General features: G+C 58.5%; 55 protein-coding genes (2 of these 55 cut by a window edge). 40 read left to right on the plus strand and 15 right to left on the minus strand.

Annotated elements, in window-relative coordinates; all coding sequences use genetic code 11:
• The 3 genes from AC50YL_RS27565 to AC50YL_RS27575 all read left to right on the plus strand — a co-directional run.
• A protein-coding gene (locus AC50YL_RS27565; protein ID WP_494836214.1) for a glucosidase family protein crosses the window boundary here: on the plus strand, positions 1 to 331 show its 3' portion. It extends 2,105 nt beyond the left edge of the window; the window shows 331 of its 2,436 coding nt (coding positions 2,106-2,436); its start codon lies off the left edge, out of view; it ends in the stop codon at positions 329 to 331.
• Between the two features lie 172 nt (positions 332 to 503).
• Positions 504 to 1,841 carry a glycoside hydrolase family 140 protein gene (locus tag AC50YL_RS27570; RefSeq protein WP_494836215.1) on the plus strand — a complete coding sequence of 446 codons (1,338 nt, stop codon included), beginning with the start codon at positions 504 to 506 and terminating at the stop codon, positions 1,839 to 1,841.
• Positions 1,842 to 1,876: 35 nt separating this feature from the next.
• Positions 1,877 to 3,994 carry a hypothetical protein gene (locus AC50YL_RS27575; RefSeq protein WP_494836216.1) on the plus strand — a complete coding sequence of 706 codons (2,118 nt, stop codon included), beginning with the start codon at positions 1,877 to 1,879 and terminating at the stop codon, positions 3,992 to 3,994.
• A 185-nt stretch (positions 3,995 to 4,179) separates the two neighbouring features.
• Here AC50YL_RS27575 and AC50YL_RS27580 read toward each other — a convergent pair whose 3' ends face one another.
• The gene (locus tag AC50YL_RS27580) at positions 4,180 to 4,767 is read right to left on the minus strand and encodes a DUF1349 domain-containing protein (protein WP_494836217.1); all 588 of its coding nucleotides are present in this window, start codon (positions 4,765 to 4,767) and stop codon (positions 4,180 to 4,182) included.
• A 162-nt stretch (positions 4,768 to 4,929) separates the two neighbouring features.
• Here AC50YL_RS27580 and AC50YL_RS27585 point away from each other — a divergent pair, with 162 nt between their 5' ends.
• Entirely contained in the window at positions 4,930 to 5,661 is a 732-nt protein-coding gene (locus AC50YL_RS27585; RefSeq protein WP_494836219.1) for a DsbA family oxidoreductase, read from the plus strand.
• A gap of 119 nt (positions 5,662 to 5,780) precedes the next feature.
• Here AC50YL_RS27585 and AC50YL_RS27590 read toward each other — a convergent pair whose 3' ends face one another.
• The 3 genes from AC50YL_RS27590 to AC50YL_RS27600 form a co-directional block, all read right to left on the minus strand.
• Positions 5,781 to 6,152 (minus strand): EamA family transporter, encoded by a 372-nt coding sequence (locus tag AC50YL_RS27590; protein WP_494836220.1) that lies wholly within the window; start codon positions 6,150 to 6,152, stop codon positions 5,781 to 5,783.
• Positions 6,149 to 6,511, minus strand: coding sequence for a DUF2304 domain-containing protein (locus tag AC50YL_RS27595; RefSeq protein ID WP_494836222.1), 363 nt, complete (start codon positions 6,509 to 6,511; stop codon positions 6,149 to 6,151). Before AC50YL_RS27595 ends, AC50YL_RS27590 begins: the two co-directional genes overlap by 4 nt.
• 97 nt (positions 6,512 to 6,608) lie before the next feature.
• A complete protein-coding gene (locus tag AC50YL_RS27600) occupies positions 6,609 to 7,316 on the minus strand; it encodes a glycosyltransferase family 2 protein (RefSeq protein WP_494836224.1) in 708 nt (235 codons plus the stop codon).
• Positions 7,317 to 7,458: 142 nt separating this feature from the next.
• Between AC50YL_RS27600 and AC50YL_RS27605 the strand changes: the two genes are divergently transcribed.
• The 3 genes from AC50YL_RS27605 to AC50YL_RS27615 all read left to right on the plus strand — a co-directional run bounded on the left by AC50YL_RS27605 (position 7,459) and on the right by AC50YL_RS27615 (position 10,790).
• Positions 7,459 to 8,709, plus strand: a complete 1,251-nt coding sequence (locus AC50YL_RS27605; RefSeq protein WP_494836225.1) for a glycosyltransferase family 39 protein — start codon at positions 7,459 to 7,461, stop codon at positions 8,707 to 8,709.
• Positions 8,710 to 8,830: 121 nt separating this feature from the next.
• Positions 8,831 to 9,895 (plus strand): hypothetical protein, encoded by a 1,065-nt coding sequence (locus AC50YL_RS27610; protein ID WP_494836227.1) that lies wholly within the window; start codon positions 8,831 to 8,833, stop codon positions 9,893 to 9,895.
• 4 nt (positions 9,896 to 9,899) lie between these two features.
• Positions 9,900 to 10,790, plus strand: coding sequence for a DUF8832 domain-containing protein (locus AC50YL_RS27615; RefSeq protein WP_494836228.1), 891 nt, complete (start codon positions 9,900 to 9,902; stop codon positions 10,788 to 10,790).
• Between the two features lie 94 nt (positions 10,791 to 10,884).
• On the opposite strand, the gene AC50YL_RS27620 is transcribed toward AC50YL_RS27615, so the two are convergent.
• From AC50YL_RS27620 to mnmL, 4 genes are all read right to left on the minus strand, one after another.
• On the minus strand, positions 10,885 to 11,850 hold the full coding sequence (locus tag AC50YL_RS27620; protein WP_494836229.1) for a type I phosphomannose isomerase catalytic subunit: 966 nt from the start codon (positions 11,848 to 11,850) through the stop codon (positions 10,885 to 10,887).
• Positions 11,851 to 11,955: 105 nt separating this feature from the next.
• On the minus strand, positions 11,956 to 12,354 hold the full coding sequence (locus AC50YL_RS27625) for a VOC family protein (RefSeq protein WP_494836230.1): 399 nt from the start codon (positions 12,352 to 12,354) through the stop codon (positions 11,956 to 11,958).
• Between the two features lie 62 nt (positions 12,355 to 12,416).
• Positions 12,417 to 13,043 (minus strand): tRNA 5-(aminomethyl)-2-thiouridylate-methyltransferase MnmM, encoded by a 627-nt coding sequence (mnmM, locus tag AC50YL_RS27630; RefSeq protein ID WP_494836232.1) that lies wholly within the window; start codon positions 13,041 to 13,043, stop codon positions 12,417 to 12,419.
• The gene (mnmL, locus tag AC50YL_RS27635; RefSeq protein ID WP_494836234.1) at positions 13,044 to 14,012 is read right to left on the minus strand and encodes a tRNA modification radical SAM protein MnmL/YtqA; all 969 of its coding nucleotides are present in this window, start codon (positions 14,010 to 14,012) and stop codon (positions 13,044 to 13,046) included.
• Positions 14,013 to 14,326: 314 nt separating this feature from the next.
• Between mnmL and AC50YL_RS27640 the strand changes: the two genes are divergently transcribed.
• Both AC50YL_RS27640 and trmB read left to right on the plus strand, forming a co-directional pair.
• Positions 14,327 to 14,512, plus strand: a complete 186-nt coding sequence (locus AC50YL_RS27640) for a hypothetical protein (protein WP_161746639.1) — start codon at positions 14,327 to 14,329, stop codon at positions 14,510 to 14,512.
• 168 nt (positions 14,513 to 14,680) lie between these two features.
• Positions 14,681 to 15,466 carry a tRNA (guanosine(46)-N7)-methyltransferase TrmB gene (gene trmB, locus AC50YL_RS27645; protein ID WP_494836235.1) on the plus strand — a complete coding sequence of 262 codons (786 nt, stop codon included), beginning with the start codon at positions 14,681 to 14,683 and terminating at the stop codon, positions 15,464 to 15,466.
• Here the strand turns inward: trmB and AC50YL_RS27650 are convergent.
• A complete protein-coding gene (locus tag AC50YL_RS27650) occupies positions 15,385 to 15,942 on the minus strand; it encodes a phosphatase PAP2 family protein (protein ID WP_494836236.1) in 558 nt (185 codons plus the stop codon). The two genes, trmB and AC50YL_RS27650, sit on opposite strands and share 82 nt — an antisense overlap.
• 235 nt (positions 15,943 to 16,177) lie before the next feature.
• Here AC50YL_RS27650 and AC50YL_RS27655 point away from each other — a divergent pair, with 235 nt between their 5' ends.
• From AC50YL_RS27655 to AC50YL_RS27685, 7 genes are all read left to right on the plus strand, one after another.
• Positions 16,178 to 17,356, plus strand: coding sequence for a glycosyltransferase family 4 protein (locus tag AC50YL_RS27655; protein ID WP_494836237.1), 1,179 nt, complete (start codon positions 16,178 to 16,180; stop codon positions 17,354 to 17,356).
• A gap of 304 nt (positions 17,357 to 17,660) precedes the next feature.
• Positions 17,661 to 18,899, plus strand: coding sequence for a glycosyltransferase family 2 protein (locus AC50YL_RS27660; protein WP_494836238.1), 1,239 nt, complete (start codon positions 17,661 to 17,663; stop codon positions 18,897 to 18,899).
• A 371-nt stretch (positions 18,900 to 19,270) separates the two neighbouring features.
• Entirely contained in the window at positions 19,271 to 19,768 is a 498-nt protein-coding gene (gene infC, locus AC50YL_RS27665) for a translation initiation factor IF-3 (RefSeq protein WP_143111540.1), read from the plus strand.
• A gap of 23 nt (positions 19,769 to 19,791) precedes the next feature.
• Positions 19,792 to 19,995 carry a 50S ribosomal protein L35 gene (gene rpmI / locus AC50YL_RS27670; protein WP_494836239.1) on the plus strand — a complete coding sequence of 68 codons (204 nt, stop codon included), beginning with the start codon at positions 19,792 to 19,794 and terminating at the stop codon, positions 19,993 to 19,995.
• Between the two features lie 38 nt (positions 19,996 to 20,033).
• Positions 20,034 to 20,393 carry a 50S ribosomal protein L20 gene (rplT, locus tag AC50YL_RS27675; RefSeq protein WP_161746633.1) on the plus strand — a complete coding sequence of 120 codons (360 nt, stop codon included), beginning with the start codon at positions 20,034 to 20,036 and terminating at the stop codon, positions 20,391 to 20,393.
• A gap of 132 nt (positions 20,394 to 20,525) precedes the next feature.
• Positions 20,526 to 21,614: a M24 family metallopeptidase gene (locus tag AC50YL_RS27680; protein WP_494836241.1), complete on the plus strand. Its 1,089-nt coding sequence runs from the start codon at positions 20,526 to 20,528 to the stop codon at positions 21,612 to 21,614.
• Between the two features lie 276 nt (positions 21,615 to 21,890).
• Positions 21,891 to 22,283, plus strand: a complete 393-nt coding sequence (locus AC50YL_RS27685; RefSeq protein ID WP_494836242.1) for a hypothetical protein — start codon at positions 21,891 to 21,893, stop codon at positions 22,281 to 22,283.
• A 30-nt stretch (positions 22,284 to 22,313) separates the two neighbouring features.
• Here AC50YL_RS27685 and AC50YL_RS27690 read toward each other — a convergent pair whose 3' ends face one another.
• Positions 22,314 to 22,760, minus strand: a complete 447-nt coding sequence (locus tag AC50YL_RS27690) for a GNAT family N-acetyltransferase (RefSeq protein WP_494836243.1) — start codon at positions 22,758 to 22,760, stop codon at positions 22,314 to 22,316.
• A 526-nt stretch (positions 22,761 to 23,286) separates the two neighbouring features.
• Between AC50YL_RS27690 and ilvB the strand changes: the two genes are divergently transcribed.
• From ilvB to AC50YL_RS27770, 16 genes are all read left to right on the plus strand, one after another.
• On the plus strand, positions 23,287 to 25,032 hold the full coding sequence (gene ilvB / locus AC50YL_RS27695) for a biosynthetic-type acetolactate synthase large subunit (RefSeq protein WP_494836244.1): 1,746 nt from the start codon (positions 23,287 to 23,289) through the stop codon (positions 25,030 to 25,032).
• Complete coding sequence (gene ilvN, locus AC50YL_RS27700; protein ID WP_494836245.1) at positions 25,029 to 25,514, plus strand: acetolactate synthase small subunit; 486 nt, start codon at positions 25,029 to 25,031, stop codon at positions 25,512 to 25,514. Before ilvB ends, ilvN begins: the two co-directional genes overlap by 4 nt.
• Before the next feature lie 126 nt (positions 25,515 to 25,640).
• On the plus strand, positions 25,641 to 26,633 hold the full coding sequence (ilvC, locus tag AC50YL_RS27705) for a ketol-acid reductoisomerase (RefSeq protein WP_494836247.1): 993 nt from the start codon (positions 25,641 to 25,643) through the stop codon (positions 26,631 to 26,633).
• Positions 26,634 to 26,781: 148 nt separating this feature from the next.
• The gene (locus AC50YL_RS27710) at positions 26,782 to 28,326 is read left to right on the plus strand and encodes a 2-isopropylmalate synthase (RefSeq protein WP_494836248.1); all 1,545 of its coding nucleotides are present in this window, start codon (positions 26,782 to 26,784) and stop codon (positions 28,324 to 28,326) included.
• Positions 28,327 to 28,906: 580 nt separating this feature from the next.
• Positions 28,907 to 30,271, plus strand: a complete 1,365-nt coding sequence (locus AC50YL_RS27715; protein ID WP_494836250.1) for a sensor histidine kinase — start codon at positions 28,907 to 28,909, stop codon at positions 30,269 to 30,271.
• Positions 30,268 to 30,927: a response regulator gene (locus AC50YL_RS27720; protein WP_494836251.1), complete on the plus strand. Its 660-nt coding sequence runs from the start codon at positions 30,268 to 30,270 to the stop codon at positions 30,925 to 30,927. Before AC50YL_RS27715 ends, AC50YL_RS27720 begins: the two co-directional genes overlap by 4 nt.
• 117 nt (positions 30,928 to 31,044) lie before the next feature.
• Positions 31,045 to 32,694: a DUF2339 domain-containing protein gene (locus AC50YL_RS27725; protein WP_494836252.1), complete on the plus strand. Its 1,650-nt coding sequence runs from the start codon at positions 31,045 to 31,047 to the stop codon at positions 32,692 to 32,694.
• 153 nt (positions 32,695 to 32,847) lie between these two features.
• Positions 32,848 to 33,927: a 3-isopropylmalate dehydrogenase gene (gene leuB / locus AC50YL_RS27730; RefSeq protein ID WP_494836254.1), complete on the plus strand. Its 1,080-nt coding sequence runs from the start codon at positions 32,848 to 32,850 to the stop codon at positions 33,925 to 33,927.
• A 135-nt stretch (positions 33,928 to 34,062) separates the two neighbouring features.
• Positions 34,063 to 34,611, plus strand: coding sequence for a peroxiredoxin (locus AC50YL_RS27735; RefSeq protein WP_494836256.1), 549 nt, complete (start codon positions 34,063 to 34,065; stop codon positions 34,609 to 34,611).
• A 335-nt stretch (positions 34,612 to 34,946) separates the two neighbouring features.
• Entirely contained in the window at positions 34,947 to 35,372 is a 426-nt protein-coding gene (locus AC50YL_RS27740) for a hypothetical protein (RefSeq protein ID WP_161745635.1), read from the plus strand.
• 119 nt (positions 35,373 to 35,491) lie between these two features.
• Positions 35,492 to 36,313: an RNA polymerase sigma factor SigI gene (gene sigI, locus AC50YL_RS27745; RefSeq protein WP_494836258.1), complete on the plus strand. Its 822-nt coding sequence runs from the start codon at positions 35,492 to 35,494 to the stop codon at positions 36,311 to 36,313.
• Positions 36,310 to 37,947 (plus strand): anti-sigma factor domain-containing protein, encoded by a 1,638-nt coding sequence (locus AC50YL_RS27750; protein ID WP_494836259.1) that lies wholly within the window; start codon positions 36,310 to 36,312, stop codon positions 37,945 to 37,947. Before sigI ends, AC50YL_RS27750 begins: the two co-directional genes overlap by 4 nt.
• A gap of 158 nt (positions 37,948 to 38,105) precedes the next feature.
• Positions 38,106 to 38,504, plus strand: a complete 399-nt coding sequence (locus tag AC50YL_RS27755) for an ATP-binding protein (RefSeq protein ID WP_494836261.1) — start codon at positions 38,106 to 38,108, stop codon at positions 38,502 to 38,504.
• A gap of 3 nt (positions 38,505 to 38,507) precedes the next feature.
• The gene (locus tag AC50YL_RS27760; protein ID WP_494836262.1) at positions 38,508 to 39,881 is read left to right on the plus strand and encodes an ATP-binding protein; all 1,374 of its coding nucleotides are present in this window, start codon (positions 38,508 to 38,510) and stop codon (positions 39,879 to 39,881) included.
• A gap of 153 nt (positions 39,882 to 40,034) precedes the next feature.
• Positions 40,035 to 41,594, plus strand: a complete 1,560-nt coding sequence (locus AC50YL_RS27765) for a leucyl aminopeptidase (RefSeq protein WP_494836264.1) — start codon at positions 40,035 to 40,037, stop codon at positions 41,592 to 41,594.
• Between the two features lie 64 nt (positions 41,595 to 41,658).
• Positions 41,659 to 42,939: an MFS transporter gene (locus AC50YL_RS27770; RefSeq protein ID WP_494836265.1), complete on the plus strand. Its 1,281-nt coding sequence runs from the start codon at positions 41,659 to 41,661 to the stop codon at positions 42,937 to 42,939.
• 169 nt (positions 42,940 to 43,108) lie between these two features.
• Here AC50YL_RS27770 and AC50YL_RS27775 read toward each other — a convergent pair whose 3' ends face one another.
• A complete protein-coding gene (locus tag AC50YL_RS27775; protein WP_494836267.1) occupies positions 43,109 to 43,312 on the minus strand; it encodes a hypothetical protein in 204 nt (67 codons plus the stop codon).
• Between the two features lie 308 nt (positions 43,313 to 43,620).
• Here AC50YL_RS27775 and AC50YL_RS27780 point away from each other — a divergent pair, with 308 nt between their 5' ends.
• The gene (locus AC50YL_RS27780) at positions 43,621 to 44,328 is read left to right on the plus strand and encodes a DNA alkylation repair protein (protein WP_494836269.1); all 708 of its coding nucleotides are present in this window, start codon (positions 43,621 to 43,623) and stop codon (positions 44,326 to 44,328) included.
• A gap of 24 nt (positions 44,329 to 44,352) precedes the next feature.
• Positions 44,353 to 45,897: a gluconokinase gene (gntK, locus tag AC50YL_RS27785; protein ID WP_494836270.1), complete on the plus strand. Its 1,545-nt coding sequence runs from the start codon at positions 44,353 to 44,355 to the stop codon at positions 45,895 to 45,897.
• A gap of 6 nt (positions 45,898 to 45,903) precedes the next feature.
• Here the strand turns inward: gntK and AC50YL_RS27790 are convergent, their stop codons facing one another.
• From AC50YL_RS27790 to AC50YL_RS27805, 4 genes are all read right to left on the minus strand, one after another.
• Positions 45,904 to 46,455: a hypothetical protein gene (locus AC50YL_RS27790; protein WP_494836271.1), complete on the minus strand. Its 552-nt coding sequence runs from the start codon at positions 46,453 to 46,455 to the stop codon at positions 45,904 to 45,906.
• A gap of 161 nt (positions 46,456 to 46,616) precedes the next feature.
• Positions 46,617 to 47,690, minus strand: a complete 1,074-nt coding sequence (locus AC50YL_RS27795; protein ID WP_494836272.1) for a M42 family metallopeptidase — start codon at positions 47,688 to 47,690, stop codon at positions 46,617 to 46,619.
• Between the two features lie 290 nt (positions 47,691 to 47,980).
• On the minus strand, positions 47,981 to 48,991 hold the full coding sequence (locus tag AC50YL_RS27800; RefSeq protein WP_494836274.1) for an N-acetylglucosamine kinase: 1,011 nt from the start codon (positions 48,989 to 48,991) through the stop codon (positions 47,981 to 47,983).
• Positions 48,991 to 50,295: a 6-phospho-beta-glucosidase gene (locus AC50YL_RS27805; protein ID WP_494836275.1), complete on the minus strand. Its 1,305-nt coding sequence runs from the start codon at positions 50,293 to 50,295 to the stop codon at positions 48,991 to 48,993. The genes AC50YL_RS27800 and AC50YL_RS27805 overlap by 1 nt, the downstream gene beginning before the upstream one ends.
• A 249-nt stretch (positions 50,296 to 50,544) precedes the next feature.
• On the opposite strand from AC50YL_RS27805, the gene AC50YL_RS27810 reads away from it, so the two are divergent.
• The 6 genes from AC50YL_RS27810 to AC50YL_RS27835 all read left to right on the plus strand — a co-directional run.
• Positions 50,545 to 51,408, plus strand: coding sequence for a MurR/RpiR family transcriptional regulator (locus tag AC50YL_RS27810; RefSeq protein ID WP_494836276.1), 864 nt, complete (start codon positions 50,545 to 50,547; stop codon positions 51,406 to 51,408).
• Positions 51,409 to 51,611: 203 nt separating this feature from the next.
• Positions 51,612 to 52,526 carry an N-acetylmuramic acid 6-phosphate etherase gene (murQ, locus tag AC50YL_RS27815; RefSeq protein ID WP_494836278.1) on the plus strand — a complete coding sequence of 305 codons (915 nt, stop codon included), beginning with the start codon at positions 51,612 to 51,614 and terminating at the stop codon, positions 52,524 to 52,526.
• Between the two features lie 52 nt (positions 52,527 to 52,578).
• Entirely contained in the window at positions 52,579 to 54,027 is a 1,449-nt protein-coding gene (locus AC50YL_RS27820) for an ABC transporter substrate-binding protein (protein WP_494836280.1), read from the plus strand.
• A 98-nt stretch (positions 54,028 to 54,125) separates the two neighbouring features.
• Positions 54,126 to 55,028: a carbohydrate ABC transporter permease gene (locus tag AC50YL_RS27825; protein ID WP_494836282.1), complete on the plus strand. Its 903-nt coding sequence runs from the start codon at positions 54,126 to 54,128 to the stop codon at positions 55,026 to 55,028.
• Positions 55,029 to 55,046: 18 nt separating this feature from the next.
• On the plus strand, positions 55,047 to 55,907 hold the full coding sequence (locus AC50YL_RS27830) for a carbohydrate ABC transporter permease (protein ID WP_494836283.1): 861 nt from the start codon (positions 55,047 to 55,049) through the stop codon (positions 55,905 to 55,907).
• A gap of 1 nt (position 55,908) precedes the next feature.
• Positions 55,909 to 56,447 carry the 5' portion of an anhydro-N-acetylmuramic acid kinase gene (locus AC50YL_RS27835; protein WP_494836284.1) on the plus strand. It continues 658 nt past the right edge of the window, so 539 of the gene's 1,197 nt are visible here — the first part of the coding sequence; its start codon is at positions 55,909 to 55,911; its stop codon lies beyond the right edge, outside the window.

Genomic DNA, 56,447 nt, shown 5'->3' on the forward strand with positions numbered 1-56,447 from the left:
CGTCCGGGCGACGAACAAACTGCCGGCGGATATCGCGAGCGGCCGCGCGCATTCCACGGTCGCGGTGCATCGCGTGAAGGCGCCGCCTTATCCGGTAGCCATTGTCTCGGGCTACGGGCTTGACCTCTCGGAATACAGCCGCGAGGACGGCGTCATTCGCGCCCGGATCGAAGGCGCGGGCACGAGCCGGCTGAAGCTGGCGGCCGCGCGCAAGCCCGCGGTCCGGATCGGGGGCAGGGAGGTCGAGGTCCGATACGATGCGGCTGCGGGCATGGCCGTCGTCGAACTCGCGCTGTCCGCGGGACGCGGCGAAACGTTGGAGATCGAGTGAGCGTGCTAGGGCCGCGGATTCGGTCGCGGATGAAGCTTCGGCTGCAGGCAATCCGGACGAGACGCGACTGGGGCGAACGAACGCATAGGGTTCGCGGCCGGACATGCGAAGCCGCGTTCCATCGAACCGATGAAGCCATGAACCCGTTCATGTCGAAGGAGGCGCTGCGCCCATGTCGGACATGACGGGATATTTGCAGATCGCTTCCGACGGGAGAAGCTTTCGCAACGGCGACGGACAGCCCGTATTCTGGCTCGGCGACACCGCATGGGCTTGCTCCGGGCGCGCAACCCGGGAGGAGTGGACGACGTACGTCGACGCGAGAGCCGGGCAGGGCTTCAACGCGATCCAGCTGAACGCGCTGCCCCAGCACGATGCGAGCCAGCCGATCTTCGAGGATCGGCTGCCGTTCGCGCTGAAGGATGCGCGCAGCGGGGACGGGAGAATTTTCAATTGGGATTATGACGCCATCCGGGAAGACTATTTCGATTTTCTGACGGACATGATCGATTACGCGAACGGCAAAGGCATGCTCGTCGCCCTCGTCGTGCTCTGGTTCGAGCATGTGCCTGGATCGAGGCCCGACGTCATTCCCGGCCATCCCGGCATGACCGTGGCGCAGGCCGTGCGGTATGCCCGGTATCTGGCCGCGAAGCTCGGCGCGCGCAACGTCGTTTGGATCGTGAGCGGCGACGACGACTTCTTGGGCGACGGGGTGGCGGCCTTCTACGATGCGGTCGGCACGGCGCTGAAGGAAGCGGACCGCCGGGGCAGGCTGATTACGACCCATCCCGTGCACACGTCGGGAGCGCCGTATCACGGGGCCGGCTGGCTTGACTTCAACATGGTGCAAACCGGCCATTACTTCAAGCAGGAGCCGAGACTCGCGCTGATCCGCGAGGAATGGAATCGACGGCCGCCGAAGCCGGTGCTGAACGCGGAGCCGTGCTACGAGCATCCTTCGCTCAGCCGCAGGGAGAAGAAATTCGGCCGCCGCGCCATCCGTTACGCGTGCTGGCGAAGCGTGCTGGAAGGCTCGCTTACCGGGATCACGTACGGCGCGGGAGGCATCTGGAACTGGGTCAGGGACGACGCTGCCGGTTCGGTCGAAAGGGCGCAGGCGCAGCAACCGGGTCAAACGCGGCAGCAGGAGCCGGATATTTCCTGGCGGGAAGCGCTGGAGCTTCCGGGCGCGCGCGACGCGGCAGAGATGAAGCGGTTGTTGACGACGCTGCCGTGGCACGCGCTGGTGCCGTCGCCGGAACTGCTGCTGAGCGAGCATCCGTTCGAGGTGTCCATCGCGGCGTCGGCTGATCGCGGATTATTGCTGGCCTACTTGCCCGAGCAGGCGGAGATTCGGCTTGACGTATTCACCTGGCATGCCGCCGCGTCCGCGTACTGGTGGGAGCCGGAGAGCGGGCGGCGAGCAGCGGCGGGCGTCGTCCAAGGCGGCGTATTCAGCGCCGTTTCGCCTTATCCGCAGGACGCGCTCCTCATTATTCGAAGGTAACCGGGCGATGAATTCGCGAGAGGGGGATAACGCATATGCACTCGGCACCCATCATGCTGCTGCTGGACACCAGCTTTACGATGGACCACGAACGGATCCGCCATGCCGTGGCGGATATTCGCGATAAAGGCTTCGATACGGTATGCGTGGAGTTCCGCAACAGCATTTATGATGAATACGACCCGCAGGGAAAGGCCGCGATGCGAATCGTGGCGGAAGAAACGAAGAAGCATGGCATCCGCTTCCTGATGATCATGCCGATGCTCGGTCCGAATATCGTCAAGCGGCATCCGGAGGCGAGGCAGGTCTGGACGGCCGAGCACCGGGGGAAGGTAGTCGACGGGCGGTTCGCGCTCGAGATGAAGCGCATTCCCGGCGTCGGCTTCATGCGCACGGAGCCCAAGCTCAGCGGGATCGCGAAAGCCTTCCGCATCGACAGGGACGGCAGCGGCGCGATCGCGCGGGCGACGGACATCACGGCGCAGATCGCTTACGACATCGATATGGGAATCGTGACGACGATCTCCGGCACGCATGACCAAGACGGGGAAATTCTCGTCTATGCGGCGTATCAGACGGATTATATGGATTTTGCCTTCGCGGGGATGAAAGAATCGGTCGATTCCTTCCTGGCGCAGTACGAAGGCCTGCCGCTGGACGGTTACGCGATCGACGAGTTCGGCGCGGGCAGCCGGTCGAGCGACGACGTGTATTTGGTCGGCGGCGATTTTCTGCGCGCGTTCCGCGAGAAGCACGGCTATGATTTCATGGATAAGCTGTATCTCCTGAAGAACGAAGCCGCATCGGAATCCGCGGGCAAATTGCGGCACGATTATTACCGGCTGACGATCGACCTGACCTACGGGCTGCAGCAGTACGTGAAGGACCGGTACGAGGCGCGTTACGGGACCGAATTGTTCGGCGGATTTCACAGCACCTGGTGGGGCGAGGGGAACTCCGGCGACTTGTGGGCCGGCAGCATCGACTATTTCCGGCTGACGGACAATTTGAGCGGCGGCTTCGTCGATGCCCAGTTCGACGCCGAGCGCACGATGCTTTCGATGACGATGCTGGCCGAATCGCTCGGCAAATATTCGCGGACCGGCCGCGCGTACAACATGTGCTGGGATCGCCATACGACGCGGGAGAAGCTCGATTATTATCAGCGACTGCTGGCGGTCCGCAACGTGCGCTGGGTCGGACATGCCTACGGCTACGTCGGACCGTACGGCCCAGGCTATCCCGATCACGGCACTTGGACGGATACGAAGCTTGTCCTGCGCCGGCAAAAGGCGTTCCAGCAATTCATCGGCCAAGCGCGGAGCAAGCCGAAGGTCGCGATGATGTATCTGTGGGAATCCGTGGCCTGCTTCAACGAGGAATACATGCATTACCACCGACTCGGCATGAAAGCGCTGCTGGACAAATGCATGCGGCGCCATGTCGAGATCGACGTCGTTCCGTCCACCGAGAACGACCTGACGAGGTACGAGGCGCTGGTGGTGCTGTGGCCCGCCATGATGCCGGAATCGACCTGGCAGGCGATCAAGGACTATGCGGCGTCCGGCCGCCGGTTGGTTTTCATCGGCCCGCCGGCACGGTGCACCGTCGACGGACGCGATATTCGCGGGGAATTCGAAGCGCTGACGGGCGTTCGGTGCGGAGAGGCGCAGACCGGCAAACCGTACGAGGGCGACTACGATTACGTGGCGTGGGACATCTGGTTCACGAAGAGCAAAATCGACATGCGCTGCTATCCGCTGACGCCGCAGGGCGCGGAGAGCTGCCTCTTGCATGGAGGGGACCTCCTCGGCGCGCGCTATGGCAACGTGGAGTTCTACGCGTTCGAGATGCCGCTGACCGCTTATTTCGACGCGTTCCTGAGCGGTCTAGACGCGTACCGCGAGCTCGACTTGTCGGAGAACGCGATCGCGAAGACGTCGGTCGACGGCGACCTTGCGATCCTGACGCTGACGGGCCGCTGGGAGGCCGGATTGAACGAGACCTTCGCGTTCAAAGGCAACGACATTGCGATCCGCAACGGCACGCTGGCGGGATTCCGGTTCCGAGGAAGCGAATTGACGGAAGTGATAGCCGAAGCCGGCTGCATCATCGAAGTGAACGGCCGGCAGGTGCCATACGCGGTTCTGTAAAGGAACAGACGAAAAGCCGGTTGCCTCTTGTGCAACCGGCTTTTTGGCGCTTACGAGCGGAGGGCGTTTTAGAGCGAAGGCGGCTTCGCGCATGAATTCAGCTCGATGGCGAAGCTCAGCGTCTGAAATCGAAACGCGACCACGCACTTGTTCCGGGGGCAGGCATTCGTCGCGGGTTCGTGGATCTAGCTCGAGGGCGACGCCGTCAGCGTCAGAAAATCGAATGCGACCGCGCAGCCCGTTCCTTGCGGCGATTGCGCGACGACGCCGGCTTGGCATTCGGCGGGCAGCCGCATGCCGAAGTAACGAATCAGCTCCCAATCTTCTCCGTTCGTCGAGTAATGGAACGAGATGCAGGCATCCGCCCGGGTTATGCGCAGATACGGCTTCTCGACGTCGACGCGCTCGGAGTTGCAGTCGTCGGAGGAACCGTCCTTCGTCACGACGGACACGATCGTCGGGTAACGTCCGTTGTGCTCGAAGCACAGCTTTGCCCAATTTCGGTCGTCGGCCAGCACCATGAGGCAGGCCGAATCGTAACGGTGCTTCATCTCCGCGCTAACCCGGGTCGTCAGCACGAAGGATTCGCCCGCGGGCAACCGCAGGAACGGCGCCGAGCGGGCGATATGTTTTCCGGCGGGGTCCCGGTAGTAATCGGCCTTGGGCGGAGCCTGCACCAAGAGTCCTCCGTCGTCCGTGTAACCCCATCGCTCAGGCTCGTTGGTCCAAGTCAACGCGTGCCTGGCCGCTTGACTGAATAGATTCTTCGTCATCGTCCTTTTCCTCCTCGGATTCACGGGTGTCGGAACTATACATTCTCCCTGCAAACGCTTACTCCTGCCAACGGCCGAAATTGCGTGCCGGAACATTCGACCTGCCGGAAAGTTGACGGTATAATACAGTCAACGACGTTTAATCTGACCATGGAGAGTGCGATGATGAAGGTAGAGGTATGGTCCGACATCGCTTGCCCGTTCTGCTACATCGGGAAGCGCCGGTTCGAAGCGGGACTCGAGAAGTTCGCGCATAAAGAGGAAATCGAGATCGAGTACAAAAGCTTTCAGCTGAACCCGGCCGCCGAGAAGCATCCGAAGCATGACGCCTACGGCTTGGTCTCCGAGAAATACGGCATCAGCCGGGAGCAGTCGGTCAGCATGCACGAGAATCTCGTGAATCAGGCCGCCGAGCTCGGGCTGACGTACAATTTCGAGCACGCGATTCCGGCGAATTCGCTGGACGCGCACCGGCTTATTCATTTCGCGGGGCGCTACGGCAAACGGACGGAAGCGGCGGAGCTGCTGTTCAAAGCGTATTTCACCGACGCCAAGCATATCGGGGAAATCGACACGCTGACCGGCATCGCGGCGGAGATCGGCCTCGATCCGAAGGAAGCCGAAGCGGTGCTGGGCAGCGACGAATTCAAGGCCGAAGTGGAAGCGGAATGCCATGAAGCGTCCATGCTCGGCGCGAACGGCGTGCCGTTCTATGTCATCAACCGCCGGTACGCGGTGGCCGGCGCGCAGTCGAGCGAGGTATTCCTGGACGTGTTGAACAGAACCTGGGCGGAGGAGAAGCCGTTGATTTTCATCGACCCCTCCTCGACCGAAAGCAACACCGGGCAAGTCTGCACGGACGACAGCTGCGGCATCAGCGAGCCGGAGCAATGAGACGGCCGCGCGAGCGGCGAATGCCGTCCTGTTAACCAAAAAGCACGAACAAGCGAGTCCGCTCTTTGCGGCGGCGTCTTCGCTTGCTCGTGCTTAATTTTTGTTTTTTGGCGCTTCTATTACGCGTACCTGGCGGACAGGCCGATGCAGGCGACCCCGGCCAGAATGAGCAGGCAGCCCGCGATCTTCAGCCCGGAGAGCGACTCGCCGAACAGGTAGTACGCCCCGACGATGGAGATGACGTAGGCCAGGCTCTGGATCGGATAGGCCAAGCCAAGGTCGACCTTGGACACGATGAAGAGCCAGAGAACGGTCGCGCAGCCGTAGATGAAGAGTCCGCCGAGAATATAGGGCGAGAACATCAGCTCGATAATGGCGCGCAAGGATTCGAACGGCTTGTCCCGCTGCAGGAGCCCGTATTTCCACAGAAACTGTCCCGTCACGAGCATGAGCGTATTCGCCAGGATGAGCAGGAATTGGACGAGGTTCATGTGGTCTCGCGTCCTTCCACCGCATGGCCGAGCTCCAGCAGCCGTTTCTCCATGACGGCAAACTCCTGGGTCAAGGTCTTGATCCGGTCGGATTGCTTGGACAAGCTGATCGTCTGGCGCACGAGCAGCGCGAGGATGAAGATGATCGTCACGAGAAACACGAAAGTCGGCATATAGGCGATGCCGATCCACACCGCGAACCGGTTGAGCAGCGGGATGCACGCGGCGGCCAGCACGCCGGCGGAAGCGGTCACGAGCCAGAGGAACGCATACCGGTCCTTCAGCTTTTGCGTTACCGTGAAGTAGACGATCAGCCCGAGGAAGAAGAGCGTAATCAAGATTGCGACAAGCTGGTTCATGGCTTAACTTCCCTTTCGATTGAATGCTGATGAATGGTGATTGTATGCTAATTGGTTGCTAATGGACGCTAAAATCCGGAGCTGCGGGCATCCGCGTCTAGGAAAAGCTTTTGCGGATGAGCGAGAACATCGTGACCTTCAGCATGTAATAGAGCGACTTGGACCAGTTGATGGACGACGTTCCGCCTTGGCGGCCGCGCATCTCGACGCTGATCTCTTTGATCCGGAAGCCGTGTTTGGACAAACTGACGAGCACCTCGACCTCCGGATAGTCCGTCGGGTAGCTGCGGGCGAACTGTTCGATCGCCGCCCGTCCCACGATGCGGAAACCCGACGTCGGGTCATGCACGGGAATGCCCGTCAGCAGCCGGATCAGCTGGTGGAAATAGAAGATTCCGAGCCGACGGGACAGACTGCCCCTGTAGCTGCTTTTCGCGACGAAGCGCGAGCCGATGACCATGTCCCAACCGTGAGCCTTGATTTCGTCCACCAGCTTCGCGATGTCCTCGGGCCGGTGCTGGCCGTCCGCGTCCAGCTGAATCGCGTATGCGTAGCCGCCGCGGTCGGCGTACTTGTATCCGCTCTGCATGGAGCCGCCGATACCGAGGTTTACGGCGTGGCGCAGCGAAGGAAACCCTTCGTCGCGTATAATGTCCGGCGTGCGGTCCTTGGAGCCGTCGTCGATGACGACGAAATCGTAGGACGTGTGCCGCTTCAATTCATTCACGGTCTTGGCCAATGTCGCTTCTTCGTTGTAGGCCGGAATGATGACCAGAATCTCGCTGCTGCGGTGCTGCTGTTTCATTGCGTATCCTTCTTTCCCGTCTTTCCGTGCGGAGGTTGCTTCCTACCAAATCTTATATAGTATAATAGAAAACAAGGCTGAAAAACCAGTTATTTGGAAAGGAGCAGAACTCTTGTTTTCATTACGCTCGGAGACCTCCCGCATGAGGACGTTCGTATGGGTGCTTATGGCGGCCGTTTTTCTGGTACATGCCGTGATCGTGCTTTGGCTTGGGGACCATTTTCTGCTCGGCTCTTACGAGAAACGCGACAACGACGACGTCAAGTACGTGTATTCCGCGCAGGTGCTGGTCGAGCAGGGCACGCTCGTGTACAACAGCGGTCTGCAGCCGACGAACTTCATCATGCCGGCCATTCCCGTGCTTCTGAGCGGCTTTGTTTCGTTTCTGGACCGCGACGCGGCCGTTATGGGCTTCCGTCTACTGCAATGCCTGATGCAGGCGGCTTCGATCTACTTGATCTTCATCCTGGCCCGGGAAACGCTGGGGAGGCGGGTAGCCGTGGCGGCTGTGCTGCTGGATGCGCTGTACATACCGAATTTGTTCGCCTCGGGAGCGATTCTAACCGAATCGACGTTCAAAGTGCTGTTTTTGTTGCTTATTTCCAGTTTTATTTACGCGGTGAAGCGGCGAACGGCGGGCGCGTACGTTTTTGCCGGCATCATGCTGGGGCTGGCTTGCTACGTGAAGCCGCAATGCGCGCTGATCCCCGTTTGCCTGCTCGTCCTGTGGCTGATGCGCCGCTACAGCTGGAAGGAGATCGTCAAGTACACGGCGATCGTCGGCGCGTGCAGCATGCTGCTGCTCACGCCCTGGTGGGTTCGCAACTACAACGACTTTCACGAATTTATTCCGTTTACCAAGTCCACGGGCAATCCGATGCTGCTTGGCGCGCTGATCAAGCGGGCCGCGCCGCCGCAGGGCTTCTTCGACCAATACCCGGAATACCAGGGAGACAGCAACAACCTGTTCGCCGGGTACGACGCCGAGCAGAAGCGGACGGCGCAGCGCCTGATCGCCTACGGCTTTAAGCATCAGACCCTGGCGTACACCTATTGGTTCACGGTAGGCAAATCGATCGAGCTGTTCATTAATCCGTTCTACTCCAAGCCCGTCCCCGGACTGCCGCGTCCGGCGATCAACGTCGTGCACTGGCTCTACGTGCTGATCGGCTTCGCCGGCATCGTCCTTACGGTCGTGCGGAGACGATTTCGGCCGGCGCTGTTCATCCTGCTGCCGTTTCTCTACTATTGGTTCATACATCTACCATTTATTACCTTCGGGCGCTATGGTTATCCGCTGATGTGCCTGTTATCGATCTTCGCCGCGTTTGCCATCGTATCGATCTTGGAAGCGAGCGGCGTGCTGCGCGGAAAGGAAGAGGTTGCCGAATGATTCGGCGGCCTCTTTTTTATTATGCTGCGCCTAGTTACAATATTTGTATGAAGCGGCTATGATTAGTCCGTGAAGCAAGGCAAAACAATGGGCGATCCAAATCCTAAGGAGGCGAATAAGGATGCAGGTTTCGTTATCGAAAGTCGAACTTCCGGCGGTACGTTTGGCCACGGGCAAGGAATACGTCACGATCGTTTTCGGCATTTGGCTCATCGGCGGCGTGTTCGTGGACGGGTTTGCGCACAATCACGGCGTCGTGGAGACGTTCTTCACCCCCTGGCATGCGATTTTGTATTCGGGTTTCTTGGCTTCGGCGGCTTGGATGGGCTGGCTGCTCCGGCAGTCGAAGATCGCAACGGGCGCGACCTGGCGGGAATCCGCGCCGGTCGGCTACGGCCTCGGACTGATCGGCGTGGTCGTCTTTCTGCTTGGCGGTCTCGGCGATATGTATTGGCATACCGTATTCGGCATCGAGCAGAACACCGCGGCGCTGCTGAGTCCGACCCATTTGGTCCTGCTGCTCGGCGCGCTCCTCATCCTGTCCAGTCCGTTCAGGGCAAGCTGGCACGATGCCGCTCTGACCAAACCCGATTGGGCGATGTTCACGCCGGCATTTCTCTCGCTCGTCATCACGACCGGCGCCGTAAGCTTCTTTCTTATGTACGCCTGGATGTTCCGCTACAATTTGCCCGCCTCGTCGACCGTAGACTGGTATGCGGGCCAATTCGGCGGCGGCCTCATTGCCGAAAACAACGAGATGCGCGGACTATCCTATATTTTGATCGATACCCTAGTATATATGTTTCCGGTATTCCTGCTCATGAAGCGGTGGCAGCTGCCGCTCGGCGCCATCACGCTCCATTTCACGCTGATCACGGTCATGATGAACGTGCTGGACGGCTTCCAGAACTATCCGTCGATCTTCGTCGCGCTTGCGGCCGGTTTGATCGGCGATATCCTTTATCGTGCGCTGCGGAACGGAGAGGGGCGCGCATCGGTCGCCGCCGAACGAATCATCGCGGCCGCGGTGCCGATCGCGCTGTGGAGCTTTTACTATGCGTGGATGGCGATCTCGGACGGCATCGGCTGGGAGACGGAGCTGTGGGCGGGATCGATCGTCGAAGCGACGCTGCTGTCGATGGGCCTGCAACTGCTCGCGGCGCAGAAATCGCCGGTCGGGAGATAATGCCATGAGGATCGCGACGGGGAACCGACGAGCGGGATACGCCGTATGCCTGCTCGCGGCGGTGTTGTTACTAAGCGGCTGCGGGAGCGCGACGATGGCCGGCGTGGACGTTCATCCGCCCACGAAAGGCCTGCTCCATTATCTCCAGCAGGCCGGACAAATGGCCAACGTATCCGACCGGGGCTATCGGGTCACGGTGGAAGCGGAAGGCACGGACGAGGACGGCCGGCCCGAAGGCGGCAAGGAAATTTCGTTGGCGCTGCAGGTGCTTGACCCTTCCGGCCAACCGGTCGACGACTTCGCGGAAGACATGACGAAGCTGATGCATTTTATCGTCGTCAGCAAGGACCTGGCGGATTTTCAGCATCTCCATCCCGTGTACGAAGGCGAAGGGCGTTTCGGGGTGAAGCTGACGTTTCCCCACGGCGGACCGTTCCTGCTCGTATCCGAATTCATGCCGGACGGAAAAGGGCTTACCGTCTACAAAACGTGGATCGACGTTGGCGGGGAAGAGCCCGAGGCCGCGAAGCTGAAGCCGGATGCTTTCCCAAGCGTCATCGTGGATGGCATCGAGATCAAGCTGTCCGCGATGCCGGAGCTGAGCGAGCTGAAGGCCGGCGGGATGATCATGCTGGATTTCGTGCTAAGGAAAGCGGACACGGGCGAACGGATCGTGTTGGAGCCGTATCTCGGCACGGCGGGGCATTGCGTCATTTTGGACGAGAACGCGCAGCAATACCTGCATGTTCATGCCGTCAGCGAGATGAGCACCGGCTCCAGCGTCATGTTCCATGCGGCGTTTCCGAAGGCGGGCGTGTATAAGCTCTGGGCGCAGTTTCAGTACGAGGGGCGCGTCTATACGGCGCCGTTCGTCGTCAACGTCCAAGGCGCCTAGCGTGCATTTAAGGAACGACAAAAAACGACATCCGCCGGTTCCGGGGATGTCGTTTTTTGCTGAAGTCGTTATGGACGCATGGCGCGCGCCATGCTTATGGCGTTACGCTGCGGAGCACGGTTAGATGGCCGTCGAGCGCGTAGCCGCCTAGGCTTGCCGGAAGCAAGAAGCATTCGCCTGCCTTGACGTCCTGCTTGCCGCCGTCCCAGCTCAGCGTGCCGTTGCCTTCGGCGATGACGAGGATCACGAAGGACTCCGGCGTCGTCGTCAGCTTCCAAGGCGCGCGCACGAGGCCCTTCTCCACGATGAAATACGGCGATTCCGCGATCGCGAGCCATTCGTTGCCATCGATGCCGTCCGTCTTCATGCGGCTTGCGCCGGCGCCTTCGTACGCGGTGACGTTGAGGGAATCCTCGACGTGCAGCTCGCGGAGCTTGCCGTCCAGTCCCGGACGGTTGTAATCGAACACCCGGTACGTCGTATCGGAGTTCTGCTGAATTTCGGCCACGACGACGCCAGCGCACAGGGCGTGCACGGTGCCGGCCGGGATGTAGAACGCATCGCCGGCTTCGACGGGAACTTCCTGAAGGCAGTCCATGACGCGGCCTTCCTCGATGGCGGCGGCGAGCGCCGGACGGTCAACGCCTTCCTTGAGCCCGTAGATGATTTTGGCGCCGGGCTCGGCGGCCAGGATGTACCACATTTCGGTTTTGCCGAGCTCGCCCTTCGGGAGCTTCTCGTACGAATCGGTCGGATGCACTTGGATGGACAGGTCGTCGTTGCAGTCCAGCAGCTTGATCAGGAGCGGGAAGCGGCCGTTCTCGACATAGCCTTTCGTGCCGAAGAACTCGCGTCCGTATTGCTCGCGGATTTCGTCGAGGCCAAGTCCGGCGAGGCTGCCGTTCATGACCTTGGTCGTGCCGTTGGGATGATCGCCGATCATCCAGCCTTCGCCGATGGCGCCGTCCGGCAGCTCGAGTCCGAATTGCTCCAGCGCGCGGCCGCCCCAGATGCGTTCTTTCATTTCAGGTTTGAATTGCAGCGGATAAGCTTGAGTCATGGATTTCTCTCCTCTAATCGTGAATTGTCTCTATTTAATATGGAAGGCGCGTAGTTCTAACCCTGATACGATGCAAAACGCTATGACGCAAATCGTCGCGCAGGCTTATTGCCGGTTGGCAGGCTGGAACATTTCCAGGAATTCGCGGTCCGGTCCTTCGAAGAAGAAGTAGCGCGCGCCGTTCGGCAGCGTCGTGATCGCCGCGTCGCGAACGGTGACGCCTTCCAGGCCGTTCAAGCGGGCGAATTCCGCCTCCACGTCGTCGACCGTGAACGCGACATGATGCGTTCTGCCTTCGGGCGCCAGCTGGCCGGAATAGTTTTGGATAAGCTCGATCTCGCTCTCCTCGCCGTCGGTACCCGTGAGGAAGGCCATCAGGATGATGCCGTCCGTATGCGTCAAGGAATAGAGATACTTGAGGCCGACGACCTCCGTGTAAAACTTGATCGATGTTTCCATGTTCGTCACCATGATGCCGACATGCTCCAATTTGCGAACTGCCATGAATAATTCCTCCTTAAAGTAGTATACCGGCAACATAGCTTACCGGCGCAAAACCCGCGGCATCATGCCTTCTTCTCGATGGCGGCCAGGTAGGGCGCTTCGGTCTTTTGAACGAAGCGGTACAGCATCGCCTGGCCCTGCTGCTGCGGGAGCGATGAAGCCCATGCAGCGACGGCCTCCGATTCCTGAAGGCCGCCGGGGTGGCCCGGATACAGCACGGCGGTTATGACGCCGCCGGGCCTCAGCAGCCGGAGGGCTGCCTCCAGCGCGGCAAGCGTGGATGCAGGCTCCGTAATCACGGCCTGATCCGCGCCCGGCAGATAGCCGAGATTGAACATGACGGCCGAGACGGCGCCGCGGTGCGCTTCGGCCACATGCTTGTCCATCTCCGCATGGCTGGCCTGGACGAGACGAAGCGGCCGGGTGTCGGCCTCATGCTCGCCGCCGGCATGCGGCGCCCCGGCCGCGGATGCACCGCCGCCGGCGGCGGCCGCAATCCGCGACCGTGTTCGCTCCAACGCGGCTTCCTGGATATCGAACGCGTACACCGTGCCGCGCGCGCCGGCAAGCTCCGCCAGAAACTGCGTGTCCACGCCGTTGCCGCAGGTGGCGTCAATGACGGCATCGCCCGGCGAGACGCGATCCTTCACCAGCCGCCGGGCCATGCCGAGCACGCTGAGAAAGCCCATTTATTCGGCCTCCCGCAGGCGGCCCTGCCACGTACCGCGGCTTGCCAGTTCATGATCGATGGCATTGAGCACTTCCCATTTCTTAAGACTCCACATCGGTCCGATCAGCAGGTCGCGCGGCGCGTCGCCGGTCAGGCGGTGCACGATCATCTCCGGCGGAAGAAGCTCCAGCGTGTCGACGATCAGCTTCACGTACTCGTCCTGGTCCAGAAAGCGCAGCAAGCCGGCTTCGTACTGCCTGACCATCGGCGTCTTGCGCATCAGGTGCAGCAGGTGGATCTTGATGCCCTGCACGTCCATGTTCGCGACGGCGCGCCCCGTATCCATCATCATCTCGTGCGTTTCCTGGGGCAGGCCGTAGATGATATGCGCGCAGACGCGAATGCCGCGGGCGCGAAGCCGTTTGACCGCATCCTCGTAGCAGGCCGTATCATGCGCCCGGTTGATGAGCGTCGAGGTCGATTCGTGGATCGTCTGCAGCCCCATCTCCACCCAGAGGTATGTGCGCTCGTTCAGCTCCGCCAAATAATCGACGACATCGTCCGGCAGGCAATCCGGCCTGGTGGCGATCGATAAGCCGACGACGCCCGGCTGGACGAGGATCGCTTCATAATATTCCCGCAGCTCTTCGACCGGCGCATACGTATTCGTATACGCCTGGAAATAACCGATGTACTGCGCCTCCGGCCATTTCTGGTGCTGCAGATCGCGGATCTTGTTGAATTGGGTGACGAGATCGTCCCTGCGGCTGCCGGCAAAATCGCCGGAACCCCGAGCGCTGCAGAATGTGCAGCCCCCGGCCGCGATGGAGCCGTCCCGGTTCGGGCAGGTGAAGCCGGCGTCGAGCATGACCTTGAACACCTTGCCTCCGAACTGTTCCCCCATTTCGAAATTCCATGTATGAAACCTTTTGTCGTTCCATAACCTAGGGGTTAAGGAAACGGCATCCGGCGTAAGTTGAACCTGCATGCGCGTATAGCTCCTCTTGCTTCTTATTTCTTTGTCGCGGTTAATTACAATCATAACGAAAAACCGCGCAAAACGCCATGAGGCCCCGGTTCGATTAACCGGAGTTACGCTGGAAATTGTCGGACAAGCAAGGAAATTAGCTGGAAAATGAAAGCGATTTTTTTAAAAAAAGGGCTTGCTATACCTTACATGACCTGTTATATTAAAAGTGCGACAGATCAACAAATTCACTGCATTTACTATCTTCCCACTCCTACTCATAGCAAGTTGGTTTTTTGGAAATTCGCGCGATCAAATCAGTGAGGTGATGAGGAATGAATACGCAAGTGAAGATTCCGCACGGCGACGAGAAAGTCACGGTTGAACTGACGAGAAAAGAATTGATGTCCCTGGCCGGCATCCGGTTCCACGACAATCATAAAATCGAGGTTTCCGCACGCAAGAAACTGCATGATATTTTGGAGTCGCAAGAGAGTACTCCGAGCCAGTTGATGAACTAAACGCCGTTCCGAACGGATTCAAGCCGCAGGCGAGCTACCGCCGCGGCTTTTTATTTTGCGCCCGTACGCGAATGGGACGACTGCGCCCGCATGGGCGGGGTTTACAAGGAGTGCGGAAATCGGGCACAATAAGGACTAGCTTGGAAGACGTGGAGGAATGAGTGTTTTATGCGCCTTAGAGGAAGAAAAGGAATTTTGGAAAGCATCGAGGCTCAGCCGGAGCTGGTCGTGCTGGATGCGGGACCCCACAAGGGACGCTGGCGTGAGTTTTTCGGGAACGATAACCCCATCTACATCGAACTCGGCATGGGGAAAGGCAAATTCATCAGCGACATGAGCGTGCGGAACCCGCAGATCAATTTTATCGGGGTGGACATGTACGATGAACTGATCCGCCGCGCGAGCGAGAAAGCCCGCCACGCCTGGGAAGCGGCCCACGGCACGGCGCAGCCGCCGAATCTGGCGCTGCTGCGCGCCAACATCGAGGGCATCGAGCAGATGTTCGCGCCGGGCGAGGTGCAGCGGATCCATTTGAACTTCAGCGATCCGTGGCCGAAGGCGAAGCATGCGCGCCGCCGGTTGACGCATCCGCGTTTCGTGGCCAAATACATGGAAATCTTGAACGACTTGGGCGAAATCCATTTCAAGACGGATTCGCAGTCGCTCTTCGAATTCTCGCTGAACAGCTTCGCCGACATGGAGCTGCTCATGCGCAATATCTCGCTTCACCTGCATAAGGAAGAGCTGCGCGACGATCTCGTGTTAACGGAGTACGAGGGCAAATTCGTCGAACGCGGCAACAACATCCACCGCGTGGAGGTCGTGATCGGCGAGAAGGCCATCGCTGCCCACCGGGCCGCGAAGCATGCGGCTCAGATGAAGGACCAGGCCGCGGAGACGAGCACGGACGTCAGCGAGCCGAGCACGGCGCCGACCGTGACGTCGGAAGGATAATGAAGACCCAAATACATGCGTGACCAAGCCACCGAACCGCCGATCAGGATCGCGACGGGCAGGAGGATCGGCAGCAGCGCGTAATCGACGAGCAGCCAAGGCATAAGCCAGGCGAAAATAGCCGTTGTGTGACCGGATGGGAAAGACGAGTCGCGCAGCGGCTTTCTGCATGTATGGACGGCTTCGAGCGCCTGGTAAGGGCGCAGGCGGCAAAATTTTCGTTTGACGATCGCGACCGGAATATGGCTGACGGCGACGGCGGCGAAAGACTGCCAGCCGGCGATGCTCCATAAGCCGGGCGCCGCAAGCGCCAGAAGCAAAGACGTAAGGAGCGTGAACGTTGCGCCGCCCGTGTGGGTAATGCTGCCCAGCCAGCGGCTCAGCCACCGGTTCAAGCCTTCGTGCGACGGCCTGCGGTTCGCCCAGAAGAATACACGCTGTTCATGCGTTAACGCCCAGAAAACCATATTGTCCATGGTGATCTCCTCCGGTATGCGAGAGTTCTTCCTCCCCCATTTTAAGCTCCGAATGTTTCCGCGGCGTCAACGATCTGCTAAGCGGATATTAATTTCTTCACACTCCCTTCATGAAGTCTTGATACAACGGTAATACAAATCCTTTACACTAACTCCAAAATCCCGGTGAGCCGCTCAACGACTTTAGTCCTATCGTCGAGCGCTGCGTCTGCCGGAACGATGGAGGCGATTTCCCATGCGGCTTGCTTTGTTTACGGATACGTTTGCACCCGAGATCAACGGCGTTGCCCGTACGCTCGAACGCTGGACGGATTATTTGCGCGCGCAGGACGTACCTTGCCTCGTATTTGCCCCGGACCCGGCCATATCCAAATCCCGCGAGGCTTCGCCTTTCGTGGAACGTTTCGTCAGCCTGCCGTTCTTCCTTTATCCGGAATGCCGGCTCGCGCTGCCGAATCCCCTTCACGTGCGCCGGGCGCTGGACGCGTTCCAGCCGACGATGATCCACGTGGCGACGCCGTTCAACATGGGGCTGTTCGGCATTCACTATGCCAAAAAACACCGGATTCCGCTCGTCGCCTCGTACCATACGCATTTTGATCGCTATTTGGCGTTTTACAATATCCAATGGATGGTTAAGATGTTATGGAGGTATATCAACTGGTTCCATCAGGATTGCCGGTATATATTCGTACCCTCCAAATCGACCCTTCATGATTTGAAGGAACGGGGGTGGGATGAGAAACGACTTGCCGTTTGGACGCGGGGCGTCGATACGAAGAGCTACCATCCGAACGTGGACAAAGCGCAGCTACTGGCTAAACACGGACTGCAGAACAGTCCCTATATCGCGTTTTACGCGGGCAGGCTTGCCCCCGAGAAGAACGTGGACGTCGCCATATCCGCCTTCGCGAAGTTCCAGCGGGACGTATGCAAGGACGCCGTATTGGTCATTGCCGGAGACGGGCCGTCCACGGAATCGCTGAAGACGCAAGCGCTGCAAGAAGGCGTCAACGCTCATTTCCTGGGCTTTACCGCCATGCCGGAGCTGCAGCAATGGTATGCGGCGGCCGACGTGTTCCTGTTTCCGTCGTCGACGGAAACGTTCGGCAACGTCGTGCTCGAGGCGATGGCATGCGGCGCGCCCGTGATCTGCGCCGATACCGGCGGCGTCACGGATACCGTCCGCCACGAATGGAACGGATTGCGCTGCGAACCGGGCAGCGTCGACGCGTTCGCGGCGGCGCTCGAACGGCTGTACCGCGACGAGAGCCTGAGCGGCCGCATGATGGCGCGCGGCCTTGCGCACAGCCTCAGACAATCCTGGGACGCGATCTTCGACGAGCTGCTGGCGAGATTCAGGGAGGTGTCCGCAACGGACGACCGTTCATCATTTCGTCACATTCGGGGCTGAGGCAACCGAAACTTTCCAGCCCGCCGAAACGTTAATTGAAAATGAAACATGATTTATTCGTAAATGGCAGAAAATAAGGGTGAGACGGAAGAAAACTGGGCCTCGATTCAGCACAGCGCCAATGCAAGCGTTTTTCTTCGCGATCTTGACGGTTGAGCGGCGTTTTCCACTTTTGACAAAAGTATGCCGGGCATGGAAAATCAGTAGGGTTGCGGTTTACAAAAAAAAGATACCGCGGCTGCCCGACAAACAAAACTAGAGAAAATATAACAAAAATGGGGTCTCAAGGGGGTAGTAAAAAGTAATGATTAACACCATCATTATTTTGTTTCAAATCTTTTTGGCTTTCGTAGGCGTTTATCAGTTCAGCATTTCCCTGTTCGGAATCGTTAGAAAACGCAGAGCCTCGCAGCATAAGCCGCAAAAGTCGTTTGCCGTCCTGGTCGCCGCGCATAACGAGGCGCAGGTGGTCGGAGCGCTCGTCGAGAATCTGAAAAACCTGGATTACCCGAAAGAACTTTACGATATTTTCGTCATTTGCGATAACTGCACGGACAATACCGCCGAGATCGTCCGCCAATACGGCGCGACGGCCTGCGAACGCAAGAATCCGCATCTCCGCGGCAAGGGCCACGCGATCGAGTGGATGCTGAAGGAATTGTGGGCGATGCCGCGCCAGTACGACGCCATCGTCATGTTCGATGCCGACAATCTGGTAGGCAACGACTTCCTGCTTCATATGAACAACGATTTGTGCGAAGGCCATAAGGTCATCCAAGGCTACCTGGATACGAAGAACCCGACGGATTCCTGGGTTACCGCCTCCTACGCCATCACGTACTGGTACTGCAACCGGCTGTGGCAGCTGTCCCGCCGCAACCTGAACATGGCCAATTACCTTGGCGGAACGGGCATGTGTTTCGATACCGAGCTCATAAAGGAAATGGGCTGGGGAGCCACGAGCCTCGTCGAGGACCTGGAGTTTTCCATGCGCTGCGTGAAGCGCGGCATTCATCCGGTACTGAACTACGACGCGAAGGTATACGACGAGAAGCCGCTCAGCTTCAAGGCTTCGGCACGCCAGCGGCTGCGCTGGATGCAGGGACACTTCACCGTGGCGAGAAGCTATTTCTTCCCGCTGCTGTGGCAGAGCATCAAGGAGCGCAGCTTCGTCAAGTTCGACGCGGCGCTTTACTCCATCTCGGTGTACAATACGTTCCTCGGCTTTCTCGTTACGGGGCTGCTTTACTTGGATAACCTGATTCCGGCGGACAACGCGTTCGCGTCCATTTATTACTACCTCCCGAGCTGGGTAGCGGTCGTGGCCATAGCGGCGACGGTCGTCATGTTCCCTCTGGTCATGGCGCTCGAAGGCATTAAGTCGTGGAAAATGTACGCGCATCTGCTGTCGATGGTCGTATTCCAGCTGTCTTGGCTGCCGATCACCTTCTACGCGTTTTTTACGCAGAACAACAAGCAATGGAGCCATACGCAGCATACGCGCGTTCTGCGGCTTGAAGAAGTGCAGAGCAAGCAGGTATAGCGGGCTGCTCCATTTGCCAGATAGGTATTGACAGCCGCTTGCGGGTCGTGCTATATTACTTTGGTAACATGTCTTGAAACGAAATTCTTTACCTCACGCACAAGCAGAGGCGCCCGCTTCTCACCTATTCGGCTGTGGCTGAACGGTATGCGTTCGATGATTAAGAACAGGCTTCAGCCGTGAGCTGATTACATTGCCTTTCATCTTGGTTATTGAAATGCGGGTCCCGAGCGGACCCGCATTTTTTGCTTTTGCTGGGAAGATCAGATCAGGAGTCAAGCTTCGCGCAATTTATTCTGATCTTTTTGAGAGAAGGGGACTTCTCGATTCATAAACTTTGGAGGTGGCAGGTTATTAGCAGGGAACATCAGATCAACGATGAGATTCGGGCCAGGGAAGTACGTGTTGTAGGTGCTGAAGGCGAGCAGCTCGGCATTAAGCTTTTCCGCGAAGCGCTGCAATTAGCAATTGATTTGAACTTGGACCTCGTAAACGTTGCGCCGACAGCGAAACCGCCGGTGTGCCGGATCATGGACTATGGCAAATTCCGTTATGAGCAGCAGAAGAAAGAAAAGGAAGCCCGCAAGAATCAGAAAATCGTTGACACGAAGGAAGTCTGGTTCCGTGCGAACATCGACGAGAACGACTACCAGACGAAATTCCGCAACGTCGTGAAGTTTCTGGGCGAAGGCGATAAAGTGAAATGCTCCGTCCGTTTCCGCGGACGCGAAATCACGCATGCTTCCGTCGGCCAGAAGATTCTGGACCGGCTCGCTACCGAAGTGGCCGATTTGTGCGTCATGGAGCGCGTTCCGAAACTCGAGGGCCGCAGCATGATCATGATTTTGGCACCGAAACCAACCAACTAACATTCTTTGAGGAGGAACACCACATGCCGAAAATGAAAACGCACAGCAGCTTGAAAGACCGCTTCAAAATCACGGGTACAGGCAAAGTCATGCGCTATAAAGCCTACAGAAACCACCTTTTGTCGGGCAAATCCGCTCGTCAAAAACGCGTTCTGGCCACGCAGCCGCTCTTGGCTTCCGGCGACGCAAAACGTTTGGCCCAAGGTCTCGCAAACATCAAAGGTTAACTCATATTCTTTACTAATCACTCGGGAGGTTTCTACTCATGGCAAGAGTTAAAGGCGGATTCGTCCGTGCACGTCGTCGTAAAAGAATTTTGAAACTGGCAAAAGGTTATTTCGGTTCCAAGCATCGCCTGTTTAAAACAGCTAAAGAGCAAGTCATGAAGTCCTTGCTTTACGCATACCGCGACCGTCGTCAACACAAACGCGACATCCGCAAACTGTGGATCGTCCGTATCAACGCGGCAGCTCGCCAAAACGGCCTGTCCTACAGCAAATTCATGTACGGCCTGAAACTCGCAGGCGTTGAAGTCAACCGCAAGATGCTGGCTGACCTCGCCGTGAACGACATCGGTTCGTTCAACGCGTTCGCGAACCTTGCCAAACAAAAAGTAAACGCCTAGTTCCGGCGTTCAAACGGAAGCGTCCTCCACTCGGAGGGCGCTTTTTTTCGGGCTTGCCGCGGAAGCTGCCTCCGCGCTGGATACTTTCGCAGGCGGCAAGTACAATAAGCTTTAGAAAGGCGGTCGATGGACATGGATACTCGGATTAACCAACTGCAGACTTACATGGACGGCAACGGAATCGACGCGATGCTGATTACCTCGCCGAAGCATGTGTATTACTTGACCGGATTCGCGACGGATCCTCACGAACGGTTTCTCGGACTGCTGGTGCCGCGGGGGGACGAAGCGTTCCTGCTCGTGCCCGCGCTTGATCGCGAAGCGGCCCAGGCGGCTTCCGCGGTAACGAAGATTCACACGCACTCCGATACGGACGATGCTTACGCGGTGCTAAGCAAGCTGCTGCCGAAGGGGATCCGGCGCTTGGGCGTGGAGAAGGAGCATCTCAGCGTATTGCGCTTCGAGGCGCTCGCCGCGGCGGTCGGCGGGGCGGAATTCGCAGACGTCGGCTTGCCGCTGCGCGAGATGCGCGCGGTCAAGACGCCACAAGAAGCGGCCCGCATGCGCGGCGCCGTGCGCCTCGTCGAAGAAGTGCTGCGGGAAGGCGTGGCCTTGGTAAAGCCCGGCGTGACGGAAATCGAACTCGTGGCGGAGCTGGAGTACCGGATGAAGAAACTAGGCGCGCAAGGACCTTCGTTCGATACGCTCGTCCTGGCGGGAGCCAAATCGGCAATGCCGCACGGCGCCCCGGACGGCACGGCCGTGCGCGAAGGCGAATTTCTGCTCTTCGATCTGGGCGTGTTTGCGGACGGTTACGCCTCCGACATTACGAGGACGTTTGCCGTCGGCGAGATTACGGACGGTATGAAACGGATTTATGGCGCCGTCCTGGACGGCAACCTGCGCGCGATCGAGGCTATCCGACCGGGCGCATCGTTCGGCAGCTTGGACCGCGCGGCGCGCGGCTCGATCGCCGCGGCAGGTTACGGTCCGCAGTTTAACCACCGGCTGGGACACGGCCTCGGCCTGGATATCCATGAATATCCGTCGATTCACGGAAATAACGAAGAACTGGTTCGCGAAGGCATGACCTTCACCGTCGAGCCCGGCATCTACGTGCCGGGAGTCGGCGGCGTGCGTATCGAGGACGATGTCCTCGTGACGGCGGATGGCGTCGAGGTACTGACGTCTTATCCGAAGCAGTTGACGGTTATCGGGTAAAGCCGGATGGACGACAAATCGTTGACGGGTTAACCACGGATAATAGAAAAAGCTCCGCAGACCGGCCGCGACGGGCCGTCGGTTTGCGGAGTTTTTTCGTTTGGAAGCTTCTATTTGGTGTTTTGCCTTAGGGACATCGGTACAATCCAACTCTCCTGCTAGCGAATAGAGTATAGGACAACGCCGTTTAACCTTCTGAGACAAATGCCGGGCAAGCGCATTTGTCATATAAGGATAACACAAGCAATGGAAGTACAAACACGAGGAGGAAATCCAATGCCACGCGTTACAAAAGAACAGGCGCAGAAACTGGTCGGCAAAACGATCTATGCGGTTCGTAAGGACGGATCGGTCGTTACGGGCAAGCTCGTTCGGATGCACCAAAACCAGCTGCAGCTGGTTCCGGTGGTCAACGGCAAAGAGGTGCAGACGAGAGCGATTATTCCGCTCGTGCTGTTCGATCTGCTCGCCATCGGCCTTTTTGCGGGAGGCGGCTTCGGCTTCGGGGGCTTCGGCGGTTTCGGCCCCGGTTTCGGCGGTCCCGGCTTTGGCCCTGGTTTCGGGGGCCCTGGTTTCGGCGGTCCCGGCTTCGGCGGCCCCGGCTTCGACGGCGGCTGCAATCAATGCTGCCAGCCCGGCCCCGGCTTCAACAACGGCCCGTTCTTCTAAGGCCCGCCGTGGAAGGCAGGAACAAGCTGGCTACACCAGCGCTTTCAGCATCTCGTAGCAGCGCAGATCCGAATAATAGCGGACGGTCTGAAAGCCCAGTCTGGCGTAGAGCCGCTGGGCTCTTGGATTTGATTGGTCCACGAAGAGTCGGGCGATTTTGGCCCCGTTTTGCCTGCCTTGCGTTTCGGCTTGGTTCATGAGGGTCGTACCGATTTGCTTGCCCCGGTGCTGCGGATGGACGACTAGCAGATCGTAGAGCAGGAGGTCGCCGCGAATATAGAAATGGATAAAGCCCGTGGGCAGGCTTCGTTTGGTTCGGGAGTGGACGAGCGAGACGCCGTCGCTTATGCGTTTGGGCAGCTCGCGTATCGTTTGGGCATCCCTGGGCGATGCTGTATAGGAGAGGGGAATCAGTTCCTGCTTGACCAGCCGGATGATTTCCTGGTCGTCCGTGCGCGCCCGGCGTGCGCGAATCATAAGGCATCCCGCTTTCTTTGGCATAGGGTGCTATATAGTATGTCGATCGGGCGGCACGCGCGCATCGCGGCTTCGGCGTACATAAGTTTTTCTCGGATTGCTTATCCTTTGTCTTGACGTTTGAAACGGCAAGGCATATAATTAGCTTCAAGCTAACAAGATGTCGCTTTACCGTTATAAAGTGATCTGCTATGAAGAGGACGAAGTGTTAAGGGCCCTTTTGCTCCAGAGAGCGCGCGGAACTGCTGAGACCGACGCCAAAATCCCTTTTCAACGAGCTCACCTCGGAGCTGTTTTCCTGAAAAGTTTCGCCGATGGGCGAAGCGCATTAGGGAAAATCGTAAGGCACACGTTAATGTGCCAAGGTATGAACAGACTTTGTTCTCGTTCTTACCTTATGAGGTTATGTGCCGTGAGGCGCATGACAAACTGGGTGGTACCACGGAAGATCAACCTTTCGTCCCTGGACGCGATAAGCGTCTGGGAACGAAAGGTTTTTTTGTTTTTTAGAAGGGAGGACGACTTAATGGTCGCTCAAAACGCAACGTTAAGGTCAAAAGAGGAAATCAAGGAAAAGCTGAGCAAACCGGAGGTCATCACGGGCTCTGAAATTTTGCTCCGCAGCTTGGTGCTGGAGGATGTCGATTGCGTGTTCGGCTATCCCGGCGGCGCGGTGCTTTACATCTACGATGCCATGCATGGATTTTCGGACTTTCAGCATCTGCTGACCCGTCACGAGCAAGGCGCCATTCACGCGGCGGACGGCTATGCGCGCGCCAGCGGCAAAGTCGGCGTTTGCATCGCGACTTCGGGTCCGGGGGCGACGAACTTGGTCACGGGCATCGCGACCGCGTACATGGATTCGGTCCCGCTTGTCGTCATCACCGGCAACGTCGCAACGACGCTGATCGGAACGGATGCGTTCCAGGAAGCGGACATTACCGGTATCACGATGCCGATCACGAAGCACAGCTACTTGGTGCGTAAGGCGGCCGACCTGCCCCGCATCATTCACGAAGCGTTCCATATCGCGAATACGGGCCGCAAAGGTCCCGTGTTGATCGACATTCCGAAGGACGTATCGGCAGAGCTCACCATGTTCGAGCCGGTAACGGAAGTAAACATTCGCGGCTACAACCCCACCGTTCAGCCGAACAAGCTGCAGGTCGACAAAATGATCAAGGCGATCCAGGAAGCGGAGCGCCCGATCGTATTGGCGGGCGGCGGCGTCGTTTACTCCGGCGGTCACGAAGAGCTGCATGAGTTCATCATCAAATCGGGCATTCCGATCACGACGACGCTGCTCGGCTTGGGCGCATTCCCTAGCGGCGAGGATCTATGGCTCGGCATGCCGGGCATGCACGGTACGTACACGGCGAACACGTCGATTCAATCGGCGGATCTGCTCATCAACATCGGCGCGCGTTTCGATGACCGCGTCACGGGCAAGCTGGCCGGCTTCGCGCCGCATGCCAAGATCGTCCACATCGACATCGACCCGGCCGAAATCGGCAAAAACGTGCCGACGGACATCCCGATCGTCGGCGACGTGAAGACGGTGCTGCAAATCGCGAACAAAGACGTGAAATACGCGGCCAAGGCGGACGCATGGCGGGCGCAGCTGCTCGCTTCCAAGCTGGATAAGCCGTTCCGGTATACGGACAGCGAAGAAGAGTTGAAGCCGCAATGGGTTATCGAGATGCTGTACGAGGAATCCAAAGGCGAAGCGATCGTCACGACCGACGTCGGCCAGCATCAGATGTGGGCCGCGCAATTCTACAAGTTCAACAAGCCGCGTTCTTGGGTTACTTCCGGCGGCCTCGGCACGATGGGCTTCGGTTTCCCTTCGGCCATCGGCGCGCAAATGGCGAATCCGGACCGTCTGGTCATCTCCATCAACGGCGACGGCGGCATTCAGATGTGCGCCCAGGAGCTCGCGATCTGCGCCATTAACAACATCCCGGTCAAGGTTGTCATCATCAACAACCAGGTGCTCGGCATGGTGCGTCAATGGCAGGAGCTGATTTACGATAACCGCTACAGCCATATCGACCTTTCGGGCAGCCCGGATTTCGTCAAATTGGCGGAAGCTTACGGCGTTCGCGGCTTCCGGGCTTCGAACAAGGAAGAAGCGCGTTCGGCTTGGGCCGAAGCCATGAACCATCCCGGACCGGCCGTCGTGGAATTCGTCGTGCGCAAGCACGAGAACGTTTATCCGATGGTTACGCAAGGGTCCACGATCGATCAAATGTTAATGGGGGATGCGGAATGAAACGACATACGATAGCCGTTCTCGTCAACGACCAGCCCGGCGTCCTCCAGCGCGTATCCGGCTTGTTCGGACGCCGCGGCTTCAATATCGAAAGCATCACCGTCGGGACAAGCGAGGAAGCCGGCTTGTCCCGTATGGTCATCGTTACCACCGGCGACGACAACACGCTCGAACAAGTCATCAAGCAATTGTACAAGCTCATTGATGTCATCAAAGTCGTCGATCTCAGCGCCAACCCGATGGTCGGCCGCGAGCTGGCTCTCATTAAAGTAAGCGCGGAACCGGCGACGCGTCCTGAAATCATGGGCGTCGTCGAGACGTTCCGCGCGGCCGTCGTCGATATCGGCACGCACTCCATGATGGTCCAAGTCGTCGGCGATACGGAGAAGATCGATGCGATGGTCGAGCTCATGAAGCCTTACGGCATCCGCGAACTGTCCCGCACGGGCGTCACCGCAATGACGCGCGGCAACGCGAAATAACGAACTAACGCCGCTTTTGAGCGGGGGTTAGAGCGCGGATGACGATGCCGCCGAGAGCTCCCGGGTATGCGTCCCGCCTGTAACACCCGCTCAAAAGGGTCCAATAAAAGGAGGCTTCATCTACAAATGGCAGTTACATTGTATTATGAAAAAGATGCAGACCAAAGCGTTCTGCAAGGCAAAACGATCGCAGTTATCGGTTACGGTTCCCAAGGTCACGCGCAAGCGCAAAACCTGCGCGACAGCGGACTGAAAGTCATCATCGGCCTTCGCGCCGGCAAATCCGCCGAGAAAGCCAAAAACGACGGTTTCGAAGTTTTGTCCGTAGGCGAAGCCGTTAAGCTGGCCGACGTCGTACAAATCCTGATGCCGGACGAAACGCAAGCCCGCGTTTACAAAGAAGAAATCGAGCCGAACCTGAAACAAGGCGCAGCGCTGATGTTCTCCCACGGCTTCAACGTTCACTTCGGTCAAATCAAAGCGCGCAAAGACAACGACGTACTGCTCGTTGCTCCTAAATCGCCGGGTCACATGGTTCGCCGCACATACGTCGAAGGCTTCGGCGTACCCGGTCTGATCGCGATCGAGCAAGACGCGACGGGCAATGCGCAAGCAATCGGCCTGGCTTATGCGAAAGGCATCGGCTGCACGCGCGCCGGGGTTATCGAAACTTCGTTCCGCGAAGAAACCGAAACCGATCTGTTCGGCGAGCAAGCCGTTCTTTGCGGCGGTGCGACCGCGCTGGTTAAAGCAGGTTTCGAAACGTTGGTCGAAGCCGGCTATGCGCCGGAAATGGCATACTTCGAGTGTCTGCACGAGCTGAAGCTCATCGTCGACCTGATGTACGAAGGGGGCTTGTCCACGATGCGCGATTCGATCTCCAACACGGCGGAATACGGCGACTACGTAACGGGTCCCCGTATCGTGACGGACGAAACGAAAAAAGCGATGAAAGCCGTTCTGACGGACATTCAACAAGGTAAATTCGCGCGCGACTTCATCTTGGAGAACCAATCCAACAACGCGTTCATGTCGGCTACGCGCCGCAACGAAGCGCAGCACCCGATCGAAGTGGTCGGCGGCCAGCTTCGCGAACTGATGCACTGGATCAAGAAGTAAGACATTCTGTACCGGGCCTGCCGGTCATAACTTGATAATAAGCTTGTTGCCCGGATAAGCGGACCGGTCCCTGCGTCTCTTGCGTAAGCGATAGATGTCAGGGCCGTTTCGCTATCCGGGACTATTCTTGAAGTCCGAGGTGTAACTCATGCGCAAAATTTATATTTTCGATACGACGCTTCGTGACGGCGAACAATCTCCGGGCGTGAACCTGAACACGAAGGAAAAGCTTGAAATCGCGTACCAGCTCGAGAGACTCGGCGTAGACCGCATCGAAGCGGGCTTCCCTGCGGCTTCCCCCGGCGATCTTGCGGCAGTCAACGCGGTCGCCCGCGCCGTCAAGAACGCGACGGTCATCGGCTTGTCCCGTTCCCGCGAGCAGGACATCGACGCGGCGCGCGAAGCGCTGAAGGGCGCGCAGGACCCTTGCCTGCATCTGTTCCTGGCCACGTCCCCGATCCACCGCAAGCACAAGCTTCGCATGGAGAAGGAGCAGGTCCTGGAGACGGCGGAGCGCGCGATCCGTTACGCGAAGCAATACTTCAGCAAAATCGAATTTTCCCCCGAGGATGCGGGCCGTACCGAGCTGGATTTTCTCTGCCAAGTAACGGAGATGGCCATCAAAGCGGGCGCAACGGTCGTCAATATTCCGGATACGGTCGGTTACATGAACCCTTCGGAGTTCGGGAATATTTTCAAAACGCTGAAAAATCAGGTGCCGGGCATCGAGAAAATCCAGTTGAGCGCGCACTGCCACGACGATTTGGGCATGGCGACGGCGAACGCGCTGGCCGCGATCCTGAACGGCGCGGATCAAGTCGAGGGAACCATCAACGGTATCGGCGAGCGCGCGGGCAATACGGCGATCGAAGAAATCGCGATGGCGTTAGCGACACGATCGGATTTCTTCGGGGCGACGACGGGGCTGAACTTGAAGGAAATCGCCAAGACGAGCCGTCTGGTCAGCAAGCTGACGGGCATGGTCGTGCCGGGCAACAAAGCCATCGTCGGGGCGAATGCGTTCGCGCATGAATCCGGCATCCATCAGGATGGCATGCTGAAGGAGAAAACGACGTACGAGATCATCTCGCCGGAGACGATCGGCTTGGTCGATTCCAAGCTCGTGCTGGGCAAGCACTCGGGCCGCGCCGCGTTCCGCGAGAAGCTGATCGATCTCGGCTATGAGCTGAGCGACGACGCCGTGAACGCGGCGTTCGCGAAGTTCAAGGATCTGGCGGACAAGAAGAAGAACGTCAGCGACGAAGACATTCGCGCGATGCTGGAAGAGAAGCTCGTCGATACGCCCGAGGTGTACGCGCTCGAGCAGATCGAAGTCAGCTACGGCAACAAATCGACGCCTAGCGCGACGCTGCGCATCCGCATCGGGGACGGCAGCGTGCAGGAGACGCGGGCGGAAGGCAACGGCTCCGTCGATGCGATCTACAACGCCATCGATGCGCTGACGGCGGAGAACGTGGAGCTGGAGGACTACTCCATCAAATCCGTCACGCACGGCAAGGACGCGCTCGGCGAAGTGCATGTCGTGCTGAAGCAGGACGAAGTATCCGCCCAAGGCCGCGGCCTCAGCACGGATATTCTCGAAGCCAGCGCGCGCGCTTACGTCGATGCTTTGAACCGGTTGGTGGAGAAGCGGAAGACGCCGGGCAGACGCGACAAAATGAGCCTGATTTAACGGCTCATTGAACAAGGGGGGGCGCCCTGCGGGCGGACGGGTCTACGATCGCTGTTGTAGTTCGGATTTCCTTGATTTGATGAAACATTTAGAGGTGGAAATCCGACTACATAAGCGAATATTTCATTTCTCCGACTCCGTCCCGCCCTCCGGGCACGCTTGTTAATAGAACCTTTAAATCTTAAAGCAGAAGAGACAACGCTTCAGCGGCCCGGTTGGGCTTGCTGGGGCGTTTTGTTTTTTCTAGGAGTGGCCAGCAGCCTAGGATTGGCTGGCAGAAGAGTTGCAAGCCTCCCTTCGTCTTGCCTTACGGACAAGGCGACCGTCTGACCTGATTGCCGGTGCTCTTTATGTAAGAAGTGCAGCAAGCCTCAGTTCGTCTTGCCTGACGGTCAAGACCTGCCACATTAAGGGGGAATTTGGTTGGACGTTAGACGCTCGCCTGCCTGCTGCGCTGCAGCGCCGTAGGACGCGTGCAATGGTTTGGTCTTTGTAAATCGTGCGCTGGTCTTGGTTTCGCCATGGTATAATGAAGAAAATCCGACAATTGTTGGCCGTTCGATGGGGGAGCATCTGGGGAATGTTGTTTGTATGGATCATGCTTTGGAGCGCATCGGGGCTGCTGCTCATCGCCAACCGGCGGAATCCGGCGGGACGGTGGCTTAGCTTTGTCGCGTTATGCGGGGGAATGGGCGCGCTCGCTTCTGTGCTGGATGCTTGGATCGCCGCCTGGCTCGGCAGCGGCGCGATCGACGTCTCGGACGAACAGGTGCTGCGCGTCCTGCAGCGCTGCTGTTCGTGGACCAGCTATTACGGGCTGCCTTACGGCTTTCTATGCTTCGGCGCCGCGTATAATCGGGATTTGCTCCCTTCAAGCGCGTATCGGTGGCTGCACTATGTCGCGCTTCTGATGCCGCTCGGCATGCTGCTGCTTCCGCTTGCGGAGCATTATCCCGTGCACTACAACCTGCTCGCGGTTTGGGCGCTTCCGTATGCCGCGCTCGGAACGGCGCTAATGGTGACCAAGGCGCATGTTCACCCGGCGGAGCGCCGCGCGCACGCCTTGCTGCTGCTGGCCGTGCTGCCGGCCGTGCTGATCGCGCTGACGATGAATTACGTGCTGCCGCTCTTCGGCTTGTATCGCCTGTGGGTCTACAATGTATGGCCGATCGGTTTCGCGTTCGTGATCTTCCTATTTTCGCTGTTCAATTTCGGCTTTCTCGGCGTCCAGCTGCTGATCGAGAAACGCCAGATCGACTATTCGCTTCGGGCAATCACGAGCGGTACGGCGATGCTGAACCACGCGATCAAGAACGACATTGGCAAAATCAAGCTTTTTACCGAAAAAATGGCCCGCGAGGCTGGCGGTCAAGACGAGCTGCGCGCGGACTTGCGCGTCGTGAGCACGGCCGCCGTGCATATCGAAGCGATGATCCGCAGCGTTCATGAACGGACGCAGGAGCTGCGCCTGCAGGTGCGGGAAGCGTCGTTGTCCGAACTGGTGCGGAGCCAGCTCGCTGCCATCGCCGGACAAACGGGCGAGCGGGGCATCGCCGTGCATGCGCAGCTGGACGACTACGCCGTCGCCGAAGCGGATCCCGAGCAAACGAAGGAAGCGATCCATAACGTGCTGCAAAACGCCATCGACGCGATGCCGGGGGGCGGCGTCTTGACCGTTTCGGTCTTCAGCGGCAGGCGCGGCGGCACGATCGAAGTCCGCGATACCGGCACGGGTATTGCCAAGGCGCATCTGCGCAAAGTGACGGAACCGTTCTTCACGACCAAGAGCGGCAGGGAAATGAATTTCGGCCTCGGCCTTGCGTATTGTTTTCAATTGATGAGCCGGCAGGGCGGGGAGCTTCGCATCGCCAGCGAGCCCGGCGCCGGCACGGTCGTGCGGTTTCATTTTCGCGCGGTACGCAGAAAGAGAGGAGGGTCGCGATGAACGGCATGCCGATTCGAATCATGCTCGTGGAAGACGATCCCGACTGGCGCAGGGGGCTGAGCGCCTATTTGAACGGAGAGGCGGATCTGACGGTCGTTTGCGAGACGGAAGATCCGGCGGCTGCGCTCGCCCTGGCTGCAGATGCCGCGCCCGACATTATCCTGCTCGACATCATGATGGCGGACAGTCCCGAGGGCCTCAGGCTTGCGGGCGAACTGTCGTCCTCGTCGCAGGCGCGCATCATCATGCTGACGTCCATGGAGGACAAAGCGTTCGTCGCGGAAGCGTTTCGCGCAGGCGCGGTGAATTATCTCGTCAAATCTGATTACGCCTCGATTCCCGCGGCGGTCAGGCAGGCGGCGTCGGACCGATCCGCCATCGACGCATCGGCCGCCAGGCAGATGCTGGAGGAATTCCGCCGGTTGAAGAAGCTGGAGCGCGAATACGAGACGGATAAATTCAAACGCATGCTGACGCCCTCGGAGGTGCAACTGCTCGCCATGATCCACGACGGTTACAGCCAAACTCAGATCGCCGAGCAATCGTTCCTGTCGCTGCGGACGGTGAAGAACCACGTAGGCAATATCTTGCGCAAGATCGGCGGCAGGAGCAGCAAGGAAGCGGCGCAGAAGGCGAAGGACCACGAGTTGTTTTGAGCATTCGCCGGCGGGGTACCAGGGAAAGTTGGTACTTACCCAGGTCTGCGGGGCGGCCCTACAATATGAAGTAAGGAGCATATCCTAATACTTCATCCTAACTGGGGGCAGCCCGAAATGAACGAATTGTGGAACAGGCATTGGACGACCATGATCGGCGTCGTATTTCTGCTGGCAGCGCTGGCGACATTGTTTAAGTACACCGCGGACCTTGGCTTAATAACGGAACAAATGAAACTGGGCGTCGGTCTGCTGTCCGGCGCCGCTGCCGTCGCGGCCGGCGTCGCGACTGCGAAGCGCGACGACCGCAAACGCTTCGGCGAGATTCTTACGGGACTGGGAGCGGCCGTCTGGTATATGACCTGCGCGTATGCCGGCGTTTATGCAGCCATTTGGGAGCCGCTTACCGTCTTCATCGCGATGTCCGCCATAACGGCTGGCGTCACGACCTATGCATTCCGGTACAATTATCGTTTGTTGCTCGGACTCGGCCTTGCCGGCGCGCTGCTTGCGCCGTTTGTTCTTCGGCCGGACGGTGATCATGTATTTCCGCTCTTTCTCTATTTGTTGGTCGTCAATGCGTCGTATTTCGCCATCAGCATCTCGAAGTCTTGGCTGGAAGCCAGAATCGCCGCATTCGCGGCAACCTGGATTTTGTATGCCGTCTATTATTTGCACTTCGACCACACCGAGAATGGTTGGTTTACGATGCCGACCTATTATGCGCTTGCGGCATTCGTTTTCTATGCGATGGCCTTCTTCGTGGCCTCATGGCGCGAGAAAAGCGGATTCGCCGGCTGGAATATGTATGGGAGCTTCACGAATACGGTCGTTTTCTGCCTGTGGGCGCCGACGCTGCTCGGCAACCGGCCTTCGATGACCCTGCTGCTGATGGCCATCGGTGTCCTGTACATGTTAATGGGCGTACTGGTTGCCAAGTTCGGCAAGCATGAGAAAGCCGCGTTTTATTCGCATCTGCTGTTCGGCGGGTTTGCTTTCCTGATCGGGCTTGCCGAGATCGGCAGGGGATCCGAGTACCGCCCCGTCATTGGCGTCTTTGTCTGGTCCGGAATCGCGGTACTGCTCGTAGCAGCCGGGCTAAAGCTGAAGTCGGATGCGCTGAAGTTGGCGTCGACGTTCATTTGGTTCTTCACCGGCATCTATTGGTTCGCCACCACTTGGGGCGCGCCGCGGCTGGATTGGTTTTCCCTCTATGTCCCCTTCCTCAACGGCGGGGCGGCTGCATGGATGCTGCTGGCGGCCATCGGTTTTTATTTCGCGAGAAAGGTCCGCTATGATGCGTTCCGTCAAGAAAGCGATCATGCCGCGCTCGGCCATATGTACGCGCTTCTCTCGCATCTCGTCGTAGGCGGGCTGTTGACCGTCCAGATTACGAATGCAGCCGACGAATATGGTTGGCATGCCGGAACCGACTTGATCTTATCCGTCATTTGGGCGGCGTATGCCTTGATGTTGTTCCTATGGGGCGCTTACAGCCGCGGACGCTTGTTCCGCTGGTTCGGCTCCATCGTGCTGGTCGTCGTAGCCGCGAAGGCGCTGCTATTCGATCTCTCGGGCGAGGATACGATCTACAAAATCATCGTATTCGCAGTGCTTGGCCTGATCAGCTTCGTCATTACGTGGGTCAACCAGCGGTGGCGGGAACGCGAGTTGGCTGATGCAATGAATGAAACGAAAACAGCCCGGCTTGGCCTGACCGCCGGTCAACCTGAAGCCGGGGAGAATGCCCCGTCCGAAGCCGATTAGCCGTCGCGAATCTTCGTTTATATCTCCAGCCTATAAAAGTCATAGCTTTCATATCTTTGTCTTTATGGCGTTCTTATGGTACAACTAAGCTTAGACTGAGAATCATAATCAGAGGACGCCTAACGGGTCCTGAATAAAGGAGCTCATTATCCCATGGCAGACGTAAAAAAAATCGCGGTCATCGCCGGTGACGGCATCGGTCCGGAAGTTGTCGGCGAAGCATTGAAAGTATTGAAGAGAACGGAAGAATTGTTCGGCTACCAATTCGAGACCGAGCACGGTCTGTTCGGCGGCATCGCAATCGACGAGAAAGGCACGCCGCTGCCGCAGGAAACGCTCGACATCTGCCAAAATGCCGATGCCGTTCTTCTTGGCGCGGTAGGCGGCCCGAAATGGGACAATAATCCGAAAGAGCTTCGTCCCGAGACGGGATTGCTCGGCATTCGCAAAGCGCTGGGCTTGTTCTCGAACATCCGGCCGGCCAACGTGTTCGACTGCTTGAAGGAAGCGTCCACCCTGAAGCCGGAGGTGCTTGACGGTACGGACCTGATCGTCGTGCGCGAGCTGACGGGCGGCATCTACTTCGGCGAGAAGTTCCGCCGCGAAGGCGAACACGGCACGGAGGCCGTCGATACGTGCGTATACAACGTCACCGAGATCGAGCGCATCGCGCGCCAAGGCTTCGAGATCGCCCGCACGCGCCGCAAGAAGCTGGCTTCCGTCGACAAAGCGAACGTGCTCGAGACATCCCGCCTCTGGCGCGAAGTCGTGAACCGGATCGCGGTCGAATATCCGGACGTCGAGTTGGAGCACGTGCTCGTCGACAACTGCGCGATGCAGCTGCTGCGCCGTCCGTCGAGCTTCGACGTCATCGTGACCGAGAACATGTTCGGCGACATCATCAGCGACGAGGCAGCCATGCTGACGGGCTCCATCGGCATGCTCTCCTCCGCTTCCCTCGGCGAAGGCAGCTTCGGCCTCTATGAGCCGGTGCACGGCTCCGCCCCGGACATCGCCGGCCAAGGCATCTCCAACCCGATCGCGACGATCCTCTCCGTGGCGCTCATGTTCCGCCTGACCTTCGGTTATGCCGACGCGGCGCAAAGCATCGAGGATGCGGTGAAGTCCGTTCTGGATGCCGGACACCGTACGGGCGACATCGCCGTCGACAAGAGCAAGGCGATCGGCACGACGGCGATGGGCGATCTGATCATTGCCGCCATGAAAAAATAATTTAGAATTGTTATAAACAAGGAATCGTTTCAATATTGACTTCGTTCCAAAGAGTTGGTATTATTCTAAGCATAGTCACCAATTGAGTTTCATTCTCAATCAATGCAACCCAACACTTTTTAGGAGGTTTTTTACATGGCAGAACGTTTGGTTGGTCGTCCGGCTCCGGATTTCTCGATGGAGACCGCAACAGGCAACGGTCAAGACTTCAGCACGGCAGCACTTTCCGATTACAAAGGCAAATGGCTCGTCCTTTTCTTCTATCCATTGGATTTCACGTTTGTATGTCCGACTGAAATTACGGCGCTTAGCCTGGCGGCCGAAGAATTCACGAAGCTCGACACCGAGATCCTCGGCGTCAGCGTAGACAGCAAACACAGCCACCGCGCATGGATCAATACGCCCGTCAACGACAACGGTCTTGGCACGCTGAACTTCCCGCTGGCAGCCGACATCACGAAGAACGTCGCGCGCGACTACGGCGTCCTGATCGAAGAAGAAGGCATCGCGCTTCGCGGCCTGTTCATCATCGATCCGGAAGGCGAGATCAAATACCAAGTCGTCAACCATAACGACGTTGGCCGTTCCGTTGAAGAAACGCTCCGCGTATTGCAAGCTCTGCAATCCGGCGGACTGTGCCCGATCAACTGGAAACCGGGCGACAAGCACCTGGTTGCGAAATAAGCTTCCGTGCCGAACGGCGAAAACCCGGGGTCTTCCGAGACTCCGGGTTTTTTCTGTTCAACCTGCACTATCAGCTGGATGAGGAAAGTTTAATTTTCGGCTGCGGGTCCGCTAGGTTTAAGGAATCCCGTTGCCCGCGATGCCCGAAACGGCGTCTCCTTTTTCATCTTCGCTGTACGTTAGCGGTTATTTTGGCTATACTTTGCATATATGGCGAGCCGGAGAGCGTTTACAGCCTCGGCGCAAGCAGGAATTATGCCTTCCCGGGACGAATAAGGTAAATCATGTTTCAGGATGCGTGGAACGAGGTTATGGAGTTAAGGAGGGAGTCCGGCATGAGTTTTTGCTGCGGAGCCAGCATGATCGGCACGAATGGCACGTTGAAGCATTTTCGTACGCATATTCACAATGTCCCTATTCTGTTCTGTCCGGTATGTCATCGCGTCGAAATCCATTATCTGATCGAAAACGAATACGAGATCCTGGCGGAGTACGCACATGGCGACGGCGCTTCCGAGGTCGACTTTATCGAATACGTCGAACAGGAAGACAAAGAGTTGTTCGAGAACTGCGTCAATAACGAGAACGAAGATCCCATGGACGTCGTCAGCAATCAAATCGACATGGCGCTGGACCTGCTCTGCTTTGCGAAGCAAATCGGGGACGAAGGCTGGCAGGGCGAGCTCAAGAAACGCCTCGGCGTGCTGAATCAGCGGCGCAATAAGCTGAAGCAGCGCAGAACCTCCGAAGGATATTGTTAAGCATCCCAGCCTCCTGACGAAGGAGGCTTTTTATATGCGTAAATTTATGAGAATTTCTTAATGTCTACCCCCTCAAGCGAAGACGACAACACGAAAATTGTACTTGTGAGGTGGAGCGGTTGCTACTTGTACTGTTCAAACGAATTTTTGGCGGCAAGCACGATACGTCCGCAGTCACCCCCGATACCCGCGTTTCGCCGGAAGACATGGTGGAGCGGATTCGCCGCGGCGAAGCGTCGCGCAATGCGTTCATCGACGCGTACCAGCCTTACATCGCCAAGGTGACGAGCCGATTTTGCAAGCGATATATCGATCCCGAACGTTCGGACGAGTTCAGCATCGCGCTGGCAGCTTTCGACGAAGCGATCGGACAATTCTCCAGTCAGGCAGGAAAATCGTTTCTCGGCTTTGCCGAAACGGTCATTCGGCGCAGGCTTATTGACTATGTCCGCAAAGAGAGCCGCCATCAGGGGATGGTGCCTTACAGCTCCTTCGATCAGGACGACGACGAAGATTCGGTCGTGAACCCGATCGAAACGAACGAAGCGATGCACCGTTATTCGCTGAGCCAGGAAGCGGACGCGCGCAGGCTTGAGATCGCGGAGTACGACGAGCGGCTGCAGGAGTTCGCCATCACGTTCGGCGAGCTGCCGGACATCTCGCCGAAGCATTCGGATTCCAGGCAGCTCCTCATCGCCATCAGCCGCCGATTGGCGAACGATCCGGTGCTTTACGATAATTTGGAAACGAAGCAGAAGCTGCCCATCAAGGAGCTCTGCGAGATGACGGGCGTTTCCCGCAAGACGATCGAACGCAACCGTAAATACATCATCGCGCTATCGATTTTACATAATGGCGATTTCCCGTATTTGCAACAATACATAAAACCCGAAGAACCGGTACAGAAAGAACTGCCCGCGGTGGAAGGAGTGAGAGCATGAGTCGTGGAATCGTGATGGAAACCGGCAGCAAGCATGTCATCGTGTTGATGCCGGACGGTCAATTCCGTAAAGTGCGGACTGCGCTCAAGCCTCGAATCGGCGAGGAATTCATCTTCGCGGAACAAAGGCGCCTGCAGCGGCCGCGCAAGCTCTACAGCTTCAGCGCCGGCGCCGCCGCCGTGATGATCCTGCTGTTTGCGCCCTTCATCGTGCAGCATTTCTCGAAACAGCCGAATGTCGTCGCCTATCTCACCATGGACGTGAACCCCAGCATCGAGCTTGGCATCGACAAGAACGAGCACGTGGAAGTGCTGAGGGCGATCAATGCCGACGGGGCGGCGGTGACGAAAGGCTTGACATTCAAGGGCCTTCCGCTTCAGCAGGTGACCGAAGCCATCATGGACCGCATCAGCGCGGGACCGTACTTGAACAGCGGGGAAGGGGACGTCGTCATTACGAGCGTTGCCGTCGGCAGCGGCATGGTGGCTGCCAACGAGATCGACCTGACTTCGCATATGGACACGGCCGTGCGCAAGTCGTTGGCCAAAACGGATAAAGGACGCGAGCTCAAGGTCGAGGTGACGACGCTTTCCGCGCCGGCGGAAGTCCGCGACGAAGCCGAGCGGGCAGGGGTCTCTTCCGGCAAGATGGCGTTCTACCTGATGGCCAAGGAGCAGGGCTACCGCATCTCGATCAAACAATTGAAGTCGGAATCCATTCATCAGGCGGCGAAGCCGATGGGCGGCGTTGCGGCGGTCTTGAACGACGACGCAGGCGGCAAGGATGATATCGGGAGCGGCAAAGGGAAGGAAGACATCGGCGTTAACGGCGGGAAGGTGGCCGATACAACGCCGGTTAAACAGCAAACGAACGAGCCGCAGAGTCCGGCCCCGGCGAAAGAAGTATCCAAGGAAACGCTGCGGGAGCAGCAGAAGCAGCAGCTTCAGGAATTGTTGAAGCACGAGCAGGAGAAACGCAAGGAGCGCGAGGAAAACGGCGGACACGGTCCGGGCGATCATGGTCCGGACAATCGCGGCTCACGGAACGGCGACGACAATCCGAACGACGCCAAGAGCGATGATGACAAGAATAGCGGGCCTAAGAACGACGATTCCAAAAACGGCGCAAACCCCGCAAACGTGCCGCTTAAGAACGGCGGGATGATCAATGTTAGCGACGATCAACATTCCCCGGGCAATAATAAAGGCGGCCATGGCAACGGCGGCGGAAGCAAGCAGGATGATCGCGGAAAGCCGGTGAAAGCACCGACTCCTCCGCCATCAGCGCCGAAGCAGCCCTCGCAGTCCCATAATAATTCCGATTCCCGCGATAACGGCGGGAACGGCCATTCCGGTTCAAATGGCAAAGGCAAAGGCGGCAGCGACGAAGCGAAAAACGCTTCCGACGGCCGCCATGACGGCGTTCAATCGGGCAACGGCGGCGGCAAGCCGGCGAAGGAAGAAGACTCGCGCGGCTCGGATCGGGACAAGGATGACGACCGCGCCAAGGACGACGATCGTGGCAAGGACAACGACCGCGGCAAGGATGCGGACGATAGCAAAAATCACGGCAGCGGGGACAACGGAAGCGATGACGGGGATAAGGGTCACTCCAGAGGCGGGAAAGGGCGCTAATGCGCCTTTTCTTTGCGTTAGGCCGGCTTTGCGCTTAATCGAGCGAATTCGACAGGATTTCCCGTTGACAGAAATTAGGAGTTTTTTCTATGATTACTGTAAGCGATATCATCTCGGAATCTGCACGGATATTTTAAGGGCGGAGGCGAGTTAATCACGTGGAAATGTTCCATATTCGGGAGAAGGCGGATGCGATCCTGGCACGTCAGCGAGGGAGAGAAATCGCGAAAACGATCGGCTTCAGTCTTGTTGATCAAACGGTTATCGCTTATACGATTTCGGAACTGGCCTTGAAGTTGATTTCAATCTCGGAAAAAGGCCACATGATGATCCGTCCCGTCAGCCTCTACAAAGGAGAGTCTGCCAGCGGTATAGAAGTCAGACTATTCGATCATTTCAAAGGTCCAAGTCGAATTCATTTGCAGTGGATGGAGAAGATGACCGATGATTTGGAACTCAGCCAGGACCAGACCCGGGGAACGATGATTACGTTTCGCAAATGGGTTCACGCTCCACTGCGCATCGATTCACCGTTTTGTGCGGCAGGAGAGGAGTAAATCATGCAGGCAATACGTAAGCGCTACTTCCCTGCGCTCGCGGAATATATTCGCAGCGGCAGTGAAGCATCTTTATTTGAAGCTACGGAAATCGGCAAAATGCTGCAGGATATCCATCCGGAAGATATTATCGCCGTGCACGAGGAATCCATGCAGATGCTTGTGGCCAATGTCGATTCGGAAGAAGCGCTGCGGCTGTACAGCCGTTCGTTTATTTTTTTGATAGAGCTGATGGTGGCCTTCCGGTTCCGGGTACAGCCGGAGCAATCCTCGGAGCAGCGGTTCAGCGAGATGAGGGACATGCTGCTCCGTTCGCACCGCTCGTTTCGGATGGTAAAGAACAAATACGAGAACGTGCTGCAGCATATGGACAGCGGCATCGCGATTTTCGACGGGGACGGCATGCTGTCGTTCATCAACGTCCAGATGGCAAAGCTGCTCGACATTCCCAGGACGACGCTCATCGGCTGCAATTTGATCGATATTCTGTCGCATAGCAGGCTGCACAAGAGCACCAAGCGAATTATTTTGAGGCTGTACAAGGAAGTGTTTCTCCGGCGCAGCCGGTACCTGGAGTTCGTGGACGCGAACGGGCGGACCCTGCTCGTCACCGTCACCTACGGCGACCAGCTGGACGGCGACTATTTGTTTAGCGTGAAGGACGTCACGGAATACAAGCAAATCGAGCAAACCGCGTACCAGAACGACAAGCTGGCGATGCTCGGCAAAATCGCCGCGTCCATCGCGCATGAAATCCGCAATCCGCTGACGTCGATCCGCGGGTTCATCCAGCTGCTGAAGCCGCATCTGTCGCAGCTCGGCAAAGAGGAGTATTCCCGCATCATTTTGACCGAGATCGACCGCGCCAACGACATCATCTATGAATTTCTGAATTCCTCCAAGCCGTCGGCGCCGATGAAGCAGAAGGTGCGCATCAATTCCCTGTTGAAGGAAGTCATTCTTCTCTCGGACAGCGAGGCGCTGATGAAAGGCTGCCAGATTCAATTCGAGACGTACGACGAGGAGCTGGCGGTATCCATCGACGTGAAGCAGGTGAAACAGGTCGTGCTCAACATCGTCCGCAACGCGATGGACGCGATCGGCGAGCTCGAGGGAGAGCGGAGCGGACGGATCGACATCATCACGAGGCGGGACAGCCGCGACGTCGTGATTACCATCCGGGACAACGGCATGGGGATGGATCCGCTAACGAAGTCCAAGCTGTTCGACCCGTTCTACACGACGAAAGCGGCGGGCACGGGCCTCGGGCTGTCGGTCAGTTACCGCATCGTGCGCAACCACGGCGGGAAGATCCGGGTGGCGAGCGATACCGGCGAAGGAACGGAGTTCAATATCTATTTGCCAATAGCGGAATAAACGATTAGAATCGGGTTATAACCCGGATAGGCACGGAAAACCGGGGAAAAACCCGGTTTTTTTGCGTGGTTTTGGAGCCGGGCGGGAACGCTGCCAGGTTTGCTGCATACCATCGATAATAAACGTTTGAGAGAATGGAGGATGTTCATACGAATGAGCATTCAATTTACATATGGTCATGGCGAAAACGGAATTACCGACGTCGATATCGTCGTCGCCCTCGTAACCAAGCAGGACCTTCAAGCCGGCGATGACGCCGGAGCCGTGCAGGGCGCGCGATGGATTCATCCTTCGCTTGACGAGGCGATGAGGCAGCATGCCGCGAAAGAGCTGTTCAAGGCCGATCCGAAGGAGACGCTCGTGCTGCCGACGCTCGGATTGTACCCGTCTGCGCATGTCGTCTACGTCGGCATAGCTCCGCAAGAAAGCTTGACGGCGGACGGCCTGCGCGATGCTGCGGCTGCGGCGGCTAAAGCGGCCAAGCGGTTGAAAGCGGTCACGGTCAAGCAACTGCTGCCCGCCCGGTTGGCGGCGGGAACGCCTGGCTTGCCGGCTAACCATGCGGCGCAAGCCCTCGTCGAAGGGTATTTGCTAGGTTTATATACGCGCGCGACGGCGAAGAAAGCGGATACGAGACGGAAGTCGCTGATCACGGACGTCGTCTTCGAGCCGGCCGTGCTGCCGGCCGCCGATCCGGATGCGACCGCGGTTGACGAACAATGGGAGGCCGGCATTCTTCGCGGACGGATTTTCGCGGAGTCGGTGATCTATGCCCGGGATCTGACGAACCTGCCGGGCAATGCGCTGATCCCGTCCAGGCTGGCCGAGAAAGCCGATCGTCTGGCGGCGTCCTATGGTTTCGATTGCGAGATCATCGATGAAGCCGCCGCGGAAGCGCAGGAGATGGGCGGACTGGTCGGCGTCGGCAAAGGCAGCATCCATCCGCCGCGGATGATCGTCATCCAGTATGCAGGAAACCCGGACGATCCGGAGAAATGGGGCATCGTCGGCAAAGGCATTACGTTCGACACCGGCGGCATTTCGCTGAAAAAGGGACCCGGCATGGAGGAAATGATCTCCGACATGGGCGGCGCCGCTGCCGTTCTCGGTCTCGTGCGCCTCTTCGGCGAATTGAAGCCGAAGCGCAACGCGGTCTTCGTGATCCCGACGGCGGAGAACATGCCGTCCGACCGGGCGTTCAAGCCGGGCGACGTGCTGACGATGATGAACGGCACGACGGTCGAAATCGTCAACACGGACGCGGAAGGCCGGCTCGTGCTGGCGGACGGGCTCACGACGGCGATCCGCGGCGGAGCGACGAGGCTCATCGATGTCGCGACGTTGACGGGAGCCGTGCTGGTCCTGCTCGGTAACGTCGCGACGGGATCCGTAACGAACGACGAAGCATTCCAGCAGCAGGTGATCGATGCTTCCAAGCGGGCGGGCGAGCGGATATGGCCGCTGCCGCCTTACCCGGAATTCCGCAGGCAGCTGGACAGCGATGCGGCCGACATGAAGAACGGCGCCGGCCGTTACGGAGCGGCGAGCATCGGGGGACTGTTCATCGGGGCATTCGCGGAGGAGAGGCCTTGGGTGCATTTGGATATCGCGGGAACCGCTTGGCTGGAGCGGGACCGTTCCTGGGAAGCGAAAGGCGGAACGGGCGTCATGGTGCGCACGCTCGGCGAGCTGCTGGCCGATGATGGGACCTGAACGGAACAACTAGGGAATGATAACGGGGAGCTGGAGCAAGGTCATGTCATTTTGGAGTCACGTCATGTCGGTATTTCGTCGCAAGAAACTGTCCGATCAGCGGAAGGGGCTGCTGACTTCCATCATGGAAGGCATTCCGGCCAACGTGATCGGCAACCTGCTGGGCGGCCCGATCCTAACCATTTACGTCGTTTATCTGGGCGGGACGGCCTCGGATGTCGGCCTTGTCGTCGCGATTCCGGCGCTTGCCAACATGGTCCAGCTGGTCGCGGCGTTCTACATCCAGCGCTTTACCAACCGGCGGCTGCTGCTCTTCTGGTTTGCCGTTACGCATCGGATGCTCTGGGTGGCGACGGGCTTGATTCCGTTTCTCGTGACGAAATCCCTGCAAGTCGACGTATTCATCGGCATGTTCCTCATGTCCTTCATCTGCGCTTCGACCAGCGCGGTGTTCTGGACTTCCATGATCGCGGACATGGTCCCCGCGCAGGTTCGGGGCCGATACTTCGGCATCCGCAACACGATTCATTGGGCCGTGGCCAGCATCTCGCTGCTGCTCGGCGGCCAGATTCTCGAGCAGTTGGACAACCGCGCGGGATTCGTTATCCTGTATGCCGTGAGCGCGCTCTGCACCGTATGGAACGCCGTCGAGCTGTGGCGGTATCCGGATCTGCCGTTCGAGCGCTCTGCCGCTTCGAGCTCCGCCGCGCTCTTCGGGAAGCCGCTCCGGGATTCCGGGTATATGAAAGCGACGGGCTTCATCGCGGTATTCATTTTGCTGCAAAACATCGCCATTCCGTTATTCTCTTACGTCATGCTGGAAACGCTGCATCTCAGCAAGTGGTGGATCACGGTCATCACGACGGTTCAGATGATCGTGACGATGTTCAGCTATTATTATTGGGGCAACATGAACGCGCGGCACGCGACGCGGACGCTGCTCCTGTGGACGCTGCCGATCATCGCGTTCTCCTGCGTGCTGTGGGCGGGCATCGAGATCTTGCCGGTCATTCTGGTGCTGATGATCGTGAACATGACGCTGGGCGTCGGGCTCGGCGGTTATAACCTGCTGATCTTCAATTTCATCATCGGGGATACGCCGAAGTCCGACCGTCCGATGTACGTCGCGGTGTTCTCGGCGCTGACCGGCGCGACGGGCTTTATCGGCCCGCTGCTCGGCGGCTGGATATACAAGCAGATCGAAGACGGCGCGTATTGGCTTCAGAGCTACGGCATCTCGTTGTTTATCGGTATCGGCCTGCTCGTGCTGACGGGAACGGTCGGACCGTTCGTGCTCAAAGCGGGAAGCAATGACGTTCAAGCGCTGACGGAAGGAAAGAATTAAGTTGTTCGGAAGGGAATAGCCGAAAATTAGGAAGACCGTTCGAGCGCCTGCGCGCTTGGGCGGTCTTTTATGCTTCGCGCGCGGCGGCGTTGCCGGCGGGACGCTTGGCGTGCGCATATGCAGCGTCGGGAGTACGCGAATAAATCCGGCGCGGCGCTCATGCTTGCCTTCACCCATCGCCAAGCTGTCGCAGAACGGATGCGCTCACGATCTCGACGAACGGCACGAGCATGATCCCGTCGATCTTGCGCAGCGTAACCGTCCATCGCGTCATGTCCTCGACCAGTCCCGTCCATTGTTCCCCGTCGTCCGTTTGAATCGCGACGAGCTGCCACGAATGCTGGGCTTGCAGTAAACATGCGCGTATCGTCATCGTACCTCCATGGCCTCAAGGCGAGCGGATGCTTGCATGGCTTAGCCGGCTCGCGCAATTGGCTGCGTTGCAGGCTAGAGCACGCTTATAGTATTCGGACGCGCGCATGAAAGTCCGACGGTCGAAGGGAAGGTCCATCCGGCTTTCAGAGCATACCCGAAGCGCAAATTCGCATGCCCGGAGTGAGGTTGGTCCGCAAACATGCTATAGTAATAGCATAAACGCATGCGAGGATGAACGAACGCGCGTGACGGCCGTTTTCGCGCAGTCGTTCATTCTGTCTGTCCGAAAGGCGGTGTATCCAAGCGATGATTTACGAAGAAACGATGCGTCAACTGGCCTCCATGGGCTCGGAGCAGACGAAGAAGACGTTCCTCAATCACGGCGCGCGGGAGCCGCTCTTCGGCGTGAAGATCGGCGACCTGAAGAAGTTGGTCAAGGCCGTGAAGAAGGATCAGGCGCTGGCCTATGCGCTCTACGAATCCGGCAACAGCGACGCGATGTATCTGGCCGGCCTGTCGGCCGATCCCGGCGCGCTGACGATGGAACGTTTGCGGGACTGGGCGCTTCGGGCGAATTGGTACCTGCTTGCGGAAACGACGGTGCCCGGCCTGGCTGCGGAAAGCCCTTACGGCCGCGAGCTCGCCATGGAATGGATCGCCTCGCCGCTGGAGCTGGTCGCCTGCTGCGGCTGGAGCACGTATGCCAATCTGGCGTCGATTACGCCGGACGACGAGTTGGATCTCGGCGAACTGCGCGGACTGCTGCGGTTGGCGGGCGAAACCATCCATTCCGAACGCAACCGGGTCCGCTACGCGATGAACGCGTTCGTGATCGCGACGGGCGGTTACGTGAAGCCGCTGCACGAGGAAGCCAAGGCCGTCGCCGAAACGATCGGCAAGGTTCACGTCAACGTCGGCAACACGGCCTGCAAGGTGCCGCTTGCCGCCGACTATATCGCCAAGATGGAAACGATGGACAGGATCGGACAGAAACGCAAAACTTGCATTTGCTAATCGGAAAGAAGGTACATACAGACAATGGATCGTCAGCAGGATACGTATATGGTCGGCATCGATATCGGTACGACAAGCACGAAGTCGGTGCTGTTCCGGGAAAACGGAGACGTCGTCGCCTCGGCTCACGTGGAATACCCTTTGCATACGCCGACGCCGGCCGTGGCGGAACAGGACCCCGAGCAGATTTTCGCGGCGGTCGTCTCGACCATCAAGCAGGTCATGACGGGCATCGAGCCGGAGAAGGTGCTGCTCGCTTCGTTCAGCTCGGCCATGCACAGCGTCATCCCGGTCGATGCGGCGGGCAAGCCCTTGATGAACTGCCTGACTTGGGCGGACAACCGCAGCGCGGCTTGGACAAGCCGGCTGAAGAACGAGATGAACGGGCACGCGATCTACAGGCGAACGGGCACGCCGATCCACCCGATGTCGCCGATTACCAAATTGTTATGGCTGCGAAACGATATGCCGGAGGTATTCAATCAGACGCGCAAATTCGTCTCGATCAAGGAGTACGTCTTCGCCAAGCTGTACGGCGAGTACGTGATCGATCACTCCATCGCCTCCGCGACGGGCATGTTGAATCTGGAGAAGTTGGACTGGGACGCGGAAGCGCTCGAGATCGCGGGCGTTGCGCCGGACCGGTTGTCGCGGCTCGTGCCGACGACGCATGTGATGCGCGGGATGAAGCCGGACTACGCGGAGGCAATGGGATTGCTGCCGGAAACGCCGTTCGTCGTGGGCGCAAGCGACGGCGTGTTGTCCAATCTCGGCGTGGACGCGATCGAGCCCGGGGTCGTGGCGGTGACGATCGGCACGAGCGGCGCCATCCGCACGGTGGTGGACAGGCCGGTCACGGATCCGAAGGGCCGGTATTTCTGCTACGCGCTGACGGAGGACAAATGGGTCATCGGAGGGGCGGTCAATAACGGCGGCGTCATCTTCCGTTGGTTGAAGGACGAGCTCGGCGGCCCGGAGATCGAGACGGCGAAGCTGCTCGGCAAAGACCCGTACGATCTGCTGACGCAGATCATGGAACGGGTGCGTCCCGGCTCGGACGGGCTGCTTTTCCACCCGTATCTGACGGGGGAGCGGGCGCCGCTCTGGAATGCCGACGCCCGCGGCTCGTTCTTCGGGTTGACGCTGCATCATGGAAAGCCGCATATGATGCGCGCCGTGCTGGAAGGCGTCAATTTCAATTTGTACGCGGTCCTGCAGGCGCTCGAGGAATCGACCGGCAAGCCGAAGCGGATCCACGCCACCGGCGGATTCGCGCGTTCGCCGTTGTGGCGCCAGATGATGGCCGATATCTTCAACCAGGAGGTCGTCATCCCCGAAAGCTTCGAGAGCTCGTGTCTGGGCGCGGTCGTGCTCGGCCTCATGGCGATCGGACGGATCGATTCCTTATCCGCCGTTTCGCGGATGGTCGGCTCCACGCACGCGCATCGGCCGGACGCAAAAACAGCAGCCCTGTACCAAAGGCTGCTGCCGATCTACTTGCGGATTGCCGACAAGCTGGAGGACGAGTACGCGAGCATCGCGGAATTCCAGCGCAGCTTGTTTTACTGATTTGTCTTACTGCTCGGTATTGTGGTTGACGGCGATCATGCCGATAACCTGCGGCGTGTCCGCGCTTCCGCCGAACCAAATCTCGCCGTTGCCCACCATGACGCCTTGATAGTTGACGAACAAATGATCGGCGTTTTGGTTCGCGATGGCGTCTTTGACCGCTTTGGTCATGATGGCGTCGTATTGGTCGACGAAATCATGCCGCGTCTGGATCATGGCGTGTTGCCCGTTCGCTTCGTTCACCCGCAGCGGATAGAGGATATAGTTCGCGACCTCCCCCTTGTCGCCTCTCGCGATCGCGGCCTTGACCGCGTTGAAGGCGTTCAGGAACGCTTGCGGATCGTCGATGCCAGCCGGGTAGAACGGATTTTGTCCGTCCGCGACCTTGGTGGAGGCGAGCGCGCCCGCGCTGATCGCCTGTCCGGCATTGCCGGCGGCGTCGTCGTTGGATGAGGCGGCGCAGCCGACGTTCAGCAGCAGTGCCATCGATATGAGAACGGCCGCGAAGAGCCGCGAGCGTGAACGGGACGAATCGAAACGGACGATGGGAACTCTCATTGTGCATGCACCCTTCCTTTTATAGCCTTATGCTTTCACTTTATGGACGAAGGGATACGGCTTAATGTTTCGGCCCGGTCCCATGAAAAAAGTGGATCGGCAAAGACGCAACAAAAAAACACGCCGGACGGCGTGTTTTTTTGCATTCGGGCGCGTTGGCGCTAGGAACGGTCGAGAATCGTGCGGTACGTCGCGCGGTCGCAGTGCTCCACGAGCTTCACGAGCAATTCTTTGGCCGCGTCGTAATCGTCGGTATGCAGCACGGAAGCGGAAGTATGAATATACCGCGCGCAAACGCCGACGACCGCCGACGGGATGCCGCTGCCCTGCGTATGGACGGCTCCGGCGTCCGTGCCGCCTGCCGAGATAAAATATTGGTACGGAATACGATGCGTCTGCGCCATATCCAGGACATACTCCACCATTCCCCGGTGCGTCAGCATCGTAGGATCGTAGATGCGCAGCAGCGTGCCTTGGCCGAGCTGGCCGAAGGCGGATTTATCGCCGTTCATGTCGTTGGCGGCGCTGGCGTCCATGGCGAAGAACAGATCGGGTTTGATCATGTTGGAGGATGTCCGCGCGCCGCGCAGGCCGAGCTCCTCTTGGACCGTCGCGCCGGAGTACAGCACGTTCGGCAGTTTCTTGCCCTGCAGCTCCTTCAGCAGTTCGATGGCAAGACCGACGCCGTAGCGGTTGTCCCAGGCCTTGGCCATGATTTTCTTCGGGTTCGCGAGCGGCGTGAACGGGCAGTAAGGCACCGCCTGCTGGCCGATGCGGACGCCGATCTCCTGCGCATGCTCTCTGCTGTCGGCGCCGATGTCGATGTACATGCCTTTCATGTCCAGCGGCTTGCCGCGCGCCGCCTCGTCGAGCAGGTGAACCGGCGTCGTGCCGATAATGCCGACCAGCGGCCCGTTATCCGTCATCACTTGTATCCGCTGCGCCGGAAGGACCTGGCTGAACCAGCCGCCGAGCGTTTGGAATTTCAGCATGCCGTTCTCGGTAATCCCGTTAATCAGAAAGCCGACCTCGTCCAAGTGGCCGGCCGCCATGATGATGGGACCTCCCTCGTCGCCGCGAAGCACGCCGAAGATGCTTCCCAATCGATCCTGCACGATCTCGTTCGTGTATTTTCCCATCTCGCCGCGGACAAAACCGCGCAGCTCCCGTTCGAAACCGGACGCCGCTTGATAATCCGTCAAGGTCCGGAAGAGCTCCATCGTCTCTTGGTTCATTCCACATTCCTCGCAATCCGTAAAGTAATGCGCTTGCCGCGCTTTATCCTAACCATCTGCTGCCTGTCGTGCGCAACCCGTGTCAGCTCCATAGTACCGCTTTTTTCCTTCCGGGTAAAATCCGGGCGCCGCACGCACCTCGCAGCGCAACAAAAAAAACCGCCGACTTCGCGCGGTGGCGAATTGGCGGGGCTGCGAAACGGAATCCGTCGCTTCAAGCTCGACGCATATGAAGCCGACCGTGAATCATGCTGCGCCGTACCGGCAATCGTTCCTCCGGCGCATGAAGCTCACTGCTGCAGCAGCTCCACGCTCGCGATGACGCAGCGGCGCGTATCCGCGTCCACCGGCTTGCCGTGCGCGAGCTCGAGCGCCCAGAGCACGGCGCCGGTCGCCGGCGGCACCTGCAGCAGCACGTACCTGCACGGCTGAACGACGAGCTCGGCCATGTACCGTTCGAAGCGTTCGAACAGCAGCGGGCTGTCCGCCTTGACCCATACGGAGCCCGCGAGCACGACGTCGATCTCCGCTTCGCCGCCGAAGTCGAGGTGCCGGAGGCACCCGGCGGCGGAATGGGCCAGCTGCCTGGCCGAATGGTCGACGATGCCGAAAGCGGCTTCGTCGCCGGCTTCCGCGGCGCGCAGCAGAATCCGGATCAGCTCGGTATTCGGCAGCGTTCGGTTCGCGGAACCTTCCACGGCGTATTCCATGAACGCTTCCTTCGCGGACACGCCGAGCAGCGCCATGACGGGTTCGGCCATCGACGTCGCCGGTCCCAACCGGTACAAGGAATCGTAGACGGCGCGCAGCACCTTCCTGCCCAGATAGAAACCGCCGGCTTCGTCGCCGGCCAGCTCGCTGCCGATGCCCCCGACCTGGAGCCGGCGGCCGCTCGGGGAGATGCCGCCGGCAACCGTGCCGGAGCCGTTGATGGAGCAGATGCCGTAGCCGCGGGCGATGCCCGCCTTGATGCCGAGGAAGGAGTCGTTGTCGACGGCATAGTTCGTGAACCCGAGCCGTTCGACGATTCGGCCGAGCTGCTCCTTCTGCGAAGGAATATCCGCGCCGGCGAGGCCGAACGCGCCGGCGGCGACCTGCGCCATCGTCAGTCCGTTGCGCGTCAATAACGCGCGGATGTTCTCGTCCATGACGCGGTATGAACTGGCGTACGCATCCGCGAAGCGTTCATGGCTGCAGGTGCCGGCGCCCAGATGATCGACGAAACGTCCGTCGACGCCGAACAGGAAGTAATCCGTCTTGCTGTTGCCGCCGTCGACGCCGATAATATAGCGGTCGTTCATTACGCGTTCGCTTCTTCCTTGAAGAACTGCGGCAGATACTCCTTATGCGCTTCCTTCAGCTCGTCGAAGGCGCCGCGCGCCGCGTCGTAATCGCCGACCAGCGGATTCATGAGCAGCGCGCGCATGGCCGCGTCCTCGCCGCCGCCGATCGCCGCGGCGACGGTCTCGCGTTCGTAGGCTTTCACCATCCGCATGTAGTCGATGATGTGCCGGTTATCGAAGCCCTCGATCTTGACCGGCTTCGCGCCGTCCTTGCCGATGACCGCGCACACCTCGACCGCGTCGTTGTCCCGCATGAAGTCGAGCGCGCCGTTGTTCAGCAGGTTCACGACATGCACTTCCTGCTTGTCGTTGTGGATCGCGTCGACGAGGCTGATGGCCACCTCGGAATAATTGGCGCCGCCGCGGGAAGCGAGCAGCTCCGGCTTGGAATGAAGCGCGGCATCGGAATAGATGCTCAGGAGTTCCTCCTCGATCTGCATGCATTTCTCGCCGCGGGACAGCTCCATGTCGCGGACGACCTGCAGCTTCTTGTTCTTGAAATAGTAATATTCCAGGTACGACGACGGAATCGCGCCCGCCATCCGGATCAGCTCTTTGCTGAAGCCGCTGGCCGGGATGTTCTTCATCGTCTCGCTGTTCAGGCCCATCTCGAGCGCCGTCTTCAAATAATCCTTGCCGTCCTGCTCGATGCCGGTGATCCAGCTCAGGTGGTTGAGGCCGATATACTCGATGCTCGGATGGTCGAGCTGCAGAGACTCGCGAATGCTCTTGAACATGTTGTACGGCACGTTGCACAGGCCGAGCATCTTGACGCCGGCATGATTCAGGATCGCTTCGGTAATGATGCCCGCCGGATTGGAGAAGTTGATGAGCCAAGCGTCCGGGCACAGCGCCTTCATGCGCTCGGCGATCCGCAGCATGACGGGGATGGTGCGCATCGCCTTGAAGAAGCCGCCGATGCCGCAGGTTTCTTGGCCGATCATGCCGTACCGGAGCGGAATCTTCTCGTCGAGCACGCGCGCCGGCAGCTTGCCGACGCGGATCTGGCCGAGCACGAAATCGGCGCCGGTCAGCGCTTCGTCCAAATCCTGCGTCATCACGACGCGGCAAGGCATGTTCGCGGCGGCGATCATTCGCACGCACAGTTCCCCGACGATGCGCAGCTTGCGCTCGTCGATATCCATCAGGACGAGCTCGCCGATCGGCAGCGCGCCCTTGCGCTTGATCATGCCTTCGATGAGCTCGGGCGTATACGTGCTTCCGGAACCGATAATGGCGATTTTGATGCTTTCTTTCTTCATGTCCTTCACCTCTGGTTTGGGGTCGCCGGGATAGCGGCAGAATGTGAGGCCATTATAGCACGCAAGGATTGTTCCAACAATAAAAATTAGGTATAAAATTTCATGGTGAATTTTTGTTTTGAAATAAAATTTCTAATAAGGTGTCCTAAAACATGACATGGGACGTCGCTTTTTTCTTGTGTTTTGGCATCATTACGCTTAAGATAAGAGTGAATTCGAGAGGGACAAACTAGGCGAGTAGGGACGATTATGGCGATAAACGACAACATTTTGATCAAGATTCGGGACATGAAGGACAGCATGACGCCCGTTGAGAAGCTGGTTGCCGATTTTATATTGGAGAATACGGACGAAGTGCCGCATCTCTCGATCAAGAGCCTTGCCCAAATGAGCAAGACGAGCGACGCGTCGGTGCTGCGCTTCTGCAAAACGCTGGGCTACGGCGGCTATCGAAGCTTTATCGTCAGCATCTCGGCTTCGCTCGGCTCCAGGGACGAAGACCAGAAGGACCAGTACACCGATATTCAGCCCGGAGACGACTTGTCCATCATCATCTCCAACATCTCCCGCAACAACATCAAGTCCATCGAAGACACGCTCAGCGTCATCGACCGCGAGCAGGTCGCCAAGGCCGTGAAGGTGCTTCGCGAGAGCAGCCGGATCGTCTTCTTCGGCGTCGGCGCCTCGGGGATCGTCTGCATGGACGCGGAGCAGAAGTTCAGCCGCATCAACAAAATGTGCCATGCATACACCGACAGCCACAGCCAGCTGACCGCGGCCACGCTGCTCGGCAAGGGCGACGTCGCCTTCTTCATCTCGAACTCCGGCGATACCGTCGAGATTCTCGATACGCTGGAGCTGGCGCTGAAGAACGGGGCGACGACGATCGCCATCACCAAATACAACAAGAGCGAGCTGGCGGACAAATCGGATATCCTGCTCAGCATCTCGACGCCGGAGTTGACCATGCGCAGCGGCGCGATGGGCTCGCGGATCGCCATGCTGACGGTGGTCGACATGCTCTTCGCGGGCGTCGCCAGCGCCGAGTACCAGAACGTGAAGAAGTATTTGACCAAGACGCATAACATCCTATCGGGCAAGCATCGCAAATAATGGGACGGGACATGGGAAAGCTAGCGCTGAACATGTCTTTTTTTACGGCCTCGTCCAAAATAAAAAAACAGTTATTAATTTTAGTATAAAATTTTATTTCAGAATCTATTGACGAAGATGGCAAGTCGACGTAATATGGGTCTTAAGAAATAACAAGTGTGTTAGATAACCTAACATCACGACTTGAGGGTAGGAGAATGGTTATGAACGAATATTTGGCGGGATTGACGACGGAGGAAATCAATCGGGACACGCTGATGATCGACGAATGCTCGACCGAGGACATGGTCCGCCTCCTGAATCAAGAGGATGCGAAGGTTCCTGCCGCGGTCGCCGCGGAAATTCCGCAGATTGCGAAAGCGGTTGATCTTCTTCATCGGCTGCTGAAGAACGGCGGACGCATGTTTTACATCGGAGCAGGCACTTCCGGCAGATTAGGGGTGCTCGACGCATCGGAGATTCCGCCGACGTTCGGGACCGACCCTTCGCTGGTGCAAGGATATATCGCCGGCGGGGACGTCGCGTTGCGGGTCGCCGTGGAAGGATTCGAAGACAATGCAGAGGAGGGGGTAGGGTTAATCGATCGCTGCGGCATTACAGAGAAAGACGCGGTGATCGGCATCTCGGCCAGCGGAAGCGCGAGCTTCGTCATCGCCGGGTTGAAGCGGGCCGCCGAGCTTGGCGCCGCGACGATCGGCGTCGTGAACAACAAGAACTCCAGGCTCGCGGAAGTCTGCGACGTGTGCATCGCGCCCGTCGTCGGACCGGAAGTCATCATGGGCTCGACGCGGCTGAAGGCGGGCACGGCGACGAAGTTGGTGCTCAACATGCTGACGACCTGCACGATGGTCAAGCTCGGCAAGACGTACAACAACCTCATGGTGGACTTGAAAGCCAGCAACATCAAGCTGAACGACCGCTCGATTCGAATCATCCAAACCGCAACGGGCGCGGATTCGGAGACGGCAAAACAGGCGCTTCGCGAGGCCTCGATGAACTGCAAGCTCGCCATTATGATGATCATTACCGGTTTGGACGCGGCGCACGCGGAGCAAGAGCTGGCGCGCAGCGAGGGCAGCCTGAAGGTTGCGATTCGGAATTGCACGAAAGTCGGTTAACGAGGCTTGATCAGGACACTATAATGCTGAATCCTTAAGGAGGATTATTCCTATGAAGACGAAATCCCGCGTTTTGGCATCCGTATTGGCACTCGGTTTATCCGTAACGACGCTTGCCGCATGTTCATCCAACAACGGCGATAACGGCGGCGCGAGCAACGCCGGCGGCAACGCGAACGCAGGCGGCGCGTCCGGCGCGAAGGATACGATCACGGCGCTGCTGCCGCCGGTATCCCCGACCTACCAGGACAATTTCGAGCAAATGGCCAAGGATTTCAACGCGGCGAACCCGAACTTGACGTTGAAGATCGAGCCCGCCAGCTGGGAAGACATGACGCAGAAGCTGGATACGCAGGTCAACGCGGGCAGCCCGCCGGACATCGCGTTCATCGGCTCCGACGGCATCTCGAAGTACGTGCAGCAAGGCATGCTGATGGATATCAAGGACGCGGCGACCTCCGACATGATCGCGGATTACGATCCGGCGCCGATGGAATACATGAAGAACGGCGACGGCATCTACGGCTTCCCGGCTTATATGGAAGCGCATGCGCTCGGCGGCAACAAGGAGTTCCTGGAGAAAGCCGGCATCGACTACAAGAGCGTTCAGAAGAACGGCTGGACCTATGACGAGTTCCGCGAAGCCATCAAGAAAGGCGTCGTGAAGGAAGGCGACAAAACGAGCCGCTACGGCTTCGTGTTCGCGACCGCGGGCGTCGCTTCCAAGGATTACTTGAACATTCTCGTCAAAAACGCCGGCATGCCGAACGCGTTCACGACGGACAACAAATACGCCTACACGAGCAAAAACTTCCTGGAAGTGCTGAAGGATATCCGTCAGCTGATCGACGACGGTTCCATGCCGAAGGAGCTGAGCTCCGTGGACGCGGGCAAACGCTGGAACATGTTCCTGACCGGCCAAACGATGATCACGGGCAAAGGCCTCGCGACGTTCGAGAACTCGGCGAACAAGAACAACGAGAAAATCGACGCCAATGACGGCAGCGCGGTCAAAGGCAGCATCAAAGCGGACTACATCGTCCTTCCCGTGCCTTCGTTCCTCGGCCAGCCGGCGGTCACGACCGTGGCGGTCGACGGCTACGTCACCTTCCGCGGCAAGAAAGAGCCGACGGCCGAGCATAAGGCGAACGTCGTCAAAGCGGCGTACTTCCTCGCCAGCGGCAAAGTCGCGGCAACGACGAACAACGATCTGTTCGTCGCGCATATTACCAAAACCGGCAGAACGGCGGCCGAAGGCATGACGGTCAACCGCAATCCGGACAACGTGGCGGCGGTCAGCACGCTTCTCTCCCATGCGGCACCGGCCCGTCCCGACATTCCGGTCGAGCTCGGCGCGAAAGCGATCAAGCTGGAAGACGAAGTCATGATTCCGAAGCTGCAGGCGCTGCTTGCCGGCGAGCTCAAGCCGGAGGACATGTACGACGCGCTGAAGAAAGCCGCGATCGACGCGTTCGGCGAAGACGGCGTCGTCAAGGACTGATTTTCCCATTCGGATAGCCGCTTGTATCTCAGGCGGCTATCCGAACTCATTTTATCGCGTGGCCACTGATCCGATTGCCGAAAAGAGGTGCTGCCTTAATGAACTCATTCAAGAAATCATTCATCAAACGCAAAATCGGAGGCGATGCCGGCTGGGGATACATCTTCATCGCCGTCGCTTTGGTCGTCTTCGCGCTGTTCACGGCCTATCCCGTCGCCAGCGCGTTCATTATCAGTTTCCAAGACTATAAACCGCTCGGCTCGACCTTCATCGGGTTCGACAATTACACCGAAACGTTCAAGGATGCGCTGTTCTGGCGGTCCATCCGCACTACGATCGTCTATACGATTCTAACCGTGCCAGTCGCGCTGCTGCTGTCTTTCGCGGTGGCGATTCTCATACTGCCTCTCAAGAAGTGGATGCAGACGACGTTCAAAGCCGTCTATTATTTGCCCGCGGTCGCGTCCGGGGTCGCGCTCTCGGTCGTCTGGCTGTGGATCTTCGACCCGATGGAATCCGGAATCTTCAACAAGCTGATCGGCCTGTTCGGCATCGGCAACCAGAACTGGCTCGGTTCGAGCAGCACGGCGATGTTCTCGCTGGTCTTCATGGCCTGGCTGTCGAGCCACGGCACGAGCATCATTATTTACTTGGCCGCCTTGCTCGGCATCGACACGAGCTATTACGAGGCCGCGGATCTGGACGGCGCGTCCTTCCTGCAGAAGCTGCGGTATATCGTCATCCCGTGCCTGAAGCCGACGACGCTGTTCCTGCTCGTCACCGGGGTCATCGGTTCCTTCCAGGTGTTCCAGAACGCCTATCTCATGACCGGCGGCGGACCGGACAACGCGACCACGATGGTCGGCCTGCTGATCTTCAACAACGCGTTCAAGTATTTCGAATTCGGCAAGGCGGCGGCGCAATCGCTCGTCCTGGCGGCGTTCATCGCCATCGTCGCGTTGATGCAATTCAAGTTTTTCGGCAAAGAAGTGGAATACTAGAGGAAGGAGGAAACGCAGATGTCGCTGTACAAAAATTATCCGGACCGCAGCAAAGGCAAGCTGTTCCGCAACGGCACGATCGTCGTGCTGCTGCTGCTGTTCGCGCTTGCTACCATTTTCCCTATCTATTTCATGGTGATCTCTTCCCTAGGCGACCCGGTCGAAGCGGGCGCGATGAACTATTCCCTATTTCCGAGCAAAATCTCGTTCGCTTCCTATAAATTCTTTTTCGATTACAGCGAATATTCGCTCCGGTGGCTCTTCAACTCGCTCATCGTGGCCGGCAGCGTTATGCTGTCCAACGTGGTGTTCGCCAGCATGGCGGGCTACGCGTTCTCCAAAATCGATTTCAAGGGCAGATCGTTTCTCTTCACGCTGCTGCTCGTCGCCATGATGATTCCTTACCAGGTTACCCAAGTGCCGCTGTATATCCTGATCGTCAACGTATTCAATCTGCAGAACACGTACAGCGCGCTGATCGTGCCGGGGCTCGTGACGGTCTATAACATCTTCCTCGCGAAGCAGTTCATGTCGTCCATTCCGAAGGAAATCATCGAAAGCGCGAAGATGGAGGGCTGCAGCCAGTTCCAAATCTACGTGCGGATCATTTTGCCGTTATCCAAAACCGTCCTTGCCGTCATGGCCATCCTCACGTTCATGGACAGCTGGAATACGTTCTTCTGGCCGTTCCTCGTCACGAACACGATGGATATGCAGACGATCCAGGTCGGTCTCAAAAACTTCCGGTTCGCGAACACGACCTACTTCGCCCCGATGATGGCGGGCGCGACGATCTCCGCCCTGCCGATGTTCGTCCTGTTCTTCAGCCTGCAGCGTTACTTCCTCGAGGGCGTAACCGTCGGCGCGGTCAAAGGCTGACATGACGGCGGGCGGAGCGAAGACGCGCACGGAGAGGTACGCCGTCGGCTTGATGTCGGGCACGTCGGTCGACGGAATCGACGCCGCGGTGATCAGGATTGATGGCGGCGAAAGCGATCGGTCGACGGCGCAGCTGGTCGCGTTCGCGAATAGCGGTTATCCGCCGGCCGTACGGGAGGCGATCTTCGAGCTGTTCGATCCCGCCCGCGCCACGATCGACCGGGTCGGCCGGATGAACGTCCGGCTGGGCGAGCTGTACGCCGAAGCGGCCTTGTCGGTCATCGCGGCCGCGGGTCTGACGCCGGCGGACATCGCGGTCGTCGGCTCGCACGGGCAGACGATCTACCATGCGCCGGAGCCGCATATCGAGGACGGTCGCGATCTGCGCTTCACGGTGCAGATCGGCGAAGGCGCGGTGATCGCCGCGCGAACGGGCATCCCGTGCGTGTCCGATTTCCGCGTCGCCGACATGGCGGTCGGCGGGCAGGGCGCGCCGCTCGTGCCGTTCACGGAATATTTGCTGTACAGGGAGACGGACCG

The organism is Paenibacillus sp. J22P277 (assembly GCF_059383675.1).

Excerpts from the sequence above, each read along its gene's own strand:
- AC50YL_RS27570 (WP_494836215.1), top strand. The coding sequence starts at position 504 with ATGTCGGACATGACGGGATATTTGCAGATCGCTTCCGACGGGAGAAGC.
- AC50YL_RS27575 (WP_494836216.1), top strand. The coding sequence starts at position 1,877 with ATGCACTCGGCACCCATCATGCTGCTGCTGGACACCAGCTTTACGATG.
- AC50YL_RS27580 (WP_494836217.1), bottom strand. The coding sequence starts at position 4,767 with ATGACGAAGAATCTATTCAGTCAAGCGGCCAGGCACGCGTTGACTTGG.
- AC50YL_RS27585 (WP_494836219.1), top strand. The coding sequence starts at position 4,930 with ATGATGAAGGTAGAGGTATGGTCCGACATCGCTTGCCCGTTCTGCTAC.
- AC50YL_RS27590 (WP_494836220.1), bottom strand. The coding sequence starts at position 6,152 with ATGAACCTCGTCCAATTCCTGCTCATCCTGGCGAATACGCTCATGCTC.
- AC50YL_RS27595 (WP_494836222.1), bottom strand. The coding sequence starts at position 6,511 with ATGAACCAGCTTGTCGCAATCTTGATTACGCTCTTCTTCCTCGGGCTG.
- AC50YL_RS27600 (WP_494836224.1), bottom strand. The coding sequence starts at position 7,316 with ATGAAACAGCAGCACCGCAGCAGCGAGATTCTGGTCATCATTCCGGCC.
- AC50YL_RS27605 (WP_494836225.1), top strand. The coding sequence starts at position 7,459 with ATGAGGACGTTCGTATGGGTGCTTATGGCGGCCGTTTTTCTGGTACAT.
- AC50YL_RS27610 (WP_494836227.1), top strand. The coding sequence starts at position 8,831 with ATGCAGGTTTCGTTATCGAAAGTCGAACTTCCGGCGGTACGTTTGGCC.
- AC50YL_RS27615 (WP_494836228.1), top strand. The coding sequence starts at position 9,900 with ATGAGGATCGCGACGGGGAACCGACGAGCGGGATACGCCGTATGCCTG.
- AC50YL_RS27620 (WP_494836229.1), bottom strand. The coding sequence starts at position 11,850 with ATGACTCAAGCTTATCCGCTGCAATTCAAACCTGAAATGAAAGAACGC.
- AC50YL_RS27625 (WP_494836230.1), bottom strand. The coding sequence starts at position 12,354 with ATGGCAGTTCGCAAATTGGAGCATGTCGGCATCATGGTGACGAACATG.
- mnmM (WP_494836232.1), bottom strand. The coding sequence starts at position 13,043 with ATGGGCTTTCTCAGCGTGCTCGGCATGGCCCGGCGGCTGGTGAAGGAT.
- mnmL (WP_494836234.1), bottom strand. The coding sequence starts at position 14,012 with ATGCAGGTTCAACTTACGCCGGATGCCGTTTCCTTAACCCCTAGGTTA.
- AC50YL_RS27640 (WP_161746639.1), top strand. The coding sequence starts at position 14,327 with ATGAATACGCAAGTGAAGATTCCGCACGGCGACGAGAAAGTCACGGTT.
- trmB (WP_494836235.1), top strand. The coding sequence starts at position 14,681 with ATGCGCCTTAGAGGAAGAAAAGGAATTTTGGAAAGCATCGAGGCTCAG.
- AC50YL_RS27650 (WP_494836236.1), bottom strand. The coding sequence starts at position 15,942 with ATGGACAATATGGTTTTCTGGGCGTTAACGCATGAACAGCGTGTATTC.
- AC50YL_RS27655 (WP_494836237.1), top strand. The coding sequence starts at position 16,178 with ATGCGGCTTGCTTTGTTTACGGATACGTTTGCACCCGAGATCAACGGC.
- AC50YL_RS27660 (WP_494836238.1), top strand. The coding sequence starts at position 17,661 with ATGATTAACACCATCATTATTTTGTTTCAAATCTTTTTGGCTTTCGTA.
- rpmI (WP_494836239.1), top strand. The coding sequence starts at position 19,792 with ATGCCGAAAATGAAAACGCACAGCAGCTTGAAAGACCGCTTCAAAATC.
- rplT (WP_161746633.1), top strand. The coding sequence starts at position 20,034 with ATGGCAAGAGTTAAAGGCGGATTCGTCCGTGCACGTCGTCGTAAAAGA.
- AC50YL_RS27680 (WP_494836241.1), top strand. The coding sequence starts at position 20,526 with ATGGATACTCGGATTAACCAACTGCAGACTTACATGGACGGCAACGGA.
- AC50YL_RS27685 (WP_494836242.1), top strand. The coding sequence starts at position 21,891 with ATGCCACGCGTTACAAAAGAACAGGCGCAGAAACTGGTCGGCAAAACG.
- AC50YL_RS27690 (WP_494836243.1), bottom strand. The coding sequence starts at position 22,760 with ATGATTCGCGCACGCCGGGCGCGCACGGACGACCAGGAAATCATCCGG.
- ilvB (WP_494836244.1), top strand. The coding sequence starts at position 23,287 with ATGGTCGCTCAAAACGCAACGTTAAGGTCAAAAGAGGAAATCAAGGAA.
- ilvN (WP_494836245.1), top strand. The coding sequence starts at position 25,029 with ATGAAACGACATACGATAGCCGTTCTCGTCAACGACCAGCCCGGCGTC.
- ilvC (WP_494836247.1), top strand. The coding sequence starts at position 25,641 with ATGGCAGTTACATTGTATTATGAAAAAGATGCAGACCAAAGCGTTCTG.
- AC50YL_RS27710 (WP_494836248.1), top strand. The coding sequence starts at position 26,782 with ATGCGCAAAATTTATATTTTCGATACGACGCTTCGTGACGGCGAACAA.
- AC50YL_RS27715 (WP_494836250.1), top strand. The coding sequence starts at position 28,907 with ATGTTGTTTGTATGGATCATGCTTTGGAGCGCATCGGGGCTGCTGCTC.
- AC50YL_RS27720 (WP_494836251.1), top strand. The coding sequence starts at position 30,268 with ATGAACGGCATGCCGATTCGAATCATGCTCGTGGAAGACGATCCCGAC.
- AC50YL_RS27725 (WP_494836252.1), top strand. The coding sequence starts at position 31,045 with ATGAACGAATTGTGGAACAGGCATTGGACGACCATGATCGGCGTCGTA.
- leuB (WP_494836254.1), top strand. The coding sequence starts at position 32,848 with ATGGCAGACGTAAAAAAAATCGCGGTCATCGCCGGTGACGGCATCGGT.
- AC50YL_RS27735 (WP_494836256.1), top strand. The coding sequence starts at position 34,063 with ATGGCAGAACGTTTGGTTGGTCGTCCGGCTCCGGATTTCTCGATGGAG.
- AC50YL_RS27740 (WP_161745635.1), top strand. The coding sequence starts at position 34,947 with ATGAGTTTTTGCTGCGGAGCCAGCATGATCGGCACGAATGGCACGTTG.
- AC50YL_RS27750 (WP_494836259.1), top strand. The coding sequence starts at position 36,310 with ATGAGTCGTGGAATCGTGATGGAAACCGGCAGCAAGCATGTCATCGTG.
- AC50YL_RS27760 (WP_494836262.1), top strand. The coding sequence starts at position 38,508 with ATGCAGGCAATACGTAAGCGCTACTTCCCTGCGCTCGCGGAATATATT.
- AC50YL_RS27765 (WP_494836264.1), top strand. The coding sequence starts at position 40,035 with ATGAGCATTCAATTTACATATGGTCATGGCGAAAACGGAATTACCGAC.
- AC50YL_RS27770 (WP_494836265.1), top strand. The coding sequence starts at position 41,659 with ATGTCGGTATTTCGTCGCAAGAAACTGTCCGATCAGCGGAAGGGGCTG.
- AC50YL_RS27775 (WP_494836267.1), bottom strand. The coding sequence starts at position 43,312 with ATGACGATACGCGCATGTTTACTGCAAGCCCAGCATTCGTGGCAGCTC.
- AC50YL_RS27780 (WP_494836269.1), top strand. The coding sequence starts at position 43,621 with ATGATTTACGAAGAAACGATGCGTCAACTGGCCTCCATGGGCTCGGAG.
- gntK (WP_494836270.1), top strand. The coding sequence starts at position 44,353 with ATGGATCGTCAGCAGGATACGTATATGGTCGGCATCGATATCGGTACG.
- AC50YL_RS27790 (WP_494836271.1), bottom strand. The coding sequence starts at position 46,455 with ATGAGAGTTCCCATCGTCCGTTTCGATTCGTCCCGTTCACGCTCGCGG.
- AC50YL_RS27795 (WP_494836272.1), bottom strand. The coding sequence starts at position 47,690 with ATGAACCAAGAGACGATGGAGCTCTTCCGGACCTTGACGGATTATCAA.
- AC50YL_RS27800 (WP_494836274.1), bottom strand. The coding sequence starts at position 48,991 with ATGAACGACCGCTATATTATCGGCGTCGACGGCGGCAACAGCAAGACG.
- AC50YL_RS27805 (WP_494836275.1), bottom strand. The coding sequence starts at position 50,295 with ATGAAGAAAGAAAGCATCAAAATCGCCATTATCGGTTCCGGAAGCACG.
- AC50YL_RS27810 (WP_494836276.1), top strand. The coding sequence starts at position 50,545 with ATGGCGATAAACGACAACATTTTGATCAAGATTCGGGACATGAAGGAC.
- murQ (WP_494836278.1), top strand. The coding sequence starts at position 51,612 with ATGAACGAATATTTGGCGGGATTGACGACGGAGGAAATCAATCGGGAC.
- AC50YL_RS27820 (WP_494836280.1), top strand. The coding sequence starts at position 52,579 with ATGAAGACGAAATCCCGCGTTTTGGCATCCGTATTGGCACTCGGTTTA.
- AC50YL_RS27825 (WP_494836282.1), top strand. The coding sequence starts at position 54,126 with ATGAACTCATTCAAGAAATCATTCATCAAACGCAAAATCGGAGGCGAT.
- AC50YL_RS27830 (WP_494836283.1), top strand. The coding sequence starts at position 55,047 with ATGTCGCTGTACAAAAATTATCCGGACCGCAGCAAAGGCAAGCTGTTC.